Source organism: Amycolatopsis sp. NPDC003861 (assembly GCF_053605405.1).
This window is the reverse complement of sequence record NZ_JBSGJD010000045.1, coordinates 1-44996: the sequence shown is the minus strand read 5'-3', so window position 1 is coordinate 44996 and position 44996 is coordinate 1. Positions and strand designations below refer to the sequence as shown.

Genomic DNA, 44996 nt, shown 5'->3' with positions numbered 1-44996 from the left:
CTTCGTGTGACCCGTCGTGAGTGGCAAGGCGGGTTAGAACCCGCCTTGCCACTCACGAGCCGGGGCGATACCTTCGCTAGAGCGATCTATCAAATCGGGGGCCGTCATGGACAGAGGACTGACACCGCTTCGCGTGATTCTCGGCTTCTCGCTGGTCAGCACGGCCACCCACTACGCGCACAACGCCATCCGGTACGCGGACTACCCGCAGCTCCAGGGCATCTCGCCGCTCGTCGGCGGCATCACGGTCGCCGTCGCCTGGGTAGTGCTCACGGCGTTCGGCTGGCTCGGCTACCGCGCGTACACGGACGGCCGGTACCACCGGGCGCTGGCGTTCCTCCTGGTCTACTCGCTGGCCGGGATGGTCACGCTCGGCCACTTCCTCACCGGCGTCCCGCAGATCCCCGCGTTCTGGTTCGCGACGATCTTCACCGACGCCGCGGCCGGGCTGGCATTGTGGGTGTTCCTCACCTGGGCGTGGGCCACGCTCGACCGGGCGACCACCCGAGATCAAGTTTCTACACAACGTTGACGTCCGTCTGACTCATGTAGACAATCGAGGGGTGACCACCACCACACCGGTCGCCTTCGACCGCCGTCCGGACGAGTACCGCCACTGGCGCCTGCGGGTCGACGGGGAGGTGGCCTGGCTGGAGCTGGACGTCGACGAGCAGGGCGGGCTGGTCCCCGGCTACGAGCTCAAGCTCAACTCCTACGACCTCGGCGTCGACATCGAGTTGTACGACGCCACGCAGCGGCTGCGCTTCGAACACCCCGGGGTCCGCGTGGTCATCGTGACCAGCGCCAAGGAGAAGGTGTTCTGCGCCGGCGCGAACATCCGCATGCTCGCCGCGTCGGAGCACCACTGGAAGGTCAACTTCTGCAAGTTCACCAACGAGACCCGCAACGGCATGGAGGACGCCACCGCGCACTCCGGCCAGACGTACGTGGCCGCGGTGAACGGCACCTGCGCCGGCGGCGGCTACGAAATCGCGCTGGCCTGCGAAAAGATCTTCCTGATCGACGACAACTCCTCGACCGTCGCGCTGCCGGAGGTGCCGCTGCTCGGCGTGCTGCCCGGCACCGGCGGCCTCACGAGGGTCGTCGACAAGCGCCGCGTGCGCCGGGACCTCGCCGACGTCTTCGCCACGCGCCCGGACGGCGTCAAGGGCAAGACGGCGGTCGACTGGCGGCTGGTCGACGAACTGGTGCCCCGTCAGGACTTCCGCGAGAAGGTCCTGGAAAAGGCGCGGGAACTCGCCCGGCGCTCGGAAAAGCCGGCGGAGCAGGGCATCGAGCTGACCCCGCTGGAACATCGCTATGTCGACATCGAGGTCGAGAAGAACCAGGCCACGATCACCGTCAAGGGCCCCGAAACCGACCCGGGTGACCTGTACGAAGAGGGCGCGGGCGGCTGGTTCCTCGCGATGACCCGCGAGCTCGACGACGCCATCCTGCGGCTGCGCACCAACGAAGTCGAGGCCGGGACGTGGATCCTGCGGACGCAAGGCGATCCGGCGAAGGTGCGTGCGCACGAAGAAGCCGTCCTGGGGCAGAAGGACTGGCTCGCCAACGAGATCACGCACTACTTCAAGCGCACCCTCAAGCGCCTCGACGTCACCAGCCGCAGCCTGATCGCGCTCATCGAACCCGGCAGCTGCTTCACCGGCGCGCTGCTGGAGATCGCGCTGGCCGCCGACCGCCAGTACATCCTGGACGGCCCGCCGATCGACGACGAAGACTCCGAAGAACGCGCGTCACTCCAGCTCACCGACGCGAACTTCGGCGCGTTTCCGATGGGCAACGGCCTGACCCGCCTCCAAGCGCGCTTCTACGGCGACGACGACCACCTCGCCTGGCTCGCGCGCGAGAAGAACCGCGAGCTCAGCGCCGCCGAAGCGCTCGAACTCGGCCTGGTCACCGACGCTCCGGACGACCTCGACTGGGAGGACGAGATCCGGATCGCCCTCGAAGGCCGCGCGTCGCTCTCGCCGGACGCGCTCACCGGGATGGAGGCCAACCACCGGTTCGTCGGCCCCGAGACCATCGAGACCAAGATCTTCGGCCGGCTGGCGGCTTGGCAGAACTGGATTTTCACCCGGCCGAACGCATCCGGGCCGGACGGCGCGCTGCGCCGCTACGGTACGGGGCAGAAGGCCGTCTTCGACAGGAAGCGGGTCTAGCGCAGATGCCCGAGAAGATCGACTACGACGCCAAGATCCCCAACAACGTCAACCTCTCCGAGGATCGCAGGCTGCAGCGGGCGCTGGAGGGCTGGCAGCCGAAGTTCCTGCACTGGTGGGGCGAGATGGGGCCGACCCTGGAGACGCAGGGCGTCTACCTGCGCACCGCGGTCAGCGTGGGCCGCGAAGGCTGGGCGCACTTCGACCACGTCAACGTCCCGGACTACCGCTGGGGCATCTTCCTCGCCGAGCGCGACCCCGACCGCCGGATCGCCTTCGGCGAGCACCAGGGCGAGCCGGTGTGGCAGCAGGTCCCCGGCGAATACCGCGCCGACCTGCAACGGCTGATCGTCATCCAGGGCGACACCGAGCCGGCGTCGGTCGAGCAGCAGAAACTCCTCGGCCTGACCGCGCCGAGCCTCTACGACCTGCGGAACCTGTTCCAGGTCAACGTCGAAGAAGGCCGCCACCTGTGGGCGATGGTGTACCTGCTGCACGCCTACTTCGGGCGCGAAGGCCGTGACGAGGCCGAAGGGCTATTGCTGCGCAACTCGGGTAGTCCCGACGCGCCGCGCATCCTCGGCGCGTTCAACGAGGAAACCGCCGACTGGCTGGCCTTCTACATGTTCACCTACTTCACCGACCGCGACGGGAAGTATCAGCTCGGCACGCTCAAGGAGTCCTCCTTCGACCCGCTCTCGCGCACCTGCGAGTTCATGCTGAAGGAAGAAGCGCACCACATGATGGTCGGCACCACCGGCGTCGACCGCGTGGTGACCCGCAGCGCCGAGCTGATCCGCGAGCACGACACGTACGACATCGGCCCGCACGGCGGCATCCCGCTCGACATCATCCAGAAGTACCTCAACTTCCACTACACGGTCTCGCTCGACCTGTTCGGCAGCGAGACGTCGACGAACGCGGCGAACTACTACACGGCCGGGCTCAAGGGCCGCTGGCAGGAGACCCGTCGCAAGGACGACCACAAGCTCACCGAGGACGCCCGCACGCTGGAGCGGCCGAACGGCGACGGCACCTGGACCACCGAGGAACTGCAGGCGATCCTGCTGCTCAACCTCGACCTGCGCAGCGAGTACGTGGCCGACTGCCAGACCGGCGTCAACCGCTGGAACAAGATCCTCGCCGAGGCCGGCATCGAGCACACGTTCCGGTTGCCGCACCCTGGCTTCAACCGCGAAGTGGGCATAAACTCCGGCCACCACGTCACTCCCGACGGCACGATCGTCGACGAGGCGACTTGGGAGGCGGGCAAACGCAAGTGGCTGCCCACGACCGAAGACCTCACGTTCGTCCGTTCGCTGATGCGCCCGGTGTACGAGCGGGGGAAGATCGCGAGCTGGGTCGCGCCGCCGCGGCAGGGCATCAACGGCAGGCCCATCGACTACGAGTACGTCTACCTCACGTAGGAGGCCTGGTGGCGACAGGGTTCAATGCCGCGGAGTACCTGCTGCAGGCCGGGCGCCCGGACGCGACGGCGGTCGTGTCGCCCCGCCGCTCGCTCACCTACGCCGAGCTCGCGGCGGAGTCCCGGCGGGTGGCCGGTGGCCTCGCCGGACTCGGGGTGCGGCCCGAAGAGCGGGTCATGTTCTGCATGGTCGACGACGTCGAGCTGCTCACCGGCATCCTCGGCGCGATGCTGGCCGGCGCGGTCGCCGTCCCGGTGTCGACCATGGTCACCGGGCCGGAGCTGGGTCAGGTGCTCGCCGACTCGCGGGCGCGCGTGCTGTGCGTGTCCGGGGAGTTCGCCGGGCAGGCGCAGACGGCTCTTTCCCTCGCTCCCGAAGTCACCGACGTCGTGCTCGACCGCTGCGACCCGGCCGGGTTCGGCGTCCGGACGCACGACTGGCCGTCGCTGGCGGGTGCCGTCCCAAGTGGACGGACGTGGGAAGACTCGCCCGCGTTGTGGCTTTACACGTCGGGAACGACCGGACAGCCGAAGGGCGCGATGCACCGGCACGCGAGCATCCGCGCGGTCTGCGAGACGTACGCCCGCGGAGTGCTCGCGACGACGTCGGCGGACCGGTTCCTGTCCGTGCCGAAGCTGTTCTTCGCTTACGGGCTGGGGAATTCCTGCTTCTTCCCGCTCGGCGCGGGCGGCACGACGCTGCTGGAGCCTTCGCGGCCGACGCCCGCGTTGTTCGCTCGCCGTGCTCGGGAGGAGCGGCCGTCGCTGTTCTTCGCGGTCCCCACGTTCTACGCGGCGTTGCTGGCCAGCGACGTCCCGGATGACTCGTTTTCTTCGGTGCGGTACGCGGTTTCGGCCGGTGAGCCGCTGCCCGCGTCGCTGTTCGAACGGTTCCGCGCCCGCTTCGGGCTGGAGATCCTCGACGGCATCGGGTCGACGGAGGCCCTGCACATCTTCCTGTCGAACCAGCCGGGCCTGGTGCGGCCGGGCAGCACCGGCGTCCCCGTGCCGGGGTATTCCGTGCAGCTCCGCGACGAAGCCGGGGCGGTGATCGACGCCGCCGGGAAGCCGGGCGAGCTGTTCGTGGCCGGGCCGTCGACGGCGACCGGCTACTGGGCCCGCTACGACGCGACGAAGCTCGTCTTCCAGGGCGAGTGGCTGCGGACCGGCGACAGCTACGTCCGGAACGAGGACGGGACGTATTCCTGCCTGGGCCGGTTCGGGGACATGCTGAAGGCGGGCGGGATCTGGGTGTCACCGTCCGAAGTGGAGGAACGGCTGCGGCAGCACCCGGCGGTGGCCGAGGTCGCGGTGGTCGCCGCGCCGGACGCCGACGGCCTCGACAAGCCGGTGGCGTGCGTGGTCGCCGCGCCCGGCTTCGCGGTCGACCCGGCCGAGCTGATCGAGTTCTGCCGCGAGGGGCTCGCGGCGTTCAAGCGCCCTCGCGGAGTGGTCGAACTGCCCGAGCTGCCGAAGACGGCGACGGGCAAGATCCGCCGGAACGTGATCCGCGAGCAGGTCCGCGACGTGCTGCGGGTGGTGCCGAGCCCGTGATCGACGGGCACTTCGTGGTCGATGCCCACGTCCACGCACCCCGGCTGCCGACGCTGAAACCCGCGTGGCTGCAGTGGGCGCACGACTTCGCCGGGTCGTACCCGTGGCGTTCGGTGTACTCGGCGTCGGGTGAGGTGGTTCCGTCCGCAATGGACGAACTGATGGACTCCGAAGGCGTCGACCGGGTCTTGTTGTTCTGCGAATACAGCCCGCGCGCGACCGGGATCCAGCCGATCGAGGACAACCTGCCGCTGGTCGCGTTCAACCCGGAGCGGTTCCGCCTGGTGGCGAACGTCAACCCGTACGTCCACCACCCGGCGGCGGCGGAGGTCGAGCGGCAGCTGGACCTGGGCGCGGTGGCGCTGAAGATCCACCCGGTGCACGGCGCGTTCTCGCCGGCGGACAAGGAGCTGTACCCGGTCTACTCGTTGTGCGCCGAGCGCGGGGTGCCGGTGATCCTCCACTCGGGAACGTCGAGCTTCCCGGGTTCCCGCACCAGTTTCGGCAATCCCGAGCTGCTGTCCGATGTGGTCGAAGACTTCCCGTCGCTGCAGTTCGTTTTCGCCCACGGGGGTCGCGGCTGGTGGTACGACGTGGCGGCGTTCCTGGCGCTGGCGCGGGAGAACGTGTGGCTCGACCTGGCCGGGCTGCCGCCGAAGAAGCTCCCGGAGTACTACCAGCGCTTCGACCTGACGCGGTTGGCGGGGAAGTTCGTTTTCGGGACGGACTGGCCGGGGGTTCCTTCGGTGGCCGCGAACGTCCGGACCTTGGCCGGGCTGGGGCTGCCGGAGGACGTCCTGACGGGGGTCCTGTCCGGGAACGCGGTCAAACTGATGCCCTCGCTCGCCTAGGTCGTGAGTGGTAAGGCGGGTTCTAACCCGCCTTACCACTCACGACGGTGGTGGCTGGTCAGCCGGCGAGCTCGCGGATGCGCTCCATGGCCCGCCGGACCTCGGCGAAGCCGGTGGTGAGCGGGCTCAGCCCGATGCGGATGCCGTCCGGGCGGCGGAAGTCGATGAGCACGCCGTGCTCGATGAGGACGCGGGAAAGCCGTTCGGCGTCCGGGTGCCGGAGGGTCACGTGCCCGGCCCGGCGGTCGTCGTCGCGCGGTGAGGCGACCGTGAAGCCGAGCGGGACGAGCCAGGCGTCGGCGAGGGCGAGCACCCACCGGCCCAGCGCCACGGCCTTGGCCCGCACGCGGTCGAGGCCCGCTTCCGCCAGCAGCGCCACGCCCTCCTGGACGCCCACCATGCCGAGCACCGGCGGCGTGCCGGAGAGCGCCCGCCGGATGCCGGGCGCGGGAACGTACTCCGCGGCCATGCCGAAGGTGTCGGCGGCGCCCATCCAGCCGGTGATGGGCTGACCGAACGCGGTGTGGTGGCGCGCGTTGACGTAGAGGAACGCGGGCGCGCCGGGCCCGGCGTTGAGGAACTTGTACGTGCAGCCGACGGCGAAGTCGGCCTCGGCGGCGTCCAGCTCGACCGGGATCGAGCCGACGCTGTGGCAGAGGTCCCAGACGACGAGCCCGCCGCGCTCGTGCACCAGCCGCGTGACGGCGGCGAGGTCGGTGATCGCCGCCGTCCGGTAGTCCACATGGGACAGCGTGACGACCGCGGTCCGCGGCCCGGCGACCGCGGCGACGTCGTCGCTCTCGACCCATCGGACGGTGCGCCCGAGTTCGGCGGCGACGCTCTCGACGAGGAACCGGTCGGTGGGGAAGTTCGCGGTGTCGGTGACGATCTCGTCCCGGCCCGGCCGCAGCGCGACGGCGGCCCGGAGCGCCTTGTAGAGGCACACCGACGTCGAGTCGGCGACGATGGTCTGCCCCGGTGCGGCGCCGAGCGCGACGCGGCCGAGCTCGTCGCCGATCTCCTCGGGCAACGTGAGCCAGCGTTCGTCCCAGGACCGGATCAGCCGGCCACCCCACTCGTGGGTGACGAGCTCCTGCAGCCGCTCCGCGGTGGCGCGCAACGGGCGGCCCAGGGAGTTCCCGTCGAGGTAGGCGACGACGCCGGGATCGCCGATCGGGACGAACCGCTCGCGGAAGGCGGCGAGCTCGTCCTCGGCGTCGAGGCGCTCCGCGGCCTCGGCCGAGAGGTCGGCGGCGGTCAGCGGTTCTGTTCCTTCACCCGCACGGCTTCCTTGCGGACCTCGGCCTGGGTGGCGCGCTCGCGGACGAGCCAGTCGGGGCTTTCGGCCTTCAGTGCGTCGATCTGCTCGGTGGTGAGCGGTTCGGTGATGCCGCCGCGGGTGAGGCCGCCGATGGAGACGCCCAGCTTCGCCGCGACCACCGGGCGGGGGTGCGGGCCCGTGCGGCGCAGTTCCCGCAGCCACTCCGGCGGGTCGGTCTGCAGCGCGTTCAGCTCGTCGCGCGTCACGACGCCCTCCCGGAACTCCGCGGGGGTGGCTTCGAGGTACACACCCAGCTTCTTCGCCGCCGTCGCGGGCTTCATCGTCTGGGTGGTCTTGTGCGACGTCATGCCGTCCAGGGTAGCCAGCGTCACTCCCGGTAACCTGACCCGGTGACCTCTTTCAAGCTCGCGTACGTCCCGGGAGCCACCCCCGCCAAGTGGGTGCGGACCTGGGGCGAGCGGGTGCCGGAGGTGCCGCTGACCCTGGTCCCGGTGGAGGCCGCCGACGCGACCGGCCTGCTGCGCGCCCGGGAGGCCGACGCGGCGCTGCTGCGGTCGCCGATCGACCGGGACGGCCTGCACGCGATCCCGCTCTACACCGAGACGACGGTCGTCGTGGTGCCGAAGGACCACCTGATCGCGGCGGCGGACGAAGTGTCCACTGAGGACTTGGCGGACGAGGTCGTGCTGCACCCGGTCGACGACACGCTTGCGTGGGAGACGTGGCCGGGACGTCCGGCGGTCTCGCGGCCCGAGACGACGGCGGACGCGATCGAGCTGGTCGCGGCCGGGGTCGGGGTGCTCGTCGTCCCGCAGTCGCTCGCCCGGCTGCACCACCGCCGGGACCTCACCTACCGGCCGGTCGGGGACGCGCCGCAGTCGAGCGTGGCGCTGTCGTGGCTGGAGGAGGAGACGACGGACCTGATGGAGCAGTTCATCGGGATCGTCCGCGGCCGGACGGTGAACAGCACGCGCGGGCGCCCGCAGGCGCCGGCCGAGCGCAAGCGCCCGGACCGCAAGCCCGCCGCGGCCAAGCCGGCACGGCGGGGTGGCGGGGCCGCCGGGAAGCGGCGCCGGCGGGGCTGAGCCGCTACGACGTCGTGCAGACGCAGTTGCCGTCGGCGCGGTCGGGCAGGTCGGGGTCGTCGAACCAGTGGCCGCCCTCACCGAGGTAGCGGAATTGCAGGACCGTTCCCGGCGTCACGTCGATCGACGCCGAGCGGCGGCCGTTGGAGCGCGGCGTGAGGTGGTGCCGCCCGGGCGTCCAGTCGTTGAACGAGCCCACGACGCTCACCCGGCCGGGCGGCGCGCCGATCGGCAGGCTGAAGGTGACGCGCTGGGTGCCGGCCCGGCTCTTGCTGATCTTGATCACTCGTGGGGGCCTTTCACGGGAAGGGTTCGGGAGGGCGTGCTCGGCACTGAGCGCCGACATGATCGCACAGGAGTGACGATTCGGTCACGCCCAGTGCCCGATTGGGTTACGGGGCCGCTCAACGGTCCGCCACTGACCGGGTGATGCTGGGGTGAACCATGATCACTTCGGGGTTGCTTTCCCGTGGCGGTGGGAAACTGACTGCCGTGACCGTCGCCGCTGATCGTCAAGTCAAGGACCCGTGTGCCTGGCTCAGCGCCGTCACCCACGAGCTCGCCGACGCCCACCCGGCTGACACGCGAGCGGTGCTCATGACGGTGTGGGACGGGTTGGTCGCCGCCCGCCTGGCCGGGCTGTACGCCGCGGCCGCTTCGCCCCGCTGGCGGGCGAGACAGCGTCACGCCGAAGCCGTCGAGTTCGATCTCGCCGTGCAGCTGGCGCGCAACTGCACCATCGGCACCGGCCTGGCCATCCCGGCCCGGCTCCCCGGAGCCGCGGTCGCCTGGCCCGCCGAACGCGCCGACGCGGCGATCGCGGCGGTGGTTTCCTTCTGCGGCACGGCGGAAGCGATGCTGCGCCGGACGGGCGAGCTGACGCCGGTGTGGGAGGACAGCCTGCTCGGCCCGGTCGCGCTGACCCGCTGGCTGGCGGACTGCTGGACGGGCCGCCACACCGGCGGCTGCCCCCTGCAGTTACCGGTGCCTCCACCGCCGTGGTGGCGTTGAGGGGCGGCCGTCGGTGGTCGGGGCCCGGCTGCGTGGTGGACGCGGTCTGCCGGGCTTCGGCCGAAAGGTGCGGCTGACCGGGGTGGTGGGGAGGGCTGGGTGGGGTGCCGGTCCGGGCGTCCGCGTGCCGCTCGGGCCGGTGAGGCATCTGACGGTCGGCGTTCGCGGTGGGCGCCGCGGGCGTGTCCGTCAGGTGAAGGCTGGTGCCGGCGAGAGGAGGCCGAGGGGTGACCGACCCGTGTTCGAGACTCCCGGAGGCGACCCGCGCTGCGGTGCGCGCGCTCCTGCTGGCCGAGCTGACGGCAGCCGGCCACCGCGCCCGCGCTGCGGGCTGCACCCCCGAAACCCTGTCGGCCGTGTTCGAAGCCCGCCGCCGTTCGCTCGAAGACGGCTGACGGCCCTCCCGGGCGCGGGGTCAGCGGCCCAGGATGGCCAAGGCCGTTGCCACGATCCCCTCCACTCGCTCCCGGTCCGCCAAGGCCGCTGCCAGCCAGTCGTCGTGGGGTGTGCCCTGCGGGGCCTGCTCGCCGAACACCGCTCGGACCACCGCCGCCACCGCCGAGGCCGCCGCCTCCCCGCGGTCCAACCGGAGTTCGATCGCCCGCAGCGCCTGTTCGGCCAGGTCCGCGAGCCGGGCGTCCGCCAGCTCGTGGGATGCGACCAGCTCCAGTGGTGGCGACTCCGCCGGCATCGGCGCGACCGGGGCCTGCTTGTGCCCCAGCGGCCTCTCGACGTGCTCCGCGTGCCACGCCGGGCGGGTGCGCATCGCGGCCAGGACCCGGTCGACCTCGCGGTCGAGCGTGTCGCGGGCGGGCGGGGGTTCGCCCGTCACCTCCGCCCGCCGGGCCGCCCAGCCGTCCAGGGGCCACAGTTCCGCTCCCGCCGTGGCCGGGACGCCGACCCAGACCAGGATCTGCACCGCCAGTTCGCACAGCCACGGGTCGTCGCCGAGGGCGCCGGCCAGCCAGGCCGGGAGGCGCGGCCTCTGCAACGCCCCGATTTCGCCGCGGCGGCGCCGGTGCGCGTCGACCGTGGCCGGGATGAGGCGGGTGGCCAGCCAGCCCTCGAGGTTGTCGATCGGGCCGGTCGCGCGCCGCAGGGCGTGGTCCACCACCGCCTCGACGTCGTCGTGGAAGCGGTCGAGGCAGTCGGGCCGCAGCCACTCGAGGCCGCGGGCGCAGTCGACGTGGCGGCGCCGGTGTTCCAGTGGCTTGGTGATCCGCGTGAAGACCAGCGGCCACGCCACCGTGTAGACCCCGCCGCGCAGCCGGGCCAGTGCGCGGGGCCGGGCGTCCGCCGCCGAGCCGGCGAGCAGGCCGTCGCGGGCCAGCCGCCGGACGCCGGCGACGTCGGCCGGCCCGGTAGTGTCCAGCACCCTTCCTCCCCGATGCCGATCCCGATGCCGCTGCCGGAAGTCGACGGGGAAATGGTCGGGCAGCCGCGGAGGCGGAAAAGGCCGCGGGCGGGCCGAAATCGCGGGGAACTGGCCAATCCCTGGCCACCGGGGAATCACCTGATCGGCGCAGCAGCGGCCGCCGATCGCCGCGAAGTGCCCGTGGTTCAATGGAAATCCCATGGCACACGAGGACGGGCTGCTCCGGGAACTCACCACGTTGCGGCGCGGCTGGGGATTGGAAGCCGAGCGGTTGCGCGGCCGGCTCGGGCCGCTCGTTTCCGGCTGGTGTGAAATCCACCGGACGACGAGCGACCGCGATGCGCGCCGCGTTCTGCGGGAAGCGATTTCGGCCGCGATCGCGGAATTCCCGGCCGACGACAAACTGGCGGTGAACGTCGCCCTCGGCATCGCCCCCGGCGCCCAGCACGCCCTGCTGAGCGACCGGATCGGCGTCCTCGCCGATCAGCTGCGCGTCTCGGAACGCACGGCCCGGCGCCGCGTCGACCGGTCGTTCGCCCGGCTCGCCGCGGAGATCGAGGCCGGCGCGCGGCCGGGCAACGGCGTCCCCGGCCCGGACGACGGCTGGTTCGTCAAGCGGCTCAAGGTGCTCGTCCGGCTCGACACGGGCGAGCCGGAGGTCACCGAGGAACGGCTGATCGTGGCGACCCGTGACAAGCTCGCCCGGATCTCCGCGCAGTTCACCGTGCCCCGCACCGAAGACGGCCGGGACGGCGAGCGCGAGGTCGCCGCGGACGCCCGGCACGGCGTCCGGATCAGCGAAGGCACCCGGGACGGCCAGCGGCACTTCCGTTGGCTGCTCGACCTGCCGCGGGCCCTGGACCGCGGCGACAGCCACACGTACTCGCTGGTGTACCGCATCCGGGACGGCCTGCCGATCCGGCCGTCGTACGTGTTCGTGCCGCTGGTGACGTGCGAGTCGTTCGAGGTGCGCGTGCGCTTCGACCCGCGGAAGCCGCCGTGGGTGGTGTGGCGGCTGGACCGCGTCCCGCCGTCGGTGCTCGCCGACCCGCCCCAGCCGGGCGAGCCGCTGCCGCTGGACGGCGCCTGCGAGGTCGCGCAGGAGTTCGCCGCGCCGCAGCTCGGGTACGCCCACGGGCTGCGCTGGCTGCCGCGGCAAGATATTCCTTGACGTGAATATTCTTTTGTGTGAATACTGGGGCCCATGGACCGGATCGCCGCAGCACTGGGGGACGCCGCCCGGTGGCGCATCGTCGAACTGCTCGCCGAGCGCCCCCGCTCGGTGGGCGAGCTCGCCGAGCTGACCGGGCTGCGGCAACCGCAGACCACCAAGCACCTCCAGACCCTCGCCCGGGCCGGCCTGGTCACCGTCTTCCCGCTCGGCCAGCGCCGCGTCCACGCCCTCGAAGCCGGACCGCTGGCGGCTTTCGCGGGGCGGCTGCGGGAGCTGGCCGACACGACCGAGGCGCACGCGGGCGAGCGGGACGCCGTGGCGCGGTACCGGGCGGCCATCGAGGCGGACACGGCGGCCGCGGACCGGGACCGGTGGGCGGACGGGCGCGCGTTCGCGTTCGACCGCCTGCTGCCCGCGCCGGCCGCCGACGTCTGGCGGCACTGGACGGACGCGGACCTGCTGGCGAGCTGGTGGGTTCCGCCGTCGATGACGGTCACCGCCTGCACCCTCGAGCCGCGGCCGGGCGGGCGGGTGGTGCTCGGCTACCGCGACGCCGACGGCGAGTACCGCGCCGAAGGCCGGGTGCGGGTCGCGGACGAGCCCGGCCGCCTCGGCTTCGACCTCGCGGTGACCGGCCCCGCCTCCTTCACCGGCCACTACGACCTGGAGCTGAACCCGGAGCCGGCCGGCACCCGGCTGCGGCTGGACCTGCGCATCACCGCCACGACGGTCGAGGCCGTCCCCTTCATCGCCGGCATCGAAACCGGCTGGGGCCAGGTGCTCGACCACCTCGCCGACGTGCTCACCGTACGAAAGGACCGAACACCATGACCGAGCCGACCGGCCGCCGGGTGACCGCCAACCTCAGCCTGACCCTCGACGGGCGCTACCACGGCCCCGCCGGGCCCGCCGACATGGGCGCGATCCTCCCGTACGCCACCACCGAAGTCGCGCGGCGCCACCTCGGCCGCATCTGGGAAAGCGCGTCGACGGCGGTGCTGGGCCGGCGCAACGCGGAGGGGTTCCTCGGGTTCTGGCCCACCGTCGCCGCCGACGAGAACGCCGACCCGCGCGACCGCGGCTACGCGAAATGGCTGGTGGACGCCGAGAAGGTGGTCTTCTCGACCACGCTGTCCGACGCCCCGTGGGAGCGCACCCGGCTGGTGAACGCCCCGGCCGCGGACGTCGTCGCCGAGCTGAAGACCACCGGCGGCGGCGACATCCTGGTCAACAGCAGCGCGAGCGTCATCAAGCCGCTGCTCGCGGCGGACCTGCTCGACCGGCTGTACCTCATGGTCTGCCCGGAGATCGCGGGCGGCGGGCCCCGGCTGTTCGACGACGGCCTGCCCGCGTCGCGGTGGCGGCTCACCCACCACGAAACCGGCGAGCTGGGGGAGACGGCGGTGGTCTACGACCGCGTGCGCTGATCGGCGGCGCGAGGAATACCAAGTGAGGGGATGCCCGGCCGGGGGCCGGCTGGCTACCGTTCCCGAGCCGCCGGCCCGCTGGAAGCCGTGCGGATCACCGGTATTCACCCGTGCCCGGAGGGTTGCGCATGGCCGAAGCAGATTCCGTCGACCGGCGCACCTTCCTCACCGCCGCGGGCGTCGTGGCGGGGGCGGCCTTGGTCGGTCCCAGTGCCCCACGGACGGCGTCGGCGGCCACCGCGCCGCCGGTGGCGCCCCACTTCGGGCTCACCAAGTTCCTCGACCCGCTGCGGATCCCGCCGGTGATCCAGGCGCATTCGCGGCGGTACCAGGGTGACCTCACGGTCACCATGACCACCGCGCGGACGCGGCTGCACTCCCAGCTGCCGGAGAGCACACTGTGGACCTACGAGGGTCATTTTCCCGGCCCGACCATCGAAGTCCGGAGCGGGAAGCGGCTTCGCGTCGCGTGGGCGAACGAACTGCGGGGCACGGTCCCGCTCGTGGCGGTGCGGGCGCCGTACGCCGTGCCGACGCCGGCGAACCAGCCCGGTTACCGCGCCGCGGACGGCAGCCTGCCCGCCGGGGTGGAGCTGATCGAGGGCGTCGCCGAGCTGCCGCCGTGGAACGTCGTGCACCTGCACGGCGCGCTGACGAACGCCGGCAACGACGGCTGGGCGCACAACGGGATTTCGCCGGGGCAAACGCAGCTCACCGAGTACCCGAACCGGCAGGCCGCCACCGCGCTCTGGTACCACGACCACGCGATGGCCGTGACGCGCTTCAACGTCCATTCCGGACTCGCGGGCCTGTACCTGATCCGCGACGACGAGGAGGACCGGCTGCGCCTTCCCGGTGGTGATCACGAAATCCCGCTGGTGCTCGCCGATCGCAACTTCGACACCGACCCGGTGACCGGGGCGTTGACCGGCCGGCTGTTGTTCAAGTTCCAGTACCTGCCCGCGTCCGGCACGACGGCTCCGGTGACCGGCCCGTTCACGTTGGTCAACGGCGGTATCTGGCCGCACTTGGACGTCGACGCGCGCTGGTACCGCTTCCGGGTGCTGAACACGGCGAACGGCCGGTATTTCCGGCTGGATCTGGTCGACGAGGCGGGGGTGGTGCGCAACGACGCGGTCCGGATCGCCGGTACGGACGCGGGTCTGCTGCCCGCGCCGGCGGCGGTGCCGGCAGGTGGGCTGACTCTGACCCCGGCGGAGCGCGCCGATCTGCTGATCGACTTCAGCCGGTTTCCGGGGCAGCGGTTGCGGCTGGTCAACACGGGGGCCTCGATCGAGCCGGACATCATGGAGTTCCGGGTCGAGAGCCGCCGTCGTCCGGAGCCGTTCCGGGTGCCGGCGCGGCTGTCCACTTCGTACGTCCGGGTGGAGCGGGTGCCGGAGGATCACGACGAGGTGTTCGTGGCGACGACGCCGCCCGGGGTGGCGGGCCGGCCGCATCCGGAGATGTGGGAGCTGAAGGAGATCGTCGATCCGGCGGAGGTGCCGGCGCGGTTTCCGGAGGAGGGTGTTCTGCAGGTCACCGATCCGGTGCTGGGGCGTGTGCGGACGTTCCGCAGGGTGGCGCGCATGTTCGACGATGCGACGACGATTTTCGTCGACCGTGGCCGCTGGGTGGTGTGGAACTTCTTACAGTTGGGCGGTGCGCCGCACCCGATGCACATCCACTTGGCGCGCTTCCAGTTGCTGACCAGGAGCAAGTTCGCCGACTTGAGTGCGTTCGACACGGCGGCGGGCGGAACATCGCGTCCCCTGCCGGCTCCGGTCGCGGGCCGGCCGGTCGAGAGGCACGAGGAGGGCTGGAAGGACACGTTCGACGTGTGGGCGGGCGACTGGGTCCGGGTGGCGGGCAGGTTCGAGGAGGCAACGGGTTCATTCATGTACCACTGCCACATCCTCGACCACGAGGACGAGGGAATGATGCGCCCCTTCGTGGTCCACCCACCCGAGATAGCCCGCTTCCACATGCACCCAGGCACCCCAGCCCACCCCACGATGCCGGGCCACGAAGGCCACTAGCCCACCGATCGGCCACCCACCCGATCGAGCGACCACCTCCCCACCGGGACCAGCGCTACCCACGTTTCGCCCCAGACCGAATGGTGTGCGAGGCCCCCGAAGCAAGGTCACGACGCAAGCCAGCCACGACGGGGTTCCGGGGGAAGGTCACGACGCAAGCCAGCCACGCCGGGGGCAAGGTCACGACGCAAGCCAGCCACGACGGGGGTCCGGGGGCAGAGCCCCCGGGCGGGGTCTGGGGGTTGCACCCCCAGAAAACACAACGAAGCGAGAGAGCCCACCGAAGGCGCGAAGCGCTGAAGGAGGGCTCACGAGAGTAGGGCGGGCGGGGCTCGAACCCGCGGCCAAGGGATTATGAGTCCCCTGCTCTAACCAACTGAGCTACCGCCCCCTGGTCCCGGCGTGCACAGGCGCCCCGAGGTTTGCGTGTGCACAGAACACCCAGTTCGCTTCAAGTTATCACAGCGGCCATACGGGCAGATCCGGTAGGCCAAACAGGTTGTCGTGGCCGCCGACCGGCGCAGGCTCGTCTAGGTTGCAAGGGCGTCACCGCTGACCGGAACGGCGGGAGTAAGAATGGGCTCTGCCACCTCGTCTCGTTCCTGGGCTGTCCGGCTGGCGTTGCTGGACGCATTCGCCGCGGGGGCCGGCCTGGGTTACCTCGCGCACGAGTACCGGGAGGTCGTCGTGGCGAACCCCGGGGTGGTCGGCGTGACGCTGCTGCTCGTGTTCGTTTCGGGCTATCTGGTCCGCGTGGCCGTGCGCGCGTTGCGGCGCGCGGGATCGCGGGTCGACGCGATTTTCGCGGAAGAATTGGGAAAGAAGCCTTCGCCCCGCCCGCGGTGACGGAAATTCCCCGCGGGCAGGCCGAAAACCGCGGATTCCGTTCAGCTTCCGCCGCCGGTCGATGTGGTGGGGGTGGTCGGCGGCGAACTGGTGGGCGAAGGCGTCGTGAACGTGGGAGTCGGTGTGGTGGTCGGGGTTGTCGGGGCGGCGTAGGCCGCGTAGCTGAACCAGATCTGGCCGAACGTCTTCGGCGTGGTCTGGGAGAACATCGCCCGCACCTGGAATGTGGTCGCGGTGAAGGAGCCCTGCACCGTGTTGAGCATGAACCCGTTGTACGGGTTCGGCGTGTTGGCCGACACCACGACCGCCTCCGGTACCTTGCCGAGGCTGTGCGGCACGGTGCAGAAACCGCCGCCGTCGGTCACGCAGGTGGCCTGCGCCGCCTGGACGATCGGTGCCGGCGACGGGCCGACGGCGGCCGATGCACCCGCGAAGACCACCGCGCCTGCCGTGACCACCGCGGCGCCGGCCAGTGCGGCGAGCGCGGTTCGTGCCTGGGTCCCCATGAAATCCCTCCCTTGATCGTGGACGCCCCCGGAGTCGTTCCACCGCTCCGCGCTGTTACGACGAGCGTGGTCTTCCAGGGCCACGCGATCCTCGGCAGCCGTCTGTACACATTGGACGGATCGGGGGCACGCCGACGCCGACATCGATTCCTACGTGACGCGCATCGAGGCCGGCACGAGCTCCCGTTCCTCCTCGGCCGCGTAGCGCCGGGCCAGGGTGGCGCAGACGATCAGCTGGATCTGGTGGAACAGCATCAGCGGTAGGACGATCAGCCCGACCTGCGCGTGCCCGAACAGCACCGTCGCCATCGGGAGGCCGCTGGCCAGGCTCTTCTTCGACCCGCAGAACACGATGGTGATCCGGTCCGCTCGCGCGAAGCCCAGCAACCGGGCGCCCCAGCCCGTCGCGCCGAGGACCGCCGCCAGCAGCACGCCGCACACCACGACCAGCACCAGGAGGTGGCCCACGTCGAGCCGGTGCCAGATGCCCTCCGTCATGCCCGCGCTGAACGCCGTGTAGACCACCAGGAGGATCGAGCCGCGGTCGACCAGCTTCAGCGGTGCGGCGTGGCGGGTGATCCAGCCGCCGATCCAGCGGCGGGCCAGTTGGCCCGCCACGAACGGGGCCAGCAGTTGCAGCACGATCCCGAGCACGGCCGAACCGTCGACGCCCGCGCCGTCGCCGGCCAGCAGGAGGGCCACCAGCAGCGGCGTCACCACGATGCCGGCCAGGTTGGACAGCGAGGCGCTGCAGATCGCCGCCGCGACGTTGCCGCGGCCGATCGAGGTGAACGCGATCGACGACTGCATCGTCGAGGGCAGCACCGCCAGGAACAGCACCCCGGCCGCCAGCTGGTCCGGCAGCACCGAGGGCGGCAGGAGGAACAGCGCCAGGCCGAGCAGCGGGAACAGGACGAACGTCGCCGCGAGCACCACCGCGTGCAGCCGCCAGTGCCGCAGCCCGTCGAGGGCCTCCTGCGTCGAAAGGCGGGCGCCGTACAGGAAGAACAGCAGGCCGACGGCGATCGTGGTGGCGATGCCGAAGCCGTCGGCCACCGCGCCCGAGGCGGGCAGCAGGGTGGCGACGCCGACGGTGGCGAGGATCGCGAGGACGAACGGGTCGAGTCGAAACCGGGACATGGATCTCCTTCCGCAGCAATTCTCGGCCACCTCCCGCTCATTGTGAACCCCGATGACCGGACTGACTGTCATCGCGAATCGCGATAGGCTGACCCGGTGCTGGACCCGCGCCTGTGCCGTTCGTTCCTCGCAGTCGCCGAGACGCGCAGCTTCACCGCGGCCGCGCGGCGGCTCGGCGTGGGCCAGCCGACGGTCAGTCAGCACGTGCGGCGGCTCGAGCGTGACTCCGGCGGCCTGCTGTTCGCCCGGGACACCCACACGGTGGAACTCACCGCGCGCGGGCAGGCGATGCTCGGGTTCGCGCAGACGATCGTCGACACCGAAGAGCGCGCGGAGCGGCACTTCCGCGGCGCCGAGCTGCGCGGCCGGGTCCGCTTCGGCGTCTCCGAGGACTTCGCGCTCGGCGAGCTGCCGGAGATCCTGCACCGGCTGCGCCGCAGTCACCCGCTGGTGGACGTCGAGCTGACCGTCGAGCTGTCGGACGTCCTGGCGCAGCGGCTGCGCTCCGGGCAGCTGGACCTGGTCCTGGGCAAGCGCCGCCCGGGCGCGCACCACGGCCGGCTGCTGTGGCGGGAGCCGCTGGTCTGGATCGGGTCGGCGGCCACGGTGCTGGAGCCCGGCCAGCCGGTGCCGCTGGTGCAGTACCCGATGCCGTCGATCACGCGCCAGCTGGCGGTGGAGGTCCTCGAACGCGCCGGGCTGGAGTGGCGCGCGGCGTGCCAGACGTCGAGCTTGACGGGCCTGCGCGCCGCGGCGGCGGCCGGTCTGGGGGTGACCCTGCACGCGCGCAGCCTGGTGCCGGCGGACCTGACCGAGCTCGACGGGCTCCCGGAACCCGGGGACATCGAGTTCATGCTGCTGGCCCGCGAGTCCATGGAGGGCCCGGCGGCGGCGTTGGCGGAGTTCGTCCTGGAGCGGGTGCGGCGTTAAGTCTCTTCGCCGGTGAGCAATCGCCGGAGCCGGCCGAGGGCACGGTGCTGCGCAACCCGGACCGCCCCCGGCGTGGAGCCCACCGCCGCGGCCGTCTCCTCCGCCGACAGCCCGACCACCACCCGCAGCACGACGATCTCCCGCTGCTTCGCGGGCAGGATGTCCAGCAGCCGGGCCAGGCGCTCGTTCAGCTCGAACCGCAGCGCCCGCTGCTCCGGCCCGGCCACTTCGCTCACGCCGTCCGGGACCTCGGGGACCGGGTCGCTGCGGTTGCGGGCCGCGGCGCGGTGGGCGTCCGCCACCTTGTGCTGGGCGATGCCGTAGACGAACGCCAGGAACGGGCGGCCCTGGTCGTGGTAGGACGGCAGCGCTGTCAGCACCGCGAGGCAGACCTCCTGGGCGACGTCGTCCGCCGAAGCGAACGAACGCTCGTGCCGGCCGACGCGGGCGCGGCAGTAGCGCACCACCAGGGGCCGGATCGTGGCGAGCAGGCGTGCGGTCGCAGCGTCGTCGCCCGCGATCGCGGCGGCGACCGGCTCGTCGTGGCGGCGCCAGTGCGGGGGGAACGTTTCGGCGGGCTGCGCCGCGGCGATCTCCCGGACGAGCGCCCGGCTGCGCACCCGCAGCAGGGTGCCCTCGACGTCGAGCCCGGCGCGCAGCGAGTCGTGCAGGGCGGCGTTGGACTCCCGGAGCTGCTCGGTGATCGCCCGATCCCCGTACTCGGTTGCCGGCATTTCCCTCACCTTTCCCTGTCCCGCTGGTCGCCGGGCCGGGCGGCCCGGACTCGCCTGAGGCGTTCCCGCACGTGGCGGAGGGTGGACCGGACGGTCGCCGGGGCGATCCGGAGCGCGTCCGCGATCTGCGACGGCGTGAACCCGTCGAGCGACCACGCCAGGACCATCCGCTGCTTGCCCGGGAGGGCGGCGAGCAGGTCGATCAGCCCCGTGTGCTGCTCGACCAGCCCCGCGAGCTCCTCGTCGTCCCGCGGGTCGCCGGCCAGGGTCCAGTCCGCCCGCGCGTCGCCCGGGGCCTCGATCAGCCGCCCCGCGACCCGGCGCACCCAGGCCCGCGGGTCTTCGGCGGTCGGCCACGCCTCCAGCGCGTGCAGCATCGCCTCGGCGGCGACGTCGCGCGCGGTCTCGACCTCGAACCCGGCCTTGCAGAGGAACGCCACGAGGGCCGGGAAGTCGGCGCGGAAGAACGCGTCGAACTCGTCGTGACCGCACACCTGACCCCACCACCCCTCGCCCTCACAAGGACAGGTGCAGTGAGTCGCCCGCTACGTGTAACGATTCGATCAAGACTCCCCGGTAGGAGTAATGGACCGCGTTGCCTCGGTGACGGGTGGTGACGAACGCTCGCGGCCGCCCTCGGCGCCCGGCGACCCCCCGGGTCCGCGAACGGCGGATTCCGGACAGCGGGCACCGCGATCGCCCATCGCCGCGTTTCGATCACGCCGGGCCGGAAACCCCTACCGGACAACGCAGAAGCGGACCGGCGGCGGCCGGCCCGCAGTCGCCTGACGGCGTGCGGAGTTCGCCGATCGGGTGACGTGATCGACATCGAGATCCCGGGAAGAAGGGCGTACTCTCATGTGTTGCAGTCTTGGTTGCCCGGAGGGTGAGCCGGGAACCGAAGCCAAAACCTCCTTGACTCAGGCGGATACGCTCGCGCGTCCGCTGAAGTTAAGTCGGTTGACGCGCCCCAACAATGGGAAGCAGTAAGAGAAGGAGGTGAACGAAGGAAATGGAAGCCACGATGACGGGCTGGGCGGAACTCGCGGCCTGCAAGGACGAGGACCCGGAACTGTTCTTCCCGATCTCCGAGGTCGGCCCCGGCGCCCGGCAGACGGCGCAGGCGAAGGCCGTGTGCGCGCGCTGCCCCGTGCGCGCCGAATGCCTCGGCTACGCGCTCGACAACGGCCTTGACCACGGCGTCTTCGGCGGCACCACCGCGGACGAACGCCGCCGGCTGGTGCGCACCGCGCCTGAGCGGCACCGAGTGGCCTGACCGCCGCCCGGTGACCTCTCCCGGCGGCCTCGAGCACCACACCGAATCCGGAAGAAATCCGATTCCGGCCGTGTGCGCGCCCGGGTGGGTGATTCCCCGTGAATCACCCACCCGGGCTTTTTACGCGCGATATCTATGCGTCGCTTTGCATCATTCCCGCCGGTCCGCGGTCGTCGCGCCACGTCTCCGGCAGGCCCCACGCCGCCGCCGTGGCCGACTCGAACGCGGCCATCGCCGTGATCGACCCGGCCTCCACGGTGAACAAGGTGACCCCGAACCACCGGTAATCGTGCTCTTCCGGGCGTTTCAGGTAGGTCGCCACCGCGGGCTGGCGGTTGGCCCGCACCGGCCGCATCCGGAACCGCCCCACGCAGTCCGGCGACGCCGGGTCCAGCGAGAACGAGAGCGCCCGGACGATCGAGGCGCGGTTGCCGAACCACAACGAGTACGGCGGCATGATCGCCTGGGCGTCTTCGTGCAGCAGCCGGGCCACCGCCGACACGTCACCGGCTTCGTACGCGGCGATGAACCGCTTCAGCAGTGCCGCTTCCTCGGCGGTCGGGTCGCCGACCGTCCACTCTGTACGCCGCGGGGGCAGTCGTTCACGCAGCGTCGCCCGGGCTCGCTGGAGCGCGCTGTTCGCCGACGCCACGCTCGTTTCCAGTGACGCCGCCGTCTCCTTCGCCGACCAGCCGAGCACGTCCCGCAGGATCAAAGCCGCCCGCTGCCGCGGCGGCAGGTACTGGACGGCGGCGAGGTAAGCCAGCTCGATGGTCTCCCGGTCGACGACGGCGTCGTCCGGGCCCGCGCCGTCGAGCAGCCGGTCCGGGTACGGCTCGAGCCACGGCAGGTCGGCGGCCGCGATCGGGCCGTCCGGCTCCCCGGCCGGGCCGAGCTGATCGGGCAGCACCCGCCGCGGACGGCGGGCGAGGACGTCGAGGCAGGCGTTCGTCGCGATCCGGTAGAGCCAGGTGCGCACGCTCGCCCGGCCCTCGAATCCGTCGCGGGCCTTCCAGGCGCGCAGGAACGTCTCCTGCGTGAGGTCTTCGGCGTCGGCCAGGGAGCCGAGCATCCGGTAGCAGTGCACCTGGATTTCCCGGCGGTGCCGTTCGACGAGCGTCTCGAAGTCCTGACCCACCCGAGAACGCTAGCGCACCCCGGCTGGGAAACTGCTGCCATGAGCGGAACGGTATTGGTGCTCGGCGGCCGCAGCGAAATCGGACTGGCCGTGGCGAAACGCCTGGTCAGCGGGGACGCCCGGCGGTTCGTGCTGGCCGCGCGGCCGGGTGCGGACCTGACCGCGGAGGTCGCCGCGCTGCGCGAGGCCGGCGCCGAGACGGTGGATACGGCCGAGTTCGACGCCGACGACCTCGCCGCGCACGGCCCGTTCCTCGACAAGGTGGCGGCCGGGCACGGGCCGCTCGAAACCGTCGTGCTCGCCTTCGGCATCCTGGGCGACCAAGCGCGCGCCGAACAGGACGCCACGCACGCCGCCGCGATCGTGCACACCGACTACGTCGCCCAGGTCGGCGTGCTGACCCACGCCGCGAACCTGCTGCGCGCGCAGGGGCACGGCCGGCTCGTCGTGTTCTCGTCGGTCGCCGGGGTGCGGGTGCGCCGCGCGAACTACGTCTACGGCTCGGCCAAGGCCGGTCTCGACGGCTTCGCGAGCGGACTCGCCGACGCCCTGCACGGCTCGGGCGTTCACCTGCTCCTCGTGCGGCCCGGCTTCGTGATCGGCCGGATGACCGAAGGCATGACGCCGGCGCCGTTCTCCAGCACCCCGGACCAGGTGGCCGAAGCGACCGTCGCGGCGCTGCGGCGGGGCCGCGGGGTCGTCTGGGTGCCCGGAATGCTCCGTCCGGTCTTCTTCCTGATGCGCCTTCTGCCGCGCGCGATCTGGCGCAAGTTGCCGCGGTGACGCGATAACCGGGGACCACTGTGGCCGGTGCCACAGCGCATGCGTGTGCACGCTTCCTCATCGTGCGTCGCAAAACCGGCCGAGAGGCCCGAATCCGCTCGGCCGATCGGGCAGCGTCACAGCTTTCCGACAACTTTCTCAGCTGATTCCCAGCTAACGCGGTGATCCTCGAAGGAGGGGAAGTCGCCAGAGGGAAGCAAGGGGAAAGCCGTGCTGTTGTCGTCGCGGGGGCGCCGCATCGGCGGCCGGGTCGCGCTCGGCGTTGTCTCGACGGTCGTGCTCGGCGCCACCGGCTACCTGTGGACGCAGTTGAGTTCCCTGGACTCCGGCATCGTCACCGCCGACGTCATCCCGCCGGCCGCGCAGCTCGACACCGAGGACACCCCGCCCGGCGAGCCGCTGGCGGTCGCCCAGAACATCCTGCTCGTCGGGATCGACGCCCGCACCGACGCGTATGGCAACCCGTTGCCGCAGAACGTGCTCGACGCGCTCCACGCCGGTGGCGGCGACGACGGCGGCGACACCACCGACACGATGATCGTCGTCCACATCCCGGCGGGCGGCGCCGCGGCCACCGCCATCTCGATCCCGCGCGATTCCTATGTGGACATCGCGGGCGGCTCCGGCAAGCACAAGATCAACTCGGCCTACAGCCGCGGCAAGAACGCCTCGATGTCCGGTTTGCGCGCCCAGGGCCTCTCCGGCGCCCAGCTGGAGGTGGCGGCGAACGAAGCGGGCGCGAAGACGGCGATCCAGACGGTCGAGAAGTTCACCGGGCTGACCATCAACCACTACGCGGCGATCAACCTCGCGGGCTTCGACGCGCTGTCGCAGGCCGTCGGCGGCGTCGACGTCTGCCTCAAGGCGCCGGTGCACGACAGCTACTCCGGCGCGGACTTCCCGGCCGGGACGCAGACGCTGTCCGGCGCGCAGGCGCTCGCCTTCGTCCGGCAGCGCCACGGGCTGCTCAACGGCGACCTCGACCGCATCGCGCGGCAGCAGGCGTTCCTGTCCGGGATGGCGAAGAAGGTGCTCAGCGCCGGCACGTTCACCGACCCGTCGAAGCTGAGCTCGCTGGTCAGCGCGGTGCAGGGCTCGGTGGTGCTGGACCGGGGCTGGGACATCCTGAGCTTCGCGCAGCAGCTGCGGGGGATGACCTCGGGCGCGATCGCGTTCGCCACCATCCCGGTGCAGAGCCTGTCGCTGGCGACGCCGTACGACGGTGACGCGGTCAAGGTCGACCCCGCGCAGGTCCAGCAGTTCGTCCGGACGGCGATCAGCACCGCGGCGGTGCAGGCCTCGGGCGACGACACGACCGGAGGCGTGAAGCCGGTCGCCGCCACCGGGACCAAGGCCCCGGCTCCTTCGTCGGACACGAAGCAGCCGGCGACCAGTGCGGCCGCCGGCTGCGTGAACTGAGGCCTCACACGAAGGCGCTCTGCCCGGTGATCGCCTTGCCGACGATCAGGGTGTTCATCTCGCGCGTGCCCTCGAAGGAGTAGATCGCCTCGGCGTCGGCGAAGAACCGCGCGACGTCGTACTCGAGCACGATCCCGTTGCCGCCGAAGATCTCCCGGCTCCAGGCGACGACCTCGCGCATCCGCGCGGTGACGAACGCCTTCGCCAGCGACGAGTGCTCGTCCTGGAAGATCCCCGCGTCCTGCAGGCGGGCCAGCTGCACCAGCATGCCCCAGGAGGCGGTGATGTTGCCGAGGCTCTTCACGAGCAGGTCCTGCACCAGCTGGAAGCGGGCGATCGGCCGGCCGAACTGCTGGCGCTCCTTGGCGTAGTCCAGCGCGAGCTCGTAGGCGCCGACCATCACGCCCAGCGCCTGCCAGGCCACGCCGCCGCGGGTGGCGCGCAGGATCTCGGCGACGTCGCGGAAGGAGTTGATGCCCTGCAGGCGGTTCTCCTCCGGCACCCGCACGTCGGTCAGGGTGATCTCGGCGTTTTCGACGATCCGGAAGGCGGTCTTGCCCTGGATCTTCTTCGCCACGAACCCCGGCGTGCCCTTCTCGACGACGAAGCCCTTGACGTTGTTGTCGTCGAGGTCCCGCGCCCACACCACGACGTAGTCGGCGAAAGTCGCGTTGCCGATCCACTTCTTGGCGCCGTTGAGGACCCAGGTGTCACCGTCCCGCTTGGCCGTGGTGCGCATGCCGCCGGCGACGTCCGAACCACCGAGCGGCTCGGTCATCGCGAACGCGCCGATCTTGTCCATCGCGGCCATCTCGGGGAGCCAGCGGTCGCGCTGCTCCTGGCTGCCGCCGGAGTGGATCGAGTACATCGCGAGTCCGTTGTGGACACCGAAGAACGTGGCCACCGAAGCGTCCGTGCGGCTCATCTCCATCGCCATCATGCCGGTGAGCAGGTGGCTGACCGCCGGCTTGTGCTCGCCGTAGCCCTCGTAGGGCAGGCCCGCGAGACCGCTCTCGCGGAACATCCCGATGAGTTCCTTCGGGAAGGTGCCGGCCTCCCAGTTCTCGTTCACCAGCGGCTTGACGTCGGTGCGCATGAAGTCGCGAGCCTGGACCAGCAGCTTGCGCTCCTCGTCGCTCAGCAGCGTCTCGTAGTTGTAGAAGTCGGCGGTCAGCTGGCCTTCGAGTGCTTCCATGGTCATTTCAGTTCTCCTCCACTGCGGTCAGGACGGCGAGCTGCTTGCGGTCGCGCGTCTCGGCGAGTTCCGAGTACGTGGAGGAGCCGTAAGCCTTTTCGACGGCTTCGATGAGCCGTTCCTGCTCTTCGGGGCTCTGGCTGGGGTTGCCCAGCCCGGCCCACATCTGCTTCATGGACTTGCCGATGTGCTCGGCCATGTGCCGGTAGCCGCCGAGGTGCGAGCCGAGGAACGGCCCGACCGTGGCCCAGCGGATGCCGAGCGAATTCGTCATCACCTTGTCGAGGTCCTCGGGCGTGACGACGCCCTGCTCGACGAGGTAGATCGCCTCGCGGCTGAGCGCGTTCTGCAGCCGGTTGCCGACGAACCCGGGGATCTCCTTGCGCTCCACGACCGGGGTGCGGCCGAGGAAGGTGTAGAAGTCGACGGCCTGCCGCACGGCTTCGTCGCTGGTGCGCTCGCCGGGGACGACCTCGACCAGCGGGATCAGGTGCGGCGGGTTGAACGGGTGTCCGATGAGGACCCGGCTGCCGTCGATTTCGCCGGTGAACGCCGTCGAGGGGATGGCGCTCGACGAGCTGAGCAGCAGCGCGTGCTTCGGCGCCTCTTCGACGAGCTGCTTGAAGAGGTCCTTTTTGAACTCGACGTTCTCCGGGCCGTTCTCCTGCACGACATCCGCGTCCCGCACGGCTTCGGTGACGTCGGCGGCGAGCTGCACGCGGCTCGCCAGCGCGTCGGCGGTCGTGCCGAGGTGCGGGGCGAACTGGGCCAGCGCATTTTCGACGGCCTCGGCGAGGTCGGGGCGGGGGTCGGTGACCCGGACGGTCAGGCCGTGGTGGGCGAACAGCGCCGTCCAGGACAGGCCGATCGTGCCGGCGCCGATGACTGCGGCGTTCTTCATGCCTGGGCTCCCTTCAAGTAGTCGAAGACCGGCTTGACCGGGGCGAGCGTCAGGTCGGTGAGGATGTGGCTCGCGGAGACGACCTCGAGCACCGGCAGGTCGGCCAGCGGGGCCAGGACGTGCTGGAACAGCTGGAGCCGGGCGGGCGCGGTGTAGGCCTCCTTGACCACGACGTCGGTGATCTCGGTGCGGACCAGTTCCTGGACGCGCGGGGCGCCGTCGTACCCGGGGATGGTCTTGAGCATGAACGTCGGCACGGTGATCTGGCGTTCGGCCTCGCGGGCGTCCAGTTCGTGGTGCTTGTAGCCCATGGTCGCGGTGGCCACCCGCAGCGTCCCGTAGTCCAACGTGCCCACGAGGACGCCGTTGTCGACATAGAGGTTCGGCGACCCGACCGTCTTCGGGTACGCGCTGACCTCGCGCCCGGACGCGGTGGCCGGGAAGTTGTCGAGGTACATCGCGTGCAGGTACTCGCCGCGCTCGCCGTCGAAGCTGACCTCGATCGCCTGGCCGGACTCGGTGTACGGGCCGTAGCCGGAGACGTCGCCCATCTTCATGACCTCGAAGCGCACCAGCGGTTCCTCGATCCGCAGGGGCTCCGGGACGACCGCGCGCAGGGCGTCGGCGTCGGTGCGGTAGACGATGTTGAGGTACTCGCGGTTCGTGAACCGCGGGACGACGGGCGCGAACGCCGGGGCGGTCAGCGGGGTCGTCACGTGCTGCCGTACTTCTTCGATCTTCATTCGCCTGTCCACTTCGGAGCGCGGCGCTCGGCGAAGGCGGTCATGCCCTCGCGGACGTCCTTGGACTGCATCAGGGTCTTGATCTCTTCGCGTTCCGCGGCCTTGGGGTCCGCGGCGCGCACGATCTTCTTGACGGCGGCGAGCGCGAGGGGCGCGTTCTCCGCCAGCTTCTCGGCCAGGCCGACGGCGACGGCGGCGGCGTCACCGGGCGCGGTCACCCGGTTGACCAGGCCGAGTTCGCCGGCGCGGCGGCCGGTGACGGGCTCGCCGGTGAGCAGGAACTCCATCGCCAGGTGGTGCGGGATCCGCTGGGGCAGCCGGACCACGCCGCCGCCCGCGGCGATCAGGCCGCGCTTGACCTCGGGCAGGCCGAACTCGGCGTCTTCGGCGGCGACGATGAGGTCACAGCCGAGGGCGAGTTCGAACCCGCCGCCCATGGCGAACCCTTCGACGGCGGCGATCAGCGGCTTGGTCAGCTCGGCTTCGGTCAGGCCGCCGAACCCGCGGCCGGGGATCTCCGGGGACTCGCCCTTGAGTGCGGCCTTGAGGTCCATGCCCGCGCTGAACGTGCCGTCGGCGCCGGTGAGGACGCCGGCCCGGAGCGTGGGGTCGCTCTCGAGGTCGTCGAGGGCGGCGGCCAGCCGGGTCGCGACGGCGGCGTTGACCGCGTTGCGGGCCTGGGACCGGTCGATCGTGATCAGCAGGGTGCTGCCGATCCGTTCGGTGCGTACTTCACTCATGACTCTTGCTTCTTTCAGAGTTCCGCGAGGACTTCGGCGGTGTCCTGGCCGGCCAGCGGGGCCAGGCGGCGGATCGAGCCGGGCGTCGCGGAGAACTTCACCGGGATGCCGACCGTGCGGATGGTGCCCTCGCTCGGGTGCTCGACGGTGTCCAGCAGGTGGCCGTCGCGGACGTACGGGTCCTCGTGGGCCCGGTCCAGCTCCAGCACCGGCGCCATCGGGATGCTGTGCTTCGCGCAGACCTCGGCCCACTCCTCGGTGGTCAGCGCCGGGGCGCACGCGGCGATCTGTTCGGTCAGCCACTCGTTGTCGGCGCGGTTGATGGCGTCGCCGTTCACGCGCGGGTCCTGGGCGAGGTCGGGGCGCTCGGCCGCGGCGAAGAAGTCGCGGAAGTTCTGCGGGTTGTAGGGGATGACGCAGGCGAGGCCGTCCTTGGTGCGGACCGCGGCGTGCCCCTTCGTCATCGACAGCGCGAACCCGGTGGGGCTTTCGGCCGGTTCGAAGGTGTGCCCGGCGAGGTGCTCGACCAGGTTGAACGCGATCAGCGTGTCGGTCATCGGGATCTCGATCTGCTGGCCCTGGCCGGTCTTGTCGCGGTGGACGAGCGCGGCGAGCACGCTGTAGGCGATGGTCAGCGACGACACCTTGTCGCCGATGATCGTCGGCAGGTAGACCGGCTCGCCCAGGGCCCGGTTGGCCACGTCGACCAGGCCGGACGAGGCCTGCACGGTCTCGTCGTAGGCGGCGTTGCCGGCCTGGGGGGAGTCGCTGCGGAAGCCCTGCGCGTGGGCGTACACCAGGCGCGGGTTGCGCTCGGCGACGTCGGCGTAGTTCAGGCCGAGGCGGCTCAGCGCGCCGGGGCGCATGTTGGTGATCAGCACATCGGCGGTGTCGATCAGCTCGAGGGCCCGCGCGCGTTCGGTCTCGTCCTTGAGGTTGAGGGCCACGCTGCGCTTGTTGCGGTTGACGTTGAGGTTCAGCGCGGTCATGCCGGGCGTGGTGCGGTACTCGCCCACCCGCACGGTGTCCGCGGGGGACTCGATCTTGATCACGTCGGCGCCCAGGTCGCCGAGGATCTGGGCCGCGTACGGGCCCATCACCACGGTCGAGAGGTCGATCACGCGCACGCCGTCCAGTGGTCCGGTCGTCATGTGTTTCCGTCCTTTCGCGCCTTGCTGCTTCGCTCTACTTACGAACGTAGGCGCGTCCGGCGGAAAAGGGAATGATCATGATGCGAACAATGGTATGACTCTGGTGGTCATACCATTCTCGGTGGGCGCTGTTTCAGCTGGTGAGCGGTTCGGCGAAGATCTCTTTCGCGGTGTCGACGAGGTCCCGCAGGTCGCCGTCGGTGCGGTCGCGCCGCCAGAGCAGGCCGGTGTCCAGCTGGGGGCGGAAATCCGTGAAGGGCAGCACGATGACGTTGTCGAGCCGGTAGCCGTGCATCGGGGACTTGGCGTCGAGCATGGAAATGGAAAAGGCTTCACCGCTGGAGATGATTTCCGACGTCCCGCCGTAACCGGTGTTGGTCAGCCGGATGCGTTTCTTGACGCCGAGTTCGTTCAATTGGTGATCGAGCTGGTCGAAATAGGCGGGAACGATTTCGCCTGGTGAGGCGACGTACGGGAATTCGGTGAGCTCGGCCAGGCTGACGGACTCCCGGCCGGCGAACAGGTCGGCCGGGACGACGGCGCCGAGCCGTTCGGTCATCACGGGCAGCTGTTCCAGCGCGGGATCGGTGACCGGCAGCCGGGCGAGGGTGAGGGCCAGCTTGCCGTCGTGCACGCCCTGGACGAGGTCGGCGGTCGTGCCGGGCCACCGCTTGAGCTCGTATTTCTCCCGGACCCGCTCGGCGAGGGCGTTGACGCGTTCCCGCAGATCGGGGTGCACCCCGGCGGGCATCCCGAGGAAGAGCGTGCTGCGCTGCGGCCGGACGGCTTCTTCCAGCTTCCACGGAATCGCACTCACCTGCTCGAGGACGTCCCGCGCGAGCGGCAACAACGCGGCCCCGGCCTCGGTGAGGGTGACGTGGTGCGTGCTGCGGTCGAAAAGCTGCCGCCCCAGCTCGTGCTCGAGATCCTTGATCCGCTGGCTGAGAGGCGACGCGGCCATGTGCAGCTTCCGCGCGGCCGCGGAGAAGTTCAGTTCCTCGGCCACCGCAACGAAGTAGCGCAGGTGCAGCATCTCCATCCCCCGACCCTACGGCTCACCCGTGTTGACCCTCCAATCACGCGAGTTACGCCCTCAATCACGCGAGTTACGCCCTCAATCACGCGAGTTGCGCCCTCGATCACGCGAGTTGCGCCCTCAATCACGCGAGTCCCGCGTACCGGACCGGCGAGCTCGCGTACCTGGATGAACGACTCGTGTGATCCGGCGCGCATCTCGCGTGATTGGGGAGCGATCTCGCGTGATTGGGGAGCGATCTCGCGTGATTGGAGGTCGACACGGTCACGGGGCGAGGGGGAGGGTGAGGGTGAAGGCGGCGCCGCCTTCGGGGGCGGGGCCGGCGGTCATGGTTCCGCCCATGCGGGTGACCAGGGCGTGGACCAGGGCCAGGCCGATGCCGGAGCCGACCGGGCGGCGGTCGCGGTACTTCGCGTTCAGGACGCCTCGCTCGAACGCCACCGGGTAGTCCTCCGGGGCCAGGCCCGGGCCGCCGTCGCGGACCGAGAGGGACGCCGAGTTCCCGTCGGAGGTGAGCCAGAACACCATCGGGGCGCCGGCGGGGGTGACGCGCAGGGCGTTCTCGGCCAGCCCGTCGACGACCTGGCGGAGACGGCGGGCGTCCGCCAGCACCGGCACCGGAGCAGACGGCACCGAGACAGCCAGCCGCACGTCCTGGGCCAGGCACCGCAGTTGCCACACCTCGGCGCAGTCACGCACCAACGACGCCAGGTCCAGCGAAGCCAGGTCCAGCCGGAACTCGTCCGCGCCCAGCCGGGCCAGCTCCAGCAGGTCCTCGACCAGCCGCGAAAGCCGCGCCGCCTCCCGCTGGATCGTCTCGCCCGCGCGTACCGCGTCGGGGCCCGAAGCGACGCCGTCCGCGATCGCCTCGGCGAAGCCCGTCACCGCCGTCAGCGGCGTCCGGAGCTCGTGCGACACCGACAGCAGGAACTCCCGCTGCCGCGCCTCGCTCACCGCCAGCGCGTCGGCCAGCGCATTGAGCGACCCGGCCACCTCCGCCACCTCACGTGGCCCCTGCACCGGCACGCGCACGTCCCGCCGGCCCGCCCGCAGCGAGCCCGCGGCCAGCGCCGCCCGGCGCAGCGGACGGCCCAGCAGCCGCCCGGAGACGAACCCCGCCACCGCCGCCACCGCCAGGCCGATGCCCAGCGCCAGCAGGATGTTGCGCACCAGCGCCCGTTGCGTCGCCTGGGCGTTGCGCGTGGGCAGGACCAGCGCGAACGCCGCCCCCCGCGACCCGACCACCCGCGCCTCGACCAGGTACTGCGACCCGGCCACGGTGACGCGCTGCGACTTGTCCGCACCCAGACCGGCCTTGACGGCGGCCTGGACCGCGACGGCGTCCCCGAGCGCCTGCCCGCCCGCCCGGCGGACCACCACCGAAATGCCCTGCCCCCGCACGACGTCGGCCACCTTGCCGACCCCCAGCCGGTTGCCGATGCCCGTTTCGTCCAGTTGTGACGCGACGACGTCGGCCTGCGCGGCCAACGTCGACTGCAGCACGTTGTCCGCCGTGGTCCGGATCAGCCGGGACGCGACCAGCCCCGCCACGATCACCGCCACCCCGGCGACGGCCAGGCACACCAGCGTGATCCGCCCGGCCAGCGACCCCCGGAACTTCATGCCGGATCCGCCGCGTACCCGATGCCGCGGACCGTCCGGATCGGACTCGACGCGCCGAGTTTCGCCCGCAGCTGCGCCACGTGGACGTCCACCGTGCGTGTCCCCGCCGCCGCGGCGTACCCCCAGACGGCGCTCAGCAGCTGGTCGCGCGAAAGCACCTGCCCCGGGTGCCGGAGCAGGTGCGTCAGCAGGTCGAACTCCGTGGACGTCAGGACGACCTCGGTGTCCCCCGCCCAGGCGCGGCGGCTGGTGAGGTCCACCCGGGCCCCGCCGACGGCCAGCACCGAGGCGACCGGTGTCGCCCCGGAGGCCCGCCGCAGCACCGTCCGGACCCGGGCCGCCAGCTCGCGCGGGCTGAACGGCTTGGTGAGGTAGTCGTCGGCGCCGATCTCCAGGCCCAGCAGCCGGTCGAGCTCGTCGTCGCGGGCGGTGACGAACAGCACCGGCGTCCAGTCCCCGGCCGCGCGCAACGCCTTGCAGACCTCGATGCCGTCCATTCCGGACAGTCCGATGTCGAGCACGATGGCCACCGGTTTGAGCCGCCGGACGGCGTCCAGCGCGCGGCCGCCGTCGGCCTCGACGTGCACGCCGAAGCCGTCCCGCTTGAGGTAGAGCGCCGCCAGTTCGGCGATCGCGGCCTCGTCCTCGACCACGAGGACGAGGCCGCGTCCCGGTGACCCCATGCCTGCTCCCGTCTCCGCCGTGTTCAGAGGGGAGACGCTAGCCGGTCAGGGCGAGCCATCGCTGTTCATGTCGGATTCGATGCCGTTCAGGGTCGACTCGATCCCGCTCAGCTCGGACGACGCCGGCGCGCTCCCGGAGTCCGGGGAGCCAATCAGGTTGTCGCGGCACGCCGAGCAGCCGAGCGCGATGAGCGCGGCGGCCCCGACCGCCGCCGCGACCCTCGCGCCCCTCACTTGGCCGGCTTGCAGTGCGCGGACGCGAACGCGTCGAGCTTCTGCTTGGCCGCGTCCAGCTCACCGACGCGGCCCTGCCGCTTGGTGGCGCGCTGGTCCAGCTGGTCGGCGCGGGCGGTGTGCCCGGCGGCCCGCTGGTCGGCCGCGCGCGCCTTGAGGTTGGCGACCGAGCCCTTGACCTCGGCGCCGCCGTTGATCCGCTTCTTCAGGTTGTCGGCCCGCTTCTGCAGCTTCGGCACCCAGTCCGAGCAGACCTGCTGCGACTCCTCGGGACTGAGCGTGATCGGTGCCACCGGCGTCGGTGTCTCGGCCGAAGCCAGCGGCGCCGCCACCAGCAGGCAGACCGCGCTCGCCCCGCCCGCCAGCGCCAGCCGCGTCCAGGTGGTTCCTCGCATCGTTTCTCCTCGTGATCGGGGGTACGAGGAGAACTCTGGCCGGGGCGTGTACGAAGGGCGTCCGCCTAGTGTTCGGGCTTTGTAAGGCCGAGGGTGACCGACGTCCGCGCGAGGTCGAACGTCAGCGTGTCGCCGAAGTCCGGCAGCGCCGGGTCGAACAGCAGCCCGTCGGTGCCGCCGAGGAGCAGCCCGAGCCGGTGCCCCGCCGGGACGACGTGGTCGAGCGCGGTGAGGCCGAACGTCATCGTGTAGGGCCGCCCGGGGACCAGCGGTTCGCCGTGCCGCAGCGACGCGTGGTGCCCGAGGTCGGCCCAGCCGGCGGCGACGATCCGGTGGTCGACGCGCACGACGTCGGCGACGGTATCGAGGAAGCACGCGCTGTCGCCGTCGGTGCTCGAGCCCCAGCACGACCGCGTGGCCAGGTTCTTGATCCCGCTGCCGTACTCAGCGGTGTCGCGCAGGCCGGCCGGCCCGTAGTCGACGAGCGCGACCCCGAGCCGGGCGGCGGTCTTGTCCGACGACGCCGTGATCGTCACCGACGGCGACCCGGCGATCCGCACCGGCACGGGCAGGGCCGGGCCGGTGAACTTCGCGGCCGACACCCCGGCCGCCCACTGCTCGCGCGTGACGGCGGGGTCGTCGACGACGCTCGCCGTGCCGGCCCCGGTCGGCCCCAGCGTCCCGCCGGCCGACGGGCGCAGCGTCGCCGGAAGCGTGGCGGGCGGCCAGCTCCGGACGTCGGTCCACCGGTCCGGCGCGGTCTCCAGGTGCACGGCGGGCTCGCGCTCGACGCCGTTGGGCCGCCCGAGCAGCCAGCGGTCGAACCAGCGGTGCAGCGTCTCGACCCAGCGCGCCCGCTGCAGGTCGAAGGGGTCGGTGTGGCCGGCCTGGCTCAGCCACGCCTTGCGCGGGACGCCGGCGCGGCCGAGCGCGTCCCAGTAGCGGGCGAACTGGTTCGGCGCGACGACCCAGTCCCCGAAGCCCTGGGCGATGAGCACGCTCGCCTGCCCGGCGCGCGGGACGTAGTGCACGCTCTGCCAGTAGGCGTTGTAGTCGCCGTTGGTGCCCGCGCGGGCCTTGAGGTCCGCCTCGAACGGCTTGCACAGCTCGGCGGCGCGCTCGTTGTAGGTGAAGGACGAACCGGTGTTCTCCGGCGTGGCCAGGGGAGCGCCGTTCGCGATGAGCTGGGCGTAGTTGTCCGCGACGCCTTCGATCGGCACGATCGTCTTCAGCCCGGCGACGCCCGAGGCGGCCATCCCGATCGCGGTGGCGCCGTCCTGCGACTTGCCGATCGCGCCGACGTTCCCGGTGGACCAATCGGCCGGCACCGGACGGCCGCCGTCCGGGGCGTCGAACGCCTTCGCCCGGCCGCCCAGCCAGTTCACGACCGCGTTGCAGGAGCCGACGTCGTCGAAGCAGCCGGACGACCGGTTCGTCCCGCCGACGTCGGCGAGCACGACGGCGTACCCGCGCGGCACGAAGTAGTTGTCCAGGAACAGCGGGAACTGCCGCGGCGTGCCGTCCGGCGCGTACGTCTTCTTCTGCAGTTCGTTGCCGCGGCCGCAGCACGCGTAGTACGGGCTGACGTCGAGGATCGCCGGGACGCGCCCGCGCGTGTCCGGCCGGATGACGTCGGCGGCGACGCGGTCGGGCTTGCCGTCGTGGTCATGGTCGGTGCCGGTCTCCACCCACACCGTCTCGCGGATCGCGTCCGCGTAGGAGTAGGCCGGTCGGCTTTCCGCGGCGGCGGCCGGGGCCGCGAGCCCCGTTGTCGCGAGCGAAGCGGCCAAGAACCCCAGGATCAGTCGCATCCAGCCAGGAGATCACGGTTTTTCGTACCGGGCCAGGAACGTTTCCATCGCGGCGTCGACGGCTTCGCGGTCGCCGGTCGTGACGAGGTCGAGCAGCAGCCCGCGAGCCACGGCGAGCCCGAGCCGGGCGTGGGCGGGCCGGTCGGCCTCCGGGACGCCGAGCTGGGCGAGCCGGGCTTCGATCGGGCCGAGCCAGTCGTCGATCACGCCGTCGAGGAACTCCGCCGTGCCCGGGGTGCCGCCGAGGGCCTGGCCGTAGAGCTGGAAGAACAGCTTCTCGTTGGCGCGCAGGTCGTCGTCGGTGAGCCGGCGCCAGAACTCCGCCGGGTCGAGGCCGGCGAGGGCGGCGCGCTGGCGGGCCTCCACCTCCCGTGCCACCGCCGTGAGCAGGCCTTCCTTCGAGCCGAAGTGGTAGATGAGCATGCGGTGGCTGGTGCCGAGGTCCGCGGCCAGCGCCCGCAGGCTCCGGTCGGCGCCGCCGTGGTGGGCGATGTGGTCGATCGCCGCGGCGAGGAGCTTCGCCCGCGGGCTTGCGTCGATCATGTACCAGATGGTACACGTACCAAATGGTACAACGCATTTCGGTGCGCGCCCGGACGTCCGCGCCGGCCGACACCGTGTACGCCTTGCTGAGGGACGGCGCGAGCTGGCCGACGTGGTCGCCGCTGGGGTCGTTCGAGCTGGTCCGCGAGGGCGAGGGCGAGCCGGAGGGGCTCGGCGCGGTCCGGTTGTTCAAGACCAACGGCGTCAGCTCGTACGAGAAGATCGTCGCGCTGGAACCCGGCCGCCGGTTCGGCTACGCGCTGGAAGACGGTTTGCCGCTGCGGGATTACGTCGCCTACGTCGATCTCGCCCCGCGTGACGGCGGCACGGACATCCACTGGCACTCGACGTTCACACCGAAGGTCCCCGGCACCGGCTGGTTCTACCGGTGGTTCCTCGGCTCCTTCATCAAGCGGGTGGCCACGGGCTTGGCGCGCGCCACTGCCTGATCGGCGTGTTACTCTCTCCGGGAGAGCGAGGAGGCGCGCCCGTGGGTCCCGATCCGTACGACCGCAATTGCCCGACCCGCCAGCTGCTCGACCGCATCGGCGACCAGTGGACGGTCCTCATCGTCGGCGCCCTCTCGGGTGGACCGCTCCGCTTCACCGAGCTCGGCCGCCGTGTGGACGGAATCTCCCAGAAGGTGCTGACGCAGACGCTGCGCAGCCTGGTCCGCGACGGCATCCTCACCCGCACGGCGTACCCGACGATCCCGCCCAAGGTCGAATACGAGCTGACGGCACTGGGGCGCAACCTGTCGGAGCCGCTGGACATGCTGGACCGCTGGGCCCGCCGGCACATGGCCTCGGTCCAGGAAGCCCGGGACGCCTACGACGCGGAGCACACGCCCGCGTCCGCATAGTCACCGTCCAGTGGACAGCTCCTGGACAATCCGCCTCGGGACGGGTTCCGCGGCCCCGTCCGCAGGGACACTGTCGCCGTGCTCAACGAGACCGTCCCGGCACCGGGCTGGGGAGTCGTTGCCCTCACCGCGTTGTTCGCCTTCGCGGTGTCGCTGACCTCGGTCGTCACGCCGCCCAGCGGACGGCGGAGCCTGCTGCGCACCGCCAACGTCCTGGGCACCCTGTTCCACGAAGGCGGCCACGCGATGGTGAGCCTGCTGGTCGGCGGGGCCGTCTCCCGCGTCGCCATCACGAGCCCGGGAGGCGGCTACACCCGGCAGAAGCACGACTCGGCGCTCGGCGACGTGCTGGCCACCGCCGCCGGGTACGCGATGCCGCCACTGGCCGGGCTGGGGGCCGCCGTCCTGCTGCACCAGGGTCGCGTGGCGGCCGTGCTCGTGCTGACCCTCGTCGCGCTGGTGTTCGTCCTGCTGTTCACCCGGGACCTGCGGACCCTCGTCGTGATCGTCGCGGTGGGGGCGGTCGTGTACTCGGCCCTGCGCTACGCCCCGGGCTGGCTGCGCATCGCCGTCGCGTACACCGAAGCCTGGCTGCTGCTGACCAGCGAGCTCGACGGCGTGCGGATCCTGGTCGTCAACCGGCAGCAGAACGGGTACAAGACCCAGAAGGACGACGCCGCCGCACTGGCCAGGCGCACCAAGATGCCGTCGCCGCTGTGGATCGGCGGGTGGTTCCTGCTCAACGGCTGGGCGATCTGGCACGCCGCACCGCTGCTGTTCCCCTAGCGGGCCACCAACCCCGCCTCGTGGGCGAGCAACCCCGCCTGGGTGCGGTTCGCGCAGTCCAGCTTCACCAGCATCCGGGAGACGTAGCTCTTCACCGTCGCCTCGGCCAGGTGCAGCCGGGCCGCTATGTCCGCATTGGACAGTCCGGAACCCAGGCAGGCCAGTACGTCTCGCTCCCGCTCGGTGAGTCCCGCCGTCCGGCGTCGTGCGTCTTCGCCGCGTTCGCGGCTGTCCGACGACAGCGCCACCAGGCGGCGCGCGGCCGAGGGCGAGAGCACCGTGTGGCCGTCCGCCGCCACGCGGACCAGGCCGATCAGGTCCTCCGGGGGCGTCGACTTCACCAGGAAGCCCGCCGCGCCCGCGCGCAGGGCGCGGATCACGTACGTGTCCGCGTCGAACGTCGTCAGGGCCACCACCGCCGGCGGATCCGGCATGGCCGTGATGCGGGCGATCGCGGTCAGGCCGTCCACGCCCGGCATCCGCAGGTCCATCAGCACCACGCGCGGCCGGTGCCGGACCACGGCTTCGACGGCCTCGGCGCCGTCGGCGGCCTGGGCGACCACCTCGATGTCGTCGGCCGAGCCGAGGATCGCGCGCAGGTGCGCGCAGACCATCGGCTCGTCATCGACCACGAGCACCGGGATCACAGTGCGTGCCTTCCGCCGTCGGGACGTAGGCGGGCAGTATCGCACCGACCCGGAACCCGCCGCCGGGCCGCGGGCCCGCGTCGAACCGCCCGCCGACCAGTTCGACGCGCTGCCGCAGGCCGGCCAGCCCCGCGCCGGACCCGCTGTCCGCCAGCGCCGGGTCGGGTGGCTGCCGCGCCGCCGTGCTGTCGACCGAGACGTCCAGGCCACCCGGGTGGTAGCGCAGGGACACCGCCGCCGACGCGCCCGGCGCGTGCTTGCGCACGTTCGTCAGCGCCTCCTGCACCAGCCGGTACGCGGTGCGCGCGACGGTCGGCGACACCTGCGCCGGGTCGCCGTCCACCACCAGGTCCGTCGCCACCCCGACCGACCGGGACTCCTCGACCAGCCGCGCCGGGTCGCCGGGTTCCTCCGGGCTGAGCGTCCGCGGCCCGGTCTCGGCGCCGTTGCGCAGAACGCCGACCAGGTCGCGCAGTTCGTCCAGGGCCAGCGCGCCTTCGCGGCGGATGTCCTCGGCCGCCGCCCGCGCGGCCGGGTCGGCCGACGTCACGCCGAGCGCGCCGGCGTGCAGCACCATCAGGCTGAGCCGGTGGGTGACGACGTCGTGCATCTCGCCCGCGAGCCGCCGCCGTTCCGCGGCCCGGGCCTGCTCGGCGAGCAGGTGCTGTTCGCGCTCGGCGCGTTCCGCCCGGTCGCGCAGGGACTGGAGCAGCTGCTTGCGGGCTTCGAAGTACAGCGAGGCGAGCGCCGGCAGCGCGGTGCTGAGCAGGCCGAACGGTGTCGTCGCCCAGCTCGGCGTCCACGGCCGCGCGGCGATCACGGCCAGGATGCCGGCCACCCACAGCACGGTTCGCTTGTCCAGCACCCGGGCCGCCTGGGACAGGATCACCGAGGTGATCGTCGGGACGGTCGTCAGGGCGAGCGGGTGCGGCGGCACGAGCAGGCCGGGCGCGAAGGTGTCGGCCGCGAGCATCGCGACCGCCGCCGCGATGACGAACGCGCAGACCGGGCCGGGGAACCGGAACAGCAGGATCAGCGTGAGGTCGCAGGCGATCTGCAGGACCAGCCCGGCGGCCGGGCCCCACGCGCCGGTCGTCCGGTCGCCGAGGACGTAGAGCAGTGTGTTCATCCCGGCGAAGACGAGGGCCGCGAAGATCAGCCAGCAGCCGTCGGAGCGGCTCGGCCACAGCGGCCTCCGGGCGGTGGTCACGCGGTCACGGTAACCGCTGTTCCGGGCGGCCGCCCGGGCGTGCAACTTTGGTTGCGCCCGGGTCCCCCCGTTCGTCGTCGCGATCACCGCCGTCGTCCGGTTTCGCCCGCGTGGCCCGGTGCGGTGGACTGGGGTCCGACGACGAGGGAGGGAAACGGGGATGAGCGAGCTGTCCTTGCCGGCCCGGGCGTACCTGCTGGCCTGCGACACCGCCCGCGACCGGCTGCCGGACCGCGAGCGCGTGGCGCTGCTGGTGCGCGCGGCGGCGTTGACGGACCTGGTGCTGCGCGGCCGGATCACCGACGACGGCGGCCGTCCGGTGGTCTCGGACCCCGGCGGCACCGGGCACCTGGTGCTCGACGACCTGCTCGCCGAGCTCGCCGCCGACCCGCACCGGAGGTGGCGCGCCCGGGTCCGCCGCGGGGCGCGCGAGACGTTGCGGTCCCTGGAGGCCCAGCTCGACGCGGCGGGGGTGATTTCGCTGCGGACGTCCCGGATCCTGGGGTTGTTCCCGCGCCGGCGTCCGGTGGTCCGCGAGCCGGCCTCGGCGGCCGCGCTCCGCGACTCGGTGCGGGCGGCGTTGCGGAGTGACGCGCCGGTGTCCGGGGACATCGCGGCCCTGACGTCACTGGCCGCGGCGGTCGAACTGGGCGCGGTGCTGCCGCGGGGCGAGCGCCGGCGTCACCGCGACCGGCTGGCCCGCCTGGAGGAGCAGGCCGGGGCCGCGGTCCCGGCCCTGCGCAAGGTGATCCGCGAAGTCCGGGCCGCCCGCACGGCCGCGATCTCCGCGGCTTCCGGCGGCGGAGGGGGCGGCGGCTGATGCCGTGTCGACCCTTCGATCACGCGTGTCGACCCCGGGATCACGCGCGTCGACCTTTCCCGCACACGTCGTTCGTGCTCGAAGGGTCGACACGCGTGATTGAGGAGTCGACACGCGTGATCAGAGGGTCGACGCGGTCAGGGGGTGAAGAGGCGGTCGAGGTAGTAGTCCACTGTGGAGATCGCTTCGGCCGGGGTGCGGTGGCCCATCAGGATTTCCGAGCCCTGGGAGTCCGCGATCGCCCAGAGCAGGGCGGCCTCGGTCGCGGGGTCGGCCGACGCCGGGACGTCGCCTGCCTGCTGGGCTTCGCGGACCTGGCCGGCGAAGAAGTCCATGAGTTCCGGCATGCCTTCGCCGAAGGCCTTGGCCATCGCCGGGTCCGCGACCGCGCGGATGAAGTAGGCGACGCCGATGAGGAAGTCGGCTTCGCTGTCGGGGTCGCGCGGGAGGATCTCGACCAGGCACGCGCGCAGGATCGAGCGCGGGGTCGGCGGGCCTTCGGCCAGCACCTTCGCGGTGATCCGCTCGCTGCGGAGCTTGTGCCGGTGCTCGAGGGCGTAGCGCAGCATTTCGTCCTTGGTCTTGAAGTAGTGCTGCACCGAGCCCATCGACAGGCCGGCCTCGGCGGCGACCTGGCGCAGGCTGACGCCCTCCAGGCCGGCGCGCGTGGTCAGCCGTTGCAGCGCCTCGGCGATCTGCACCCGGCGCTGCTCGTGGTCCACCTGTTTCGGCACGTCCGCTCCCGTTGTCATGCGATCGCATTGCGAAAACGCGGGCTCCGCCGTTACGATGCGGTCGCATTGTAAAACAATCCCGGGGGGTGTCCGGTGGAGACCGGAAAACTACGGCTGCGGCCACCGCGTCACGCACTCGACCGCCGCGCGATCGCCTGGTGGCGTACGCAGGGGGCGCTGACGTTCGGGCCGGTCGTGCTCGTGCTCGCGGTCCTCGGCCTGCTGATCCCGCCGGCCGCGTTCTGGCTGCTGGCGCCGGCGGCGGTGGTCGCCGTGCTGGGGGTGGCGTGGTGCGCGGTCCTGCCGCGGTGGTGGTTCGGCCTGCACCGCTGGGAGGTGACCGGCACGGCCGTGTACGTGCGCTCGGGGTTCCTGTGGCAGGAGTGGCGGGTGGCGCCGCTGTCGCGGGTGCAGACAGTGGACACGCTGCGCGGCCCGCTCCAGCAGCGCTTCGGCCTCGCGACGGTCACGGTGACGACGGCTTCGGCGCGCGGGGCGGTCCGGCTTCGCGGGCTGGACGCGCAGGTCGCGGCCGACGTGGCGGAGCGGCTGACGGAACGCACGGACGCCACGCCGGGGGACGCGACATGAGCGGCGAGCACGAAGCCGGCTGGCGTCGTCTCGACCGGCGCACCCTCGGCGTCACCGCCGTCCTCATGGCCGGCGTCGCCATCTCCGCCGGGACGCCCGTCGCCATCGGCACCCGGTCCCTTTGGCTCCTCCCGGCCGCCGCGCTCCTGGTCGGCGGGGGCGTGCTACTCGAGTACGTCCGCTGGCGCTACACCCGCTTCCGCTGCACCGCCGAACGCCTCGAAATCGAGTTCCGGTTCGCCGTCCACACCCGCAAATCCCTGCCGCGCGAGCGGATCCGCACCGCCGACCTGACCGCCGGCCCGCTGCACCGCGCGTTCGGCGTCGCGACCCTCTCCATCGGCACCGGCCGGCAGGAGCGGATCACCCTCTCGCCGCTCGCCAAAGCGGACGCCGAAGCGCTGCGCACCGAACTCCTGCACCGCGCACCGTCCACTCAAGACGGTCCACTCGCGACACTTGACCCACGCTGGATCCGTTACGCCCCGGTCTCCTTCGTCGCCCCGACGCTCGGGCTGGCCGCGTTCGGGTCCCTCTTCAAGGTCGCCGACTGGTTCGGGGCCGGCGGCGGCCTCCTCCGCTGGCTCCTCGACCTCTTCGGCGACCTGCCGCTCGCCGTCAGCATCCTGCTCCTGCTGGTTCTCGCGATGGTCGTCGGCGTGATCGGGGCGGTGGGCCTGTTCACCGAAATGTGGTGGCACTACCGGCTGGACCGCGAACCCGGCGGCACCCTGCGCGTCCGCCGCGGGCTGTTCACCACCCGGACGATCACCGTCGAGGAACGACGCCTGCGCGGGGTCGAACTGGTCGAGCCGCTCGGTGCCCGGCTGGCCGGCGCCGCCCGCGTCGACGCCATCGCCACCGGGATGGAACGGGACGACGACAAGACCGAGTCCAAGACGCTCCTGCCCGCCGCACCGAGAGCCGACGCGCACCGGGTCGCGGCGCGCGTGCTGGGCGACCGCGTCGACGCCGTCGAGCTCGTCCCGCACCCGCTCGCGGCCCGCGGACGGCGGCTGCGCTGGGCCCTGCTCACCGCGCTCACGCCGGTGCTCGTCCTGCTGCTCCTCGGGGCGCTGCTCACCGACGTCCTGCTCGTGCTCGGCGTCGCCCTCGCCGTCGTCGCGCTGCCGGTGGCCGTCCTGCTCGCCTTGGACGCCTACCGCGGCCTCGGGCACGGCCTGCGCGGCCGCTACCTGGTGACGCGCGCGGGCGCGGTCCGGCGCAGCACGGCCGTCCTGACCCGGGACGGCGTCATCGGCTGGACGGTCAAGCAGTCCGTGTTCCAGCGCCGCCGCGGGCTCGCGACGTTCACCGCGACCACCGCGGCGGGCTCGGGCGCCTACTCGATCCTCGACGCCGGCGCGGGCGAAGGCCTGGAGTTCGCGGCGGACGCCGTGCCGGGAGTGCTGACGCCGTTCCTCGAGAGTTCGGCGCCCGCCGAAGCGTCACGGACCTAGGTTCGGGGCATGGACGAATTCCGTGCCCTGCACGTCCCCGGTGCCCCGCTGCTGCTGCCGAACGCGTGGGAGTTCGGCGTCGGTGCCTTCCTCGCCGCGCAGGGCTTCCGCGCTCTGGGCACCACCAGCCTCGGCGTCTCCGCGGCGGCGGGGGAGCCGGACGGCGCACCCTCGACGCGCGCCGCGACCGTCGCCCTCGCCACCCGCCTGACCCGGCTGGACGCGCTGGTCAGCGTCGACCTCGCCGACGGCTTCAGTGCGGACCCGGCCGCGGTCGCCGACCTCGCGGCCGAGCTGGCGGACGCGGGCGTGGCCGGCGTCAACCTCGAAGACGGCCGGGCCGACGGCTCGCTCGCCCCGGTCGACGTCCAGTGCGCCCTGGTCACCGCGGTCAAGGAGCGCGTGCCGGGCCTGTTCGTCAACGCCCGGACGGACACGCACTGGGCCGGCGACCGCTCGCTCGCCGAGGCCGAGCGGCGGGTGCGGGCGTACGCGGCGGCGGGTGCGGACGGCGTCTTCGTGCCCGGCCTCGCCGAGCCGGGGGACGTCGAGCGGATCGTCGCCGTCGGCCTGCCGCTCAACCTGCTGTTCCTGCCCGGGAAGGTGACCGTGGCCGGGCTGGCCGACCTGGGCGTCGCGCGGATCAGCCTCGGGTCGCTGCCGTACCGGGTGGCGCTGGCCGCCGCGGCCGGAACCGCGCTCGCCGTGCGGGACGGCCGTGCCCTGCCGCTGAGCCCGCCGTCCTACGCCGACGTCCTGGCGCTGCTGCCGAAATCCTGGTGAACCGACCGGCCGGATCTGCGAGCGTGAGGGGTATGCGCGCCTTCGGAACCGACTTCGCCGCCCCGTCCGGATACCTGAACACACCCAGCGTGGGCGTCCCGCCCGCGCCGGTGGCCGAGGCCGTGGCCGAATCGGTGGAACGGTGGCGGACCGGCGCCACCAGCCCCGGGGAGTTCGACCAGTACGTGGCGCGTTCGCGAGCCGGGTTCGCGCGGCTGCTCGGCGTCGAGCCGGAGCGCGTCGCGAGCGGGGCGTCGGTCTCGCAGCTCGTCGCCAACGTCGCCGCCGCGCTCCCCGCCGGCGCCCGGGTGCTCGCCGCCGAAGGCGACTTCACCAGCGTGACGTTCCCCTTCGCGGTCAACCCCGGCGTCACGGTCACCGAGGTGCCCCTGGACGTGCTGCCGGAGCGGGTCGAGGGCCACGACGTCGTCGCGGTGAGCGTGGTCCAGTCCGCCGACGGCCGGATCGTGGACCTGGCGGCGCTGCGGGCCGCGGCCGAGGCCGCCGGGGCGGCGGTGCTGCTGGACGCGACGCAGGCGGTCGGCTGGCTGCCGCTGGACGTCGCCTGGGCGGACTGGGTGGTGGGCGCCGGGTACAAGTGGCTCTGCTCGCCGCGGGGCACCGCGTGGCTCGCGGTGCGGCCGGACGCGCAGGAGCGCACCCGCGCGGTCGCGGCGAACTGGTACGCGGGGGAGGACCCGTGGGCCACCGTCTACGGCCTCCCGCTGCGCCTGGCCGGCGACGCCCGCGCGTTCGACCTCTCGCCGGTCTGGCTGGCCCAGGTCGGCTCGGCCGCGGCCCTGGAGTACTTCGCCGGCCTCGACCTCGCCCAGGTCCGGGCGCACAACGCCCGCCTCGCGGACACGCTGCTGGAGAAGCTCGGACTGCCGCCGCGCCGGACCGCGATCGTGTCGCTGGACGCCGACCCGGCGCGGGTCGCCGAGGCGGGCATCGTGTCGAGCGTCCGCGGCGGCCGGGTGCGGGTCGGCTTCCACCTCTACAACACGCTTGACGACGTCGAACGGGTTTTACGCGCGTTCGAGTGAACCGCCGGACGCCGGTGAACTACCGTATGGCCCCGTGGTTGGTGCGCATTTCACCCCAGGCCCGTCCGACACGGCCCCGCTGGGCGCGGTACCCCCGCAGCCCCGCCCGCCCGTGCCGGGCCCGCCGGCTCGTGACACCCGGTCCCTGCTGCTCAAGGGGGCCGGGCTGGTCGCGATCGCCGTCGTCTCCGGGCTGCTGTGGTTCCTGATCCGGCACGACTCGGCGCCGGACGAGCCGGTCGCGCAGCCGCCGGCGCAGAACACCGGGCAGTACAAGTTCACGCTGGTCGCGGGGCCGGCGAAGACGACGGACTGCGTCGAGAAGTCCTACGGCGATACGAAGGCGTTCTTCCAGGACAGCCCGTGCCAGTCGCTGGTGCGCGCGCTGTACACGACGGAGTCGGGCGGCGCGAAGGCACTGGTGTCGGTGGCGCTGGTGGGCATGCCGGACTCGTCGAAGGCGAAGGCGCTCAAGGCGCTGACCGAGCGGGACGGCACCGGCAACGTCACGGACCTGGTGAAGGACAAGACGTTCGCCGGCAGCGGCACCCCGAGCGTGAGCGGCAAGGACGCGGCGTACTCGTCGAAGGTCGACGGCACGAACACGACGATCGTGCTCGCCGACTTCTACGACAAGCACAAGGACGAGAAACTGATCGAGAGCATCGCCGACGACGCCCTCCGCCTGTCGGCCGACCTCCACTCCTGACCCAGGCCCCGAGCGCCCCAATGTGGCGTTGGTTGCGTCCAACGCACCGAACGCCACATTGGGTGCGCTGGACGCACCGAACGCCACATTGGGGCGCTTGGGCGGGGCGGTCAG

50 protein-coding genes and 1 tRNA gene are annotated in these 44996 nt (G+C 72.0%); 26 read left to right on the top strand and 25 right to left on the bottom strand.

Annotated features, from left to right (window positions below):
• Nucleotides 1-106: 106 nt before the first annotated feature.
• Genes ACWEVN_RS14565 through ACWEVN_RS14545 form a run of 5 tightly spaced genes read left to right on the top strand, consistent with a single transcriptional unit; the run spans nt 107 to nt 6014 of the window.
• Nucleotides 107-532, top strand: a complete 426-nt coding sequence (locus tag ACWEVN_RS14565) for a hypothetical protein (protein WP_452051537.1) — start codon at nt 107-109, stop codon at nt 530-532.
• A gap of 31 nt (nt 533-563) precedes the next feature.
• Nucleotides 564-2183 carry a 2,3-epoxybenzoyl-CoA dihydrolase gene (boxC, locus tag ACWEVN_RS14560; RefSeq protein WP_452051536.1) on the top strand — a complete coding sequence of 540 codons (1620 nt, stop codon included), beginning with the start codon at nt 564-566 and terminating at the stop codon, nt 2181-2183.
• 5 nt (nt 2184-2188) lie between these two features.
• Entirely contained in the window at nt 2189-3610 is a 1422-nt protein-coding gene (gene boxB, locus ACWEVN_RS14555) for a benzoyl-CoA 2,3-epoxidase subunit BoxB (protein WP_449686952.1), read from the top strand.
• An 8-nt stretch (nt 3611-3618) separates the two neighbouring features.
• A complete protein-coding gene (locus tag ACWEVN_RS14550; protein WP_452051535.1) occupies nt 3619-5163 on the top strand; it encodes a benzoate-CoA ligase family protein in 1545 nt (514 codons plus the stop codon).
• Entirely contained in the window at nt 5160-6014 is an 855-nt protein-coding gene (locus tag ACWEVN_RS14545) for an amidohydrolase family protein (protein WP_452051534.1), read from the top strand. The genes ACWEVN_RS14550 and ACWEVN_RS14545 overlap by 4 nt, the downstream gene beginning before the upstream one ends.
• Before the next feature lie 58 nt (nt 6015-6072).
• Here ACWEVN_RS14545 and ACWEVN_RS14540 read toward each other — a convergent pair whose 3' ends face one another.
• Together ACWEVN_RS14540 and ACWEVN_RS14535 are read right to left on the bottom strand one after the other, a co-directional pair.
• Nucleotides 6073-7275, bottom strand: coding sequence for a kynureninase (locus ACWEVN_RS14540; protein ID WP_449685019.1), 1203 nt, complete (start codon nt 7273-7275; stop codon nt 6073-6075).
• Nucleotides 7272-7643: a DUF5997 family protein gene (locus tag ACWEVN_RS14535; protein ID WP_449685020.1), complete on the bottom strand. Its 372-nt coding sequence runs from the start codon at nt 7641-7643 to the stop codon at nt 7272-7274. Before ACWEVN_RS14535 ends, ACWEVN_RS14540 begins: the two co-directional genes overlap by 4 nt.
• Before the next feature lie 42 nt (nt 7644-7685).
• Between ACWEVN_RS14535 and ACWEVN_RS14530 the strand changes: the two genes are divergently transcribed.
• Nucleotides 7686-8381 carry a LysR substrate-binding domain-containing protein gene (locus ACWEVN_RS14530; protein WP_452051533.1) on the top strand — a complete coding sequence of 232 codons (696 nt, stop codon included), beginning with the start codon at nt 7686-7688 and terminating at the stop codon, nt 8379-8381.
• A gap of 4 nt (nt 8382-8385) precedes the next feature.
• Here the strand turns inward: ACWEVN_RS14530 and ACWEVN_RS14525 are convergent, their stop codons facing one another.
• A complete protein-coding gene (locus tag ACWEVN_RS14525; protein WP_452051532.1) occupies nt 8386-8667 on the bottom strand; it encodes an isoamylase in 282 nt (93 codons plus the stop codon).
• 206 nt (nt 8668-8873) lie between these two features.
• Here ACWEVN_RS14525 and ACWEVN_RS14520 point away from each other — a divergent pair, with 206 nt between their 5' ends.
• Together ACWEVN_RS14520 and ACWEVN_RS14515 are read left to right on the top strand one after the other, a co-directional pair.
• A complete protein-coding gene (locus tag ACWEVN_RS14520; protein ID WP_449684967.1) occupies nt 8874-9392 on the top strand; it encodes a hypothetical protein in 519 nt (172 codons plus the stop codon).
• A 227-nt stretch (nt 9393-9619) separates the two neighbouring features.
• The gene (locus ACWEVN_RS14515; RefSeq protein WP_449684968.1) at nt 9620-9787 is read left to right on the top strand and encodes a hypothetical protein; all 168 of its coding nucleotides are present in this window, start codon (nt 9620-9622) and stop codon (nt 9785-9787) included.
• Between the two features lie 20 nt (nt 9788-9807).
• Here the strand turns inward: ACWEVN_RS14515 and ACWEVN_RS14510 are convergent, their stop codons facing one another.
• Complete coding sequence (locus ACWEVN_RS14510; RefSeq protein ID WP_452051531.1) at nt 9808-10767, bottom strand: hypothetical protein; 960 nt, start codon at nt 10765-10767, stop codon at nt 9808-9810.
• 199 nt (nt 10768-10966) lie between these two features.
• Between ACWEVN_RS14510 and ACWEVN_RS14505 the strand changes: the two genes are divergently transcribed.
• From ACWEVN_RS14505 to ACWEVN_RS14490, 4 genes are all read left to right on the top strand, one after another.
• Nucleotides 10967-11938, top strand: a complete 972-nt coding sequence (locus ACWEVN_RS14505) for a hypothetical protein (RefSeq protein WP_452051530.1) — start codon at nt 10967-10969, stop codon at nt 11936-11938.
• A 33-nt stretch (nt 11939-11971) separates the two neighbouring features.
• On the top strand, nt 11972-12772 hold the full coding sequence (locus tag ACWEVN_RS14500) for a metalloregulator ArsR/SmtB family transcription factor (RefSeq protein WP_452051529.1): 801 nt from the start codon (nt 11972-11974) through the stop codon (nt 12770-12772).
• Nucleotides 12769-13368, top strand: coding sequence for a dihydrofolate reductase family protein (locus ACWEVN_RS14495; RefSeq protein ID WP_452051528.1), 600 nt, complete (start codon nt 12769-12771; stop codon nt 13366-13368). Before ACWEVN_RS14500 ends, ACWEVN_RS14495 begins: the two co-directional genes overlap by 4 nt.
• Before the next feature lie 128 nt (nt 13369-13496).
• Nucleotides 13497-15407 (top strand): multicopper oxidase family protein, encoded by a 1911-nt coding sequence (locus ACWEVN_RS14490; RefSeq protein ID WP_452051527.1) that lies wholly within the window; start codon nt 13497-13499, stop codon nt 15405-15407.
• Between the two features lie 317 nt (nt 15408-15724).
• On the opposite strand, the gene ACWEVN_RS14485 is transcribed toward ACWEVN_RS14490, so the two are convergent.
• A tRNA-Ile gene (locus tag ACWEVN_RS14485) sits at nt 15725-15798 on the bottom strand.
• 185 nt (nt 15799-15983) lie between these two features.
• Between ACWEVN_RS14485 and ACWEVN_RS14480 the strand changes: the two genes are divergently transcribed.
• A complete protein-coding gene (locus tag ACWEVN_RS14480) occupies nt 15984-16253 on the top strand; it encodes a hypothetical protein (RefSeq protein ID WP_449684974.1) in 270 nt (89 codons plus the stop codon).
• A 41-nt stretch (nt 16254-16294) separates the two neighbouring features.
• Here the strand turns inward: ACWEVN_RS14480 and ACWEVN_RS14475 are convergent, their stop codons facing one another.
• Both ACWEVN_RS14475 and ACWEVN_RS14470 read right to left on the bottom strand, forming a co-directional pair.
• The gene (locus tag ACWEVN_RS14475; protein ID WP_452051526.1) at nt 16295-16759 is read right to left on the bottom strand and encodes a hypothetical protein; all 465 of its coding nucleotides are present in this window, start codon (nt 16757-16759) and stop codon (nt 16295-16297) included.
• Between the two features lie 150 nt (nt 16760-16909).
• Nucleotides 16910-17899, bottom strand: coding sequence for a bile acid:sodium symporter family protein (locus tag ACWEVN_RS14470; protein WP_452051525.1), 990 nt, complete (start codon nt 17897-17899; stop codon nt 16910-16912).
• A gap of 96 nt (nt 17900-17995) precedes the next feature.
• Between ACWEVN_RS14470 and ACWEVN_RS14465 the strand changes: the two genes are divergently transcribed.
• Complete coding sequence (locus ACWEVN_RS14465) at nt 17996-18829, top strand: LysR substrate-binding domain-containing protein (RefSeq protein ID WP_452051524.1); 834 nt, start codon at nt 17996-17998, stop codon at nt 18827-18829.
• On the opposite strand, the gene shbA is transcribed toward ACWEVN_RS14465, so the two are convergent.
• Together shbA and ACWEVN_RS14455 are read right to left on the bottom strand one after the other, a co-directional pair.
• Complete coding sequence (gene shbA, locus ACWEVN_RS14460) at nt 18826-19422, bottom strand: RNA polymerase sigma factor ShbA (protein ID WP_452051538.1); 597 nt, start codon at nt 19420-19422, stop codon at nt 18826-18828. The two genes, ACWEVN_RS14465 and shbA, sit on opposite strands and share 4 nt — an antisense overlap.
• 146 nt (nt 19423-19568) lie before the next feature.
• Nucleotides 19569-20057 carry an RNA polymerase sigma factor gene (locus ACWEVN_RS14455; protein WP_449684978.1) on the bottom strand — a complete coding sequence of 163 codons (489 nt, stop codon included), beginning with the start codon at nt 20055-20057 and terminating at the stop codon, nt 19569-19571.
• Nucleotides 20058-20575: 518 nt separating this feature from the next.
• Here ACWEVN_RS14455 and ACWEVN_RS14450 point away from each other — a divergent pair.
• Nucleotides 20576-20839 carry a WhiB family transcriptional regulator gene (locus ACWEVN_RS14450; protein WP_310972536.1) on the top strand — a complete coding sequence of 88 codons (264 nt, stop codon included), beginning with the start codon at nt 20576-20578 and terminating at the stop codon, nt 20837-20839.
• Nucleotides 20840-20972: 133 nt separating this feature from the next.
• On the opposite strand, the gene ACWEVN_RS14445 is transcribed toward ACWEVN_RS14450, so the two are convergent.
• Entirely contained in the window at nt 20973-21977 is a 1005-nt protein-coding gene (locus tag ACWEVN_RS14445; protein ID WP_452051523.1) for an RNA polymerase subunit sigma-70, read from the bottom strand.
• Between the two features lie 39 nt (nt 21978-22016).
• Between ACWEVN_RS14445 and ACWEVN_RS14440 the strand changes: the two genes are divergently transcribed.
• Nucleotides 22017-22760 (top strand): SDR family NAD(P)-dependent oxidoreductase, encoded by a 744-nt coding sequence (locus ACWEVN_RS14440; protein ID WP_449684980.1) that lies wholly within the window; start codon nt 22017-22019, stop codon nt 22758-22760.
• A 210-nt stretch (nt 22761-22970) separates the two neighbouring features.
• The gene (locus ACWEVN_RS14435; protein WP_452051522.1) at nt 22971-24179 is read left to right on the top strand and encodes an LCP family protein; all 1209 of its coding nucleotides are present in this window, start codon (nt 22971-22973) and stop codon (nt 24177-24179) included.
• A 4-nt stretch (nt 24180-24183) separates the two neighbouring features.
• On the opposite strand, the gene ACWEVN_RS14430 is transcribed toward ACWEVN_RS14435, so the two are convergent.
• From ACWEVN_RS14430 to ACWEVN_RS14375, 12 genes are all read right to left on the bottom strand, one after another.
• Nucleotides 24184-25380: an acyl-CoA dehydrogenase family protein gene (locus ACWEVN_RS14430; RefSeq protein WP_452051521.1), complete on the bottom strand. Its 1197-nt coding sequence runs from the start codon at nt 25378-25380 to the stop codon at nt 24184-24186.
• Nucleotide 25381: 1 nt separating this feature from the next.
• The gene (locus tag ACWEVN_RS14425; RefSeq protein ID WP_452051520.1) at nt 25382-26275 is read right to left on the bottom strand and encodes a 3-hydroxyacyl-CoA dehydrogenase NAD-binding domain-containing protein; all 894 of its coding nucleotides are present in this window, start codon (nt 26273-26275) and stop codon (nt 25382-25384) included.
• Nucleotides 26272-27018 carry an acetoacetate decarboxylase gene (locus ACWEVN_RS14420; RefSeq protein WP_452051519.1) on the bottom strand — a complete coding sequence of 249 codons (747 nt, stop codon included), beginning with the start codon at nt 27016-27018 and terminating at the stop codon, nt 26272-26274. Before ACWEVN_RS14420 ends, ACWEVN_RS14425 begins: the two co-directional genes overlap by 4 nt.
• Nucleotides 27015-27758, bottom strand: coding sequence for a crotonase/enoyl-CoA hydratase family protein (locus ACWEVN_RS14415; RefSeq protein ID WP_452051518.1), 744 nt, complete (start codon nt 27756-27758; stop codon nt 27015-27017). The genes ACWEVN_RS14420 and ACWEVN_RS14415 overlap by 4 nt, the downstream gene beginning before the upstream one ends.
• A gap of 14 nt (nt 27759-27772) precedes the next feature.
• On the bottom strand, nt 27773-28909 hold the full coding sequence (locus ACWEVN_RS14410; RefSeq protein WP_449684986.1) for a CaiB/BaiF CoA transferase family protein: 1137 nt from the start codon (nt 28907-28909) through the stop codon (nt 27773-27775).
• Between the two features lie 133 nt (nt 28910-29042).
• Nucleotides 29043-29948 (bottom strand): LysR family transcriptional regulator, encoded by a 906-nt coding sequence (locus tag ACWEVN_RS14405; protein ID WP_449684987.1) that lies wholly within the window; start codon nt 29946-29948, stop codon nt 29043-29045.
• A 261-nt stretch (nt 29949-30209) separates the two neighbouring features.
• Nucleotides 30210-31568, bottom strand: a complete 1359-nt coding sequence (locus tag ACWEVN_RS14400; protein ID WP_452051517.1) for a sensor histidine kinase — start codon at nt 31566-31568, stop codon at nt 30210-30212.
• Nucleotides 31565-32251, bottom strand: coding sequence for a response regulator (locus ACWEVN_RS14395; RefSeq protein ID WP_452051516.1), 687 nt, complete (start codon nt 32249-32251; stop codon nt 31565-31567). The genes ACWEVN_RS14400 and ACWEVN_RS14395 overlap by 4 nt, the downstream gene beginning before the upstream one ends.
• A 45-nt stretch (nt 32252-32296) precedes the next feature.
• Entirely contained in the window at nt 32297-32485 is a 189-nt protein-coding gene (locus ACWEVN_RS14390; RefSeq protein ID WP_452051515.1) for a hypothetical protein, read from the bottom strand.
• Nucleotides 32482-32880 (bottom strand): hypothetical protein, encoded by a 399-nt coding sequence (locus ACWEVN_RS14385; protein WP_310972549.1) that lies wholly within the window; start codon nt 32878-32880, stop codon nt 32482-32484. Before ACWEVN_RS14385 ends, ACWEVN_RS14390 begins: the two co-directional genes overlap by 4 nt.
• A 65-nt stretch (nt 32881-32945) precedes the next feature.
• Complete coding sequence (locus ACWEVN_RS14380; protein WP_452051514.1) at nt 32946-34691, bottom strand: CocE/NonD family hydrolase; 1746 nt, start codon at nt 34689-34691, stop codon at nt 32946-32948.
• A gap of 12 nt (nt 34692-34703) precedes the next feature.
• Nucleotides 34704-35234 carry a TetR/AcrR family transcriptional regulator gene (locus ACWEVN_RS14375; RefSeq protein WP_452051513.1) on the bottom strand — a complete coding sequence of 177 codons (531 nt, stop codon included), beginning with the start codon at nt 35232-35234 and terminating at the stop codon, nt 34704-34706.
• Between the two features lie 23 nt (nt 35235-35257).
• Between ACWEVN_RS14375 and ACWEVN_RS14370 the strand changes: the two genes are divergently transcribed.
• From ACWEVN_RS14370 to ACWEVN_RS14360, 3 genes are all read left to right on the top strand, one after another.
• A complete protein-coding gene (locus ACWEVN_RS14370; RefSeq protein ID WP_452051512.1) occupies nt 35258-35683 on the top strand; it encodes an SRPBCC family protein in 426 nt (141 codons plus the stop codon).
• A 41-nt stretch (nt 35684-35724) separates the two neighbouring features.
• Nucleotides 35725-36096, top strand: a complete 372-nt coding sequence (locus ACWEVN_RS14365; protein WP_452051511.1) for a winged helix-turn-helix transcriptional regulator — start codon at nt 35725-35727, stop codon at nt 36094-36096.
• Between the two features lie 78 nt (nt 36097-36174).
• The gene (locus tag ACWEVN_RS14360; protein WP_452051510.1) at nt 36175-36882 is read left to right on the top strand and encodes a M50 family metallopeptidase; all 708 of its coding nucleotides are present in this window, start codon (nt 36175-36177) and stop codon (nt 36880-36882) included.
• Here ACWEVN_RS14360 and ACWEVN_RS14355 read toward each other — a convergent pair.
• Nucleotides 36879-37529 carry a response regulator gene (locus ACWEVN_RS14355; protein WP_449684995.1) on the bottom strand — a complete coding sequence of 217 codons (651 nt, stop codon included), beginning with the start codon at nt 37527-37529 and terminating at the stop codon, nt 36879-36881. The two genes, ACWEVN_RS14360 and ACWEVN_RS14355, sit on opposite strands and share 4 nt — an antisense overlap.
• Entirely contained in the window at nt 37504-38739 is a 1236-nt protein-coding gene (locus tag ACWEVN_RS14350; RefSeq protein ID WP_452051509.1) for a sensor histidine kinase, read from the bottom strand. Before ACWEVN_RS14350 ends, ACWEVN_RS14355 begins: the two co-directional genes overlap by 26 nt.
• A 160-nt stretch (nt 38740-38899) precedes the next feature.
• Between ACWEVN_RS14350 and ACWEVN_RS14345 the strand changes: the two genes are divergently transcribed.
• Nucleotides 38900-39559, top strand: a complete 660-nt coding sequence (locus ACWEVN_RS14345; protein WP_452051508.1) for a GOLPH3/VPS74 family protein — start codon at nt 38900-38902, stop codon at nt 39557-39559.
• Between the two features lie 137 nt (nt 39560-39696).
• On the opposite strand, the gene ACWEVN_RS14340 is transcribed toward ACWEVN_RS14345, so the two are convergent.
• Nucleotides 39697-40293 (bottom strand): TetR/AcrR family transcriptional regulator, encoded by a 597-nt coding sequence (locus ACWEVN_RS14340; protein WP_449684998.1) that lies wholly within the window; start codon nt 40291-40293, stop codon nt 39697-39699.
• Between the two features lie 93 nt (nt 40294-40386).
• Here ACWEVN_RS14340 and ACWEVN_RS14335 point away from each other — a divergent pair, with 93 nt between their 5' ends.
• The 5 genes from ACWEVN_RS14335 to ACWEVN_RS14315 all read left to right on the top strand — a co-directional run bounded on the left by ACWEVN_RS14335 (nt 40387) and on the right by ACWEVN_RS14315 (nt 44882).
• Nucleotides 40387-40884 (top strand): PH domain-containing protein, encoded by a 498-nt coding sequence (locus ACWEVN_RS14335; protein WP_449684999.1) that lies wholly within the window; start codon nt 40387-40389, stop codon nt 40882-40884.
• Nucleotides 40881-42344 carry a PH domain-containing protein gene (locus ACWEVN_RS14330; protein WP_452051507.1) on the top strand — a complete coding sequence of 488 codons (1464 nt, stop codon included), beginning with the start codon at nt 40881-40883 and terminating at the stop codon, nt 42342-42344. Before ACWEVN_RS14335 ends, ACWEVN_RS14330 begins: the two co-directional genes overlap by 4 nt.
• Nucleotides 42345-42353: 9 nt before the next feature.
• Entirely contained in the window at nt 42354-43127 is a 774-nt protein-coding gene (locus ACWEVN_RS14325) for an isocitrate lyase/PEP mutase family protein (protein WP_452051506.1), read from the top strand.
• A 32-nt stretch (nt 43128-43159) separates the two neighbouring features.
• Complete coding sequence (locus ACWEVN_RS14320) at nt 43160-44173, top strand: aminotransferase class V-fold PLP-dependent enzyme (protein ID WP_452051505.1); 1014 nt, start codon at nt 43160-43162, stop codon at nt 44171-44173.
• 112 nt (nt 44174-44285) lie between these two features.
• The gene (locus ACWEVN_RS14315; protein WP_310972680.1) at nt 44286-44882 is read left to right on the top strand and encodes a hypothetical protein; all 597 of its coding nucleotides are present in this window, start codon (nt 44286-44288) and stop codon (nt 44880-44882) included.
• Nucleotides 44883-44996 lie beyond the last annotated feature (114 nt).

What these genes read in the sequence shown, in the direction of transcription:
- ACWEVN_RS14565 (WP_452051537.1), top strand. Translation starts at nt 107, where the DNA reads ATGGACAGAGGACTGACACCGCTTCGCGTGATTCTCGGCTTCTCGCTG.
- boxB (WP_449686952.1), top strand. Translation starts at nt 2,189, where the DNA reads ATGCCCGAGAAGATCGACTACGACGCCAAGATCCCCAACAACGTCAAC.
- ACWEVN_RS14535 (WP_449685020.1), bottom strand. Translation starts at nt 7,643, where the DNA reads ATGACGTCGCACAAGACCACCCAGACGATGAAGCCCGCGACGGCGGCG.
- ACWEVN_RS14505 (WP_452051530.1), top strand. Translation starts at nt 10,967, where the DNA reads ATGGCACACGAGGACGGGCTGCTCCGGGAACTCACCACGTTGCGGCGC.
- ACWEVN_RS14500 (WP_452051529.1), top strand. Translation starts at nt 11,972, where the DNA reads ATGGACCGGATCGCCGCAGCACTGGGGGACGCCGCCCGGTGGCGCATC.
- ACWEVN_RS14495 (WP_452051528.1), top strand. Translation starts at nt 12,769, where the DNA reads ATGACCGAGCCGACCGGCCGCCGGGTGACCGCCAACCTCAGCCTGACC.
- ACWEVN_RS14490 (WP_452051527.1), top strand. Translation starts at nt 13,497, where the DNA reads ATGGCCGAAGCAGATTCCGTCGACCGGCGCACCTTCCTCACCGCCGCG.
- ACWEVN_RS14480 (WP_449684974.1), top strand. Translation starts at nt 15,984, where the DNA reads ATGGGCTCTGCCACCTCGTCTCGTTCCTGGGCTGTCCGGCTGGCGTTG.
- ACWEVN_RS14475 (WP_452051526.1), bottom strand. Translation starts at nt 16,759, where the DNA reads ATGGGGACCCAGGCACGAACCGCGCTCGCCGCACTGGCCGGCGCCGCG.
- ACWEVN_RS14470 (WP_452051525.1), bottom strand. Translation starts at nt 17,899, where the DNA reads ATGTCCCGGTTTCGACTCGACCCGTTCGTCCTCGCGATCCTCGCCACC.
- ACWEVN_RS14450 (WP_310972536.1), top strand. Translation starts at nt 20,576, where the DNA reads ATGGAAGCCACGATGACGGGCTGGGCGGAACTCGCGGCCTGCAAGGAC.
- ACWEVN_RS14440 (WP_449684980.1), top strand. Translation starts at nt 22,017, where the DNA reads ATGAGCGGAACGGTATTGGTGCTCGGCGGCCGCAGCGAAATCGGACTG.
- ACWEVN_RS14430 (WP_452051521.1), bottom strand. Translation starts at nt 25,380, where the DNA reads ATGACCATGGAAGCACTCGAAGGCCAGCTGACCGCCGACTTCTACAAC.
- ACWEVN_RS14425 (WP_452051520.1), bottom strand. Translation starts at nt 26,275, where the DNA reads ATGAAGAACGCCGCAGTCATCGGCGCCGGCACGATCGGCCTGTCCTGG.
- ACWEVN_RS14420 (WP_452051519.1), bottom strand. Translation starts at nt 27,018, where the DNA reads ATGAAGATCGAAGAAGTACGGCAGCACGTGACGACCCCGCTGACCGCC.
- ACWEVN_RS14415 (WP_452051518.1), bottom strand. Translation starts at nt 27,758, where the DNA reads ATGAGTGAAGTACGCACCGAACGGATCGGCAGCACCCTGCTGATCACG.
- ACWEVN_RS14410 (WP_449684986.1), bottom strand. Translation starts at nt 28,909, where the DNA reads ATGACGACCGGACCACTGGACGGCGTGCGCGTGATCGACCTCTCGACC.
- ACWEVN_RS14405 (WP_449684987.1), bottom strand. Translation starts at nt 29,948, where the DNA reads ATGGAGATGCTGCACCTGCGCTACTTCGTTGCGGTGGCCGAGGAACTG.
- ACWEVN_RS14400 (WP_452051517.1), bottom strand. Translation starts at nt 31,568, where the DNA reads ATGAAGTTCCGGGGGTCGCTGGCCGGGCGGATCACGCTGGTGTGCCTG.
- ACWEVN_RS14395 (WP_452051516.1), bottom strand. Translation starts at nt 32,251, where the DNA reads ATGGGGTCACCGGGACGCGGCCTCGTCCTCGTGGTCGAGGACGAGGCC.
- ACWEVN_RS14385 (WP_310972549.1), bottom strand. Translation starts at nt 32,880, where the DNA reads ATGCGAGGAACCACCTGGACGCGGCTGGCGCTGGCGGGCGGGGCGAGC.
- ACWEVN_RS14380 (WP_452051514.1), bottom strand. Translation starts at nt 34,691, where the DNA reads ATGCGACTGATCCTGGGGTTCTTGGCCGCTTCGCTCGCGACAACGGGG.
- ACWEVN_RS14375 (WP_452051513.1), bottom strand. Translation starts at nt 35,234, where the DNA reads ATGATCGACGCAAGCCCGCGGGCGAAGCTCCTCGCCGCGGCGATCGAC.
- ACWEVN_RS14370 (WP_452051512.1), top strand. Translation starts at nt 35,258, where the DNA reads ATGGTACAACGCATTTCGGTGCGCGCCCGGACGTCCGCGCCGGCCGAC.
- ACWEVN_RS14345 (WP_452051508.1), top strand. Translation starts at nt 38,900, where the DNA reads ATGAGCGAGCTGTCCTTGCCGGCCCGGGCGTACCTGCTGGCCTGCGAC.
- ACWEVN_RS14330 (WP_452051507.1), top strand. Translation starts at nt 40,881, where the DNA reads ATGAGCGGCGAGCACGAAGCCGGCTGGCGTCGTCTCGACCGGCGCACC.
- ACWEVN_RS14325 (WP_452051506.1), top strand. Translation starts at nt 42,354, where the DNA reads ATGGACGAATTCCGTGCCCTGCACGTCCCCGGTGCCCCGCTGCTGCTG.
- ACWEVN_RS14320 (WP_452051505.1), top strand. Translation starts at nt 43,160, where the DNA reads ATGCGCGCCTTCGGAACCGACTTCGCCGCCCCGTCCGGATACCTGAAC.